At 45.7% G+C, this 57,671-nt stretch carries 45 protein-coding genes (2 of these 45 only partly in view); 20 read left to right on the forward strand and 25 right to left on the reverse strand.

What is annotated here, in order from left to right:
* Positions 1-30 carry the end of a class IV adenylate cyclase gene (gene cyaB, locus HUB64_RS08015; protein WP_173242923.1) on the forward strand. The gene continues 558 nt to the left of window position 1, outside the view, so the window shows 30 of its 588 coding nt (coding positions 559-588); the start codon falls outside the window, past its left edge; its stop codon occupies positions 28-30.
* Positions 31-348: 318 nt separating this feature from the next.
* Here cyaB and HUB64_RS08020 read toward each other — a convergent pair whose 3' ends face one another.
* Both HUB64_RS08020 and HUB64_RS08025 read right to left on the reverse strand, forming a co-directional pair.
* A complete protein-coding gene (locus HUB64_RS08020) occupies positions 349-525 on the reverse strand; it encodes a helix-turn-helix domain-containing protein (RefSeq protein WP_006082937.1) in 177 nt (58 codons plus the stop codon).
* Between the two features lie 93 nt (positions 526-618).
* On the reverse strand, positions 619-1,362 hold the full coding sequence (locus tag HUB64_RS08025) for a DUF599 domain-containing protein (RefSeq protein WP_131524297.1): 744 nt from the start codon (positions 1,360-1,362) through the stop codon (positions 619-621).
* A gap of 348 nt (positions 1,363-1,710) precedes the next feature.
* On the opposite strand from HUB64_RS08025, the gene HUB64_RS08030 reads away from it, so the two are divergent.
* Genes HUB64_RS08030 through HUB64_RS08040 form a run of 3 tightly spaced genes read left to right on the forward strand, consistent with a single transcriptional unit; the run spans position 1,711 to position 5,757 of the window.
* Positions 1,711-3,273, forward strand: coding sequence for an OmpA family protein (locus HUB64_RS08030; protein WP_173496762.1), 1,563 nt, complete (start codon positions 1,711-1,713; stop codon positions 3,271-3,273).
* 22 nt (positions 3,274-3,295) lie between these two features.
* Complete coding sequence (locus tag HUB64_RS08035; protein ID WP_173496763.1) at positions 3,296-4,906, forward strand: hypothetical protein; 1,611 nt, start codon at positions 3,296-3,298, stop codon at positions 4,904-4,906.
* Positions 4,907-4,911: 5 nt separating this feature from the next.
* Positions 4,912-5,757: a hypothetical protein gene (locus tag HUB64_RS08040; protein WP_173496764.1), complete on the forward strand. Its 846-nt coding sequence runs from the start codon at positions 4,912-4,914 to the stop codon at positions 5,755-5,757.
* A gap of 144 nt (positions 5,758-5,901) precedes the next feature.
* Here the strand turns inward: HUB64_RS08040 and putA are convergent, their stop codons facing one another.
* The 4 genes from putA to HUB64_RS08060 form a co-directional block, all read right to left on the reverse strand.
* Positions 5,902-9,096: a bifunctional proline dehydrogenase/L-glutamate gamma-semialdehyde dehydrogenase PutA gene (gene putA, locus HUB64_RS08045; protein ID WP_173496765.1), complete on the reverse strand. Its 3,195-nt coding sequence runs from the start codon at positions 9,094-9,096 to the stop codon at positions 5,902-5,904.
* Between the two features lie 257 nt (positions 9,097-9,353).
* A complete protein-coding gene (locus HUB64_RS08050; RefSeq protein ID WP_173248552.1) occupies positions 9,354-9,905 on the reverse strand; it encodes a TIGR04211 family SH3 domain-containing protein in 552 nt (183 codons plus the stop codon).
* 224 nt (positions 9,906-10,129) lie between these two features.
* Positions 10,130-11,419: an inorganic phosphate transporter gene (locus tag HUB64_RS08055; RefSeq protein WP_113939029.1), complete on the reverse strand. Its 1,290-nt coding sequence runs from the start codon at positions 11,417-11,419 to the stop codon at positions 10,130-10,132.
* Between the two features lie 26 nt (positions 11,420-11,445).
* Entirely contained in the window at positions 11,446-12,126 is a 681-nt protein-coding gene (locus HUB64_RS08060; protein WP_105251552.1) for a TIGR00153 family protein, read from the reverse strand.
* Positions 12,127-12,357: 231 nt separating this feature from the next.
* On the opposite strand from HUB64_RS08060, the gene HUB64_RS08065 reads away from it, so the two are divergent.
* Positions 12,358-13,854: an inorganic triphosphatase gene (locus tag HUB64_RS08065; protein WP_173496766.1), complete on the forward strand. Its 1,497-nt coding sequence runs from the start codon at positions 12,358-12,360 to the stop codon at positions 13,852-13,854.
* 83 nt (positions 13,855-13,937) lie between these two features.
* Here HUB64_RS08065 and HUB64_RS08070 read toward each other — a convergent pair whose 3' ends face one another.
* The 8 genes from HUB64_RS08070 to HUB64_RS08105 form a co-directional block, all read right to left on the reverse strand.
* Positions 13,938-14,762 (reverse strand): ion transporter, encoded by an 825-nt coding sequence (locus HUB64_RS08070; RefSeq protein ID WP_105253058.1) that lies wholly within the window; start codon positions 14,760-14,762, stop codon positions 13,938-13,940.
* A 155-nt stretch (positions 14,763-14,917) separates the two neighbouring features.
* Complete coding sequence (locus tag HUB64_RS08075; RefSeq protein WP_028761837.1) at positions 14,918-15,247, reverse strand: hypothetical protein; 330 nt, start codon at positions 15,245-15,247, stop codon at positions 14,918-14,920.
* A 101-nt stretch (positions 15,248-15,348) separates the two neighbouring features.
* Entirely contained in the window at positions 15,349-16,002 is a 654-nt protein-coding gene (locus HUB64_RS08080) for a hypothetical protein (RefSeq protein WP_173496767.1), read from the reverse strand.
* A 163-nt stretch (positions 16,003-16,165) separates the two neighbouring features.
* Entirely contained in the window at positions 16,166-16,855 is a 690-nt protein-coding gene (locus HUB64_RS08085; RefSeq protein ID WP_028761835.1) for a PspA/IM30 family protein, read from the reverse strand.
* Between the two features lie 11 nt (positions 16,856-16,866).
* Positions 16,867-17,280 (reverse strand): YjfI family protein, encoded by a 414-nt coding sequence (locus HUB64_RS08090; protein ID WP_105251554.1) that lies wholly within the window; start codon positions 17,278-17,280, stop codon positions 16,867-16,869.
* Between the two features lie 78 nt (positions 17,281-17,358).
* Positions 17,359-19,083, reverse strand: a complete 1,725-nt coding sequence (locus tag HUB64_RS08095) for a polyamine aminopropyltransferase (RefSeq protein WP_173496768.1) — start codon at positions 19,081-19,083, stop codon at positions 17,359-17,361.
* A 4-nt stretch (positions 19,084-19,087) separates the two neighbouring features.
* Positions 19,088-19,987 carry a DUF350 domain-containing protein gene (locus HUB64_RS08100; protein WP_113939026.1) on the reverse strand — a complete coding sequence of 300 codons (900 nt, stop codon included), beginning with the start codon at positions 19,985-19,987 and terminating at the stop codon, positions 19,088-19,090.
* Between the two features lie 13 nt (positions 19,988-20,000).
* Positions 20,001-20,972, reverse strand: a complete 972-nt coding sequence (locus HUB64_RS08105; RefSeq protein WP_105251557.1) for a hypothetical protein — start codon at positions 20,970-20,972, stop codon at positions 20,001-20,003.
* A gap of 238 nt (positions 20,973-21,210) precedes the next feature.
* Between HUB64_RS08105 and glnE the strand changes: the two genes are divergently transcribed.
* Positions 21,211-24,066 carry a bifunctional [glutamate--ammonia ligase]-adenylyl-L-tyrosine phosphorylase/[glutamate--ammonia-ligase] adenylyltransferase gene (gene glnE / locus HUB64_RS08110; RefSeq protein ID WP_173496769.1) on the forward strand — a complete coding sequence of 952 codons (2,856 nt, stop codon included), beginning with the start codon at positions 21,211-21,213 and terminating at the stop codon, positions 24,064-24,066.
* 104 nt (positions 24,067-24,170) lie between these two features.
* Complete coding sequence (locus HUB64_RS08115; RefSeq protein ID WP_173496770.1) at positions 24,171-25,142, forward strand: diguanylate cyclase; 972 nt, start codon at positions 24,171-24,173, stop codon at positions 25,140-25,142.
* Between the two features lie 77 nt (positions 25,143-25,219).
* Here HUB64_RS08115 and HUB64_RS08120 read toward each other — a convergent pair whose 3' ends face one another.
* Positions 25,220-26,179 (reverse strand): sodium-dependent bicarbonate transport family permease, encoded by a 960-nt coding sequence (locus tag HUB64_RS08120; RefSeq protein ID WP_173242947.1) that lies wholly within the window; start codon positions 26,177-26,179, stop codon positions 25,220-25,222.
* Between the two features lie 138 nt (positions 26,180-26,317).
* Between HUB64_RS08120 and HUB64_RS08125 the strand changes: the two genes are divergently transcribed.
* On the forward strand, positions 26,318-27,316 hold the full coding sequence (locus tag HUB64_RS08125; protein WP_173242949.1) for a LysR family transcriptional regulator: 999 nt from the start codon (positions 26,318-26,320) through the stop codon (positions 27,314-27,316).
* Between the two features lie 124 nt (positions 27,317-27,440).
* On the opposite strand, the gene HUB64_RS08130 is transcribed toward HUB64_RS08125, so the two are convergent.
* Both HUB64_RS08130 and zapE read right to left on the reverse strand, forming a co-directional pair.
* The gene (locus HUB64_RS08130; protein WP_173496771.1) at positions 27,441-29,066 is read right to left on the reverse strand and encodes a methyl-accepting chemotaxis protein; all 1,626 of its coding nucleotides are present in this window, start codon (positions 29,064-29,066) and stop codon (positions 27,441-27,443) included.
* Positions 29,067-29,649: 583 nt separating this feature from the next.
* A complete protein-coding gene (zapE, locus tag HUB64_RS08135) occupies positions 29,650-30,936 on the reverse strand; it encodes a cell division protein ZapE (RefSeq protein WP_173496772.1) in 1,287 nt (428 codons plus the stop codon).
* A 281-nt stretch (positions 30,937-31,217) separates the two neighbouring features.
* Here zapE and HUB64_RS08140 point away from each other — a divergent pair, with 281 nt between their 5' ends.
* Positions 31,218-32,015 (forward strand): polymer-forming cytoskeletal protein, encoded by a 798-nt coding sequence (locus tag HUB64_RS08140; RefSeq protein ID WP_173497898.1) that lies wholly within the window; start codon positions 31,218-31,220, stop codon positions 32,013-32,015.
* 44 nt (positions 32,016-32,059) lie between these two features.
* Here HUB64_RS08140 and HUB64_RS08145 read toward each other — a convergent pair whose 3' ends face one another.
* Together HUB64_RS08145 and HUB64_RS08150 are read right to left on the reverse strand one after the other, a co-directional pair.
* Positions 32,060-33,625, reverse strand: coding sequence for a pitrilysin family protein (locus tag HUB64_RS08145; RefSeq protein ID WP_254451403.1), 1,566 nt, complete (start codon positions 33,623-33,625; stop codon positions 32,060-32,062).
* Complete coding sequence (locus HUB64_RS08150; RefSeq protein WP_173496773.1) at positions 33,622-35,040, reverse strand: pitrilysin family protein; 1,419 nt, start codon at positions 35,038-35,040, stop codon at positions 33,622-33,624. The genes HUB64_RS08145 and HUB64_RS08150 overlap by 4 nt, the downstream gene beginning before the upstream one ends.
* A gap of 216 nt (positions 35,041-35,256) precedes the next feature.
* Here HUB64_RS08150 and HUB64_RS08155 point away from each other — a divergent pair, with 216 nt between their 5' ends.
* Positions 35,257-36,084 (forward strand): M14 family metallocarboxypeptidase, encoded by an 828-nt coding sequence (locus tag HUB64_RS08155; protein WP_105251567.1) that lies wholly within the window; start codon positions 35,257-35,259, stop codon positions 36,082-36,084.
* 92 nt (positions 36,085-36,176) lie between these two features.
* On the opposite strand, the gene HUB64_RS08160 is transcribed toward HUB64_RS08155, so the two are convergent.
* Positions 36,177-37,091 (reverse strand): L,D-transpeptidase family protein, encoded by a 915-nt coding sequence (locus tag HUB64_RS08160; protein ID WP_105251568.1) that lies wholly within the window; start codon positions 37,089-37,091, stop codon positions 36,177-36,179.
* A gap of 881 nt (positions 37,092-37,972) precedes the next feature.
* Between HUB64_RS08160 and HUB64_RS08165 the strand changes: the two genes are divergently transcribed.
* Positions 37,973-39,703, forward strand: coding sequence for a potassium/proton antiporter (locus HUB64_RS08165; RefSeq protein WP_105251569.1), 1,731 nt, complete (start codon positions 37,973-37,975; stop codon positions 39,701-39,703).
* Between the two features lie 91 nt (positions 39,704-39,794).
* Here HUB64_RS08165 and HUB64_RS08170 read toward each other — a convergent pair whose 3' ends face one another.
* Positions 39,795-40,721, reverse strand: coding sequence for an LpxL/LpxP family Kdo(2)-lipid IV(A) lauroyl/palmitoleoyl acyltransferase (locus HUB64_RS08170; protein ID WP_105251570.1), 927 nt, complete (start codon positions 40,719-40,721; stop codon positions 39,795-39,797).
* A gap of 103 nt (positions 40,722-40,824) precedes the next feature.
* Here HUB64_RS08170 and hldE point away from each other — a divergent pair, with 103 nt between their 5' ends.
* The 4 genes from hldE to HUB64_RS08190 all read left to right on the forward strand — a co-directional run bounded on the left by hldE (position 40,825) and on the right by HUB64_RS08190 (position 44,463).
* Complete coding sequence (hldE, locus tag HUB64_RS08175; RefSeq protein WP_028761811.1) at positions 40,825-42,255, forward strand: bifunctional D-glycero-beta-D-manno-heptose-7-phosphate kinase/D-glycero-beta-D-manno-heptose 1-phosphate adenylyltransferase HldE; 1,431 nt, start codon at positions 40,825-40,827, stop codon at positions 42,253-42,255.
* On the forward strand, positions 42,252-43,079 hold the full coding sequence (locus tag HUB64_RS08180; RefSeq protein ID WP_173496774.1) for a hypothetical protein: 828 nt from the start codon (positions 42,252-42,254) through the stop codon (positions 43,077-43,079). Before hldE ends, HUB64_RS08180 begins: the two co-directional genes overlap by 4 nt.
* Before the next feature lie 151 nt (positions 43,080-43,230).
* Complete coding sequence (locus HUB64_RS08185) at positions 43,231-43,710, forward strand: TetR family transcriptional regulator (RefSeq protein ID WP_006082899.1); 480 nt, start codon at positions 43,231-43,233, stop codon at positions 43,708-43,710.
* A 168-nt stretch (positions 43,711-43,878) separates the two neighbouring features.
* Positions 43,879-44,463 (forward strand): hypothetical protein, encoded by a 585-nt coding sequence (locus HUB64_RS08190; protein WP_131524277.1) that lies wholly within the window; start codon positions 43,879-43,881, stop codon positions 44,461-44,463.
* Between the two features lie 195 nt (positions 44,464-44,658).
* Here the strand turns inward: HUB64_RS08190 and HUB64_RS08195 are convergent, their stop codons facing one another.
* From HUB64_RS08195 to HUB64_RS08205, 3 genes are all read right to left on the reverse strand, one after another.
* The gene (locus HUB64_RS08195) at positions 44,659-45,039 is read right to left on the reverse strand and encodes a hypothetical protein (protein ID WP_173496775.1); all 381 of its coding nucleotides are present in this window, start codon (positions 45,037-45,039) and stop codon (positions 44,659-44,661) included.
* Positions 45,040-45,260: 221 nt separating this feature from the next.
* The gene (pntB, locus tag HUB64_RS08200; RefSeq protein ID WP_173496776.1) at positions 45,261-46,745 is read right to left on the reverse strand and encodes a Re/Si-specific NAD(P)(+) transhydrogenase subunit beta; all 1,485 of its coding nucleotides are present in this window, start codon (positions 46,743-46,745) and stop codon (positions 45,261-45,263) included.
* 11 nt (positions 46,746-46,756) lie between these two features.
* Positions 46,757-48,283 (reverse strand): Re/Si-specific NAD(P)(+) transhydrogenase subunit alpha, encoded by a 1,527-nt coding sequence (locus HUB64_RS08205; protein WP_113939012.1) that lies wholly within the window; start codon positions 48,281-48,283, stop codon positions 46,757-46,759.
* A 419-nt stretch (positions 48,284-48,702) separates the two neighbouring features.
* Between HUB64_RS08205 and HUB64_RS08210 the strand changes: the two genes are divergently transcribed.
* The 5 genes from HUB64_RS08210 (at position 48,703) to HUB64_RS08230 (ending at position 56,764) form a co-directional block, all read left to right on the forward strand.
* Positions 48,703-50,502: an assimilatory sulfite reductase (NADPH) flavoprotein subunit gene (locus tag HUB64_RS08210; RefSeq protein ID WP_173496777.1), complete on the forward strand. Its 1,800-nt coding sequence runs from the start codon at positions 48,703-48,705 to the stop codon at positions 50,500-50,502.
* 100 nt (positions 50,503-50,602) lie between these two features.
* Complete coding sequence (gene cysI, locus HUB64_RS08215; protein ID WP_105251579.1) at positions 50,603-52,300, forward strand: assimilatory sulfite reductase (NADPH) hemoprotein subunit; 1,698 nt, start codon at positions 50,603-50,605, stop codon at positions 52,298-52,300.
* Positions 52,293-53,075 carry a phosphoadenylyl-sulfate reductase gene (locus tag HUB64_RS08220; protein WP_105251580.1) on the forward strand — a complete coding sequence of 261 codons (783 nt, stop codon included), beginning with the start codon at positions 52,293-52,295 and terminating at the stop codon, positions 53,073-53,075. The genes cysI and HUB64_RS08220 overlap by 8 nt, the downstream gene beginning before the upstream one ends.
* 764 nt (positions 53,076-53,839) lie before the next feature.
* Positions 53,840-54,625: a monofunctional biosynthetic peptidoglycan transglycosylase gene (gene mtgA, locus HUB64_RS08225; RefSeq protein ID WP_105251581.1), complete on the forward strand. Its 786-nt coding sequence runs from the start codon at positions 53,840-53,842 to the stop codon at positions 54,623-54,625.
* Positions 54,626-55,027: 402 nt separating this feature from the next.
* Positions 55,028-56,764, forward strand: coding sequence for a hypothetical protein (locus HUB64_RS08230; protein ID WP_173496778.1), 1,737 nt, complete (start codon positions 55,028-55,030; stop codon positions 56,762-56,764).
* 61 nt (positions 56,765-56,825) lie between these two features.
* On the opposite strand, the gene HUB64_RS08235 is transcribed toward HUB64_RS08230, so the two are convergent.
* Positions 56,826-57,671, reverse strand: the 3' portion of a protein-coding gene (locus HUB64_RS08235; protein WP_173496779.1) for a S41 family peptidase. Its footprint extends 711 nt past the window's final position; only the last 846 of its 1,557 coding nucleotides appear in the window; its start codon lies beyond the right edge, outside the window; it ends in the stop codon at positions 56,826-56,828.

A 57,671-nucleotide genomic window follows, 5' to 3' on the forward strand; every position in this document is an offset into this window, starting at 1 on the left:
CAGTTGCAGCAGGCTTTAAATAATAAGTAATGGTTCAATCTTTTGGATTAACAGCTTGAGGCTTAATAGCTTAAAGTTTCATCGCTTAAATTTTATGGTTTACACCGCTAGATTTTGCCTAACCAATCCTTCGCAACAAACCGCTATGGCTAAGTTCAAATCCCTTTGAGCTTCACTGTCCATATCGCATTCACCGTTTGTTTTAACTCGCTATCGACGACTTAAACTTAAGCAGCGTACTTTAATTCGAGTATCACATTTCAATTCAAACCACCTTTACAAATTCAAATTCAAACGGCTTACATACTGATTATTCAGTTTTATTTGCCGTTAGTTACTTGATGCGTTTTAGCCTAAGCGTTGTGAAAAGGCGAGGTAGCGTTTAACTTCCGCTTCAGGGAATTTTAATTCGTCACCATCTTGAACACTTGAGAGTAAATTCTCCCGAGCGAAACGTTTGATGGTCGCTGGTGTTTTATCTAGCATTTTGCACACTTCATCTAAGGTTAATAAGTTATCGCTCATGGCACTCTCCCAGTAATTCAATAGAAACATAACCCAAAGAGTATAGAACAATAATTCCAATCAAGATGACGCCAGCGGCCTAAACCGCCAAGGCTATGATTCTATTTTGTGGTTGCGGGCGGTTTCCCGCACTTGGCTCTCTATTTGGAGATGGCCTTTTGCTGCCGTGATCGCCAGAACGGCACGGGACTTGAACTCGCGGCGATATAAGGTTGCGACCACAAATAAGCTGGCCGAGATAAAAAGTATCGGGTGTACAAACCAGCACAATACCGCCATTGAAAAGTAATAGGCGCGTAAACCATAGTTATAGGAGTGTGCCGCTTGATCTTGCACTGTCGCCATTTGTCTTGCATAGGCTTTGAGATTGTCATTTGAGCCATCGGTGTCCAGAGGACCCGCGCCTATCATCACGTTCACAAAGCCGTATTGGCGCATTGACCAAGTAAACTGGAAGAAGGCCATTACAAAAATGCCAACTAGTAGAGCTAACTTGACTTGCACCAGCGCATGATTCGGTGGCGTAGCGAAGGGAATGGTGGCAATAACACTTTCTAGTCGTTCAACTTGCGCAAATAAGGTTAGTACACCTGCGAGCACAAACAGCGTGGTCGAGGCAAAAAAGGCAATATTGCGCTCAAGGTTGGCCAGTAGCGCCGCATCACCCACGCGCACACCGCGCGTCATCACCTCAAGCATCCAGTAAATTCTATGCTTATGCAGACCACGGGCAATACAGTCGGTATCTCTCGCCTTGCTACGGGCAAAGGCGGTGTAGCCAGCCCAAGAAACGATAAACCACACCAATGCAGAAATATCTAACAACGAAAATGTCATAGCCACCTTAGTAAAATGTAATATGGGGAGAAAGAGAGAGATTAGTCATGTGCAGATTATGAGGTCTATGAAAGATTTGGTGCAACTGAGAAACGATTCCCAGTAATGATTTTTTTGCATAGTGATTGTGACTTCACATTAGGATAAAACTGTTTTATGACAACTCATGTGTCAGTCGCTTAAATATCTTCGATATAAAGTTGCTCACAAATTTCAGTCTTAATTAATATTTTGGTTACATCAGTATCAACTTTAGATTGACTTTTTAGGGCTAATTCCTTCTAATCCTTAACTTAATTTATTGCATCTAAAATTCAATTTTGAATTTTTAAAAAGTTAGGGATGACTATGAAGTCAAATTTGAAATCCATATCGCTCGCAGTTGCTGGCGTATTAGCGCTTAGCAGTTGTGCCATCACTCAATCTGTTGAAGATAATAAAGAAACTGTTATTGGTTGTGCTATTGGTACTGGTTTGGGTGTATTGATTGGGAATTATTTAGGTGGTAATGAAGGTATGCTTTATGGCGGTGCCGCTGGTGCTGCGATTGGTTGTACCGTTGGTTATGATTTTCAGCAAAAACGCGAAGCATTAGAACAGTTAGCGAAAACAGAAAATCTTGATATTCAATTTACTTCAATCAGCGCTTCAAAAGCATCAGATGAACAACAAAGTAGCTTACTGATCAGTTCAACCGAACAAACCATGTCGAAGGAAGATTCAGAAAAGTACGCTAATTATCAAGTTGTGGGTATGGCTGCGACAGTTTCGAGTAATAGTGAAGTGATGTTTGCTTCTGGAGCTTCAGAGGCGACGCCACAAGCTAAGCAAAAGTTTCAAAAACTCGCCGCTATCTATAAAGACTCTAAACAAAACATTTTGATTACAGGTCATACAGATGCCAGTGGTGCTGAATCGTTAAATCAAGAGCTTAGCGAAGCTAGATCGCGTTATGTGGCAACCCTCTTTAATCAAGCTGGCATTCCGACTGAGCGATTATTCTTCCAAGGTGCAGGGGAGTCACAGCCTGTTGCAGCTAATAGTGATGACGCTGGCAAAGCAAAAAATCGTCGAGTAGAAATTATTGAAATTGACGGTAAACCGGATCAATTACTTGCTTATTCATACAAACAGAAGGCAAATTTGAGTTATTTATCCCGCCGATCGCAGGATAAAGTGGCAGCAGCCAAGCCTACTAATCAAGTGGAAAAGCAGCCTACAACTCAGCCAACTAAACCGAGCACTTCTCGCCTTGAACCAGCTCAAATACAAATGACGGAGTCGGAAATCGTCAAGTTACTTGAGCCAGTGAAACTGCAAAAAGCCTTGATAGATTTTGGTGGTAAGAAAATGCTCGACCCATCGACAAACTTTGCCCAGTTAGTTGGCGCTAAAAAAGAGAGCGGTTTTGCATTATTTAGCAAGGCGTATGCATCTGAAGTCTCTAGCCTAAATTGCGCCGTTGAGGGACCGAGAGTCACGGGGGACGTGAAGAGTTTAGCCACAGGTGAGAGCTATAATCGTAAGGATTACAACACAGCAGATTATTTACCGGGTATGAATGGTACTGCTTGGGGTTATAAAGTGAATGGCCATTATATTGGTTTGACCCCTGTTGCTGTGATTAAGGACAGTGGCACTGCTGTTTCTGCGCCTAAAGTGAATATTTGGCAGAATTACAAAGGTTCAAGTAAAGATGATCCAAATTATCAGCTTACGAGCCATGTAGAGACTTATTATGGTGATAAAGGCTTGTTATATCGAGTTTTTACAACGGAAAAAGACTCTCCTGTGCGCTGTATGGATGTGGTGATGCCAATCGATCGTTCAGCGACCGCGATTGCTGGCAAGTTGTACTACGAGAAGAATAAAACGGTTTATGAAGCCGATTTTGAACCCAAATTGTTATAAGCAATGTGCTTAGGAGCGGTAAATGGATTTTGTGTCTATGTTATTTAATGAGTATCGCACGTTAGTGTCGCTGTTACTTTCGTTGATGGTATTAGTGGTCATTATTACGGTTTGGTGGGATAAGGTCAGTTTCTGGTGGCTTAATACATGGTATGCCTTTCCGATAATCGGTAAGGAGAGTCGCTTAGCGAAAGATTATGAAACCCAAGTTAAGATTTACGATAAGGATTGGTTGAATACTGAAGTCGCACTGTGTACTGATTTTGCCGCTCATTATGAGAAAGTGAATAAGGACGAGGAGCTTTTCAGTAAAAGCCAAGACTATTTAGGTAAAGTGACCGAAAATGGTCGTAACAACTTACATATTTTGGGGTGGATATTGATTGCCGCTTTAGTGTTTGTTGAAGCAATGGGATTTAGTTACGTTCTTTCAGGTTTCACGATTCCCGGAGCATCGGAAAAACTACAGCAGCAAGGTGCTGTGGGTATCGCCTTCATCATCTCGGTTTTACTGGTAGGTTTAACTCACTTTACTGGACATGAGCTGCATGCTAACTCGCTCATTAAAAAGGCCAAGGTCTGGTGGAAGAATGCTAAAAACCGCGACAAATCGACGCCAGAACTGGCACCTAATACTCGCATTAATTTAGATAAAACCTTTGAGGATGATAATGAGCCTCAATATAAGCAACTTATTAATCGGATCTCTACTAACGCAGAGGTTAAGCCCCGTTATTTCATTACTACGGTTACAGCTATTGCGATCCTAGTGATTGCAGTATTGGCAACCTATGTGCGTGGTCAAGTGCTTGAAAAAATGCACATTGATGAAGTTAATATTCAGCAAACGAGTGGATTGTATCAAGAACAAGACCCCTATGCTGAAGCACCTCCAGCACTCTTACTCGATGAGTCTAAAAGTGCAGGTGATAAAGCAAAGGATGACGTGTGGGATCGTGAACAGAAAGGCGGTTGGGGAACTTTTATTTTTCTTGCTTTCTTATTCATCCTATTACAGATTTTCGGTATTTTGATTGGTTTTAAAACCGGATTTGCTGGCAAACATTCTAAAGATGCGCGCAAAGAAATTGGCAACTTTAAAAGTGAGCGTGAGTTTAAGACGCATTATTCTCGTTTAAAGCAGCAAGTCGCGCGCGTGGCCCAGAAGCGCCTAACTAACTTGCAGCAAAGAATGAATCAAAAAGCCGAAACTAATTGCCAAGATCCTAAGGTGCTAGAGGTGTTAGAGGCCTGTGGTGAGCGTTCATTCCTGACGTATATGGAAGATTTAGGTAATGCCGAAAATCGATATGATCAATCTGTACGTTTACGTGAGCATCAAACATTAGCCAGCCATCAGGCGATGAAAAATGCCGCTGTGGTGGCAACGTCTCATGTTGTTGAGGTAGAAACTTCCGAAGCACCAGAGGCGATGGAAGCAAGATTGAAAGCCGAGCTTGTTGCTGAAGCTAATGCTAAAAAGGCTGTAGAGGCCGAAACGCCAGAACAAGCTGAACAACGTATTCGACAAGAGCTGCTTGCTGAAATAACTCAGCAAAAAAAGGTTGTTGAAACGGAAGAACAGATGCGCGATCGTTTACGCAAAGAGATACTTGGAGAGTTAAGTTCATGACAGGAATGACAAAGCTTGCTAAGTTGGTGGTTACTGGCTTGTTTGGCACTTTAGCTATTTCTATGTGTTTGCCTGCGATGGCCGCTGAGAGAAATGATATTAAAAGTTGCTACGAGTTTGCCAAAATTGATCCACTAACAGCAAAGACAGTTTCTGGCCGACATTTGTTTGTGGCGATCGATGGTACTTTTTCTCCGGACATAAATATTAAACAGTTAGTTCATGAGAAAGTGCATCTCTTCCTACAAGCTGGGGATAAAATCACCATCATTAGCTTTAGTGCTTATGTAAAAGATTTTTATACCGATGTTTTGTTTAGTGGCAGGCTGGATACTGATATTGCTGACAGGGATGACGTATCGAAGAAAAATCTAATGGCTTTTGATAATTGCATGAACAAGCAGGCTCAGTTCGTTAGAAGTAAAATTGATGCCCATATAAAACATGCTTTTAAACCTAATGATGTGGATTTGCCTAAAACTGAAATCCTCAGTAATTTATCTCAGGTTATTGCGCCGCAAGTGGCTGCCGATACCGAAGGACGCCGAGTATTGTTACTTGTGTCCGATATGGTTGAAAATTCAGATGTGACCAGCTTTTACAGTAAAAATACCTTAAAAGTTATCGAACCTGAGCAAGAAATGCTAAAAATACAAAAAGCGAACATGTTGAGTGATTTTAAGCAGGCAGATATTTACGTATTAGGTGCGGGTTGGGTTCCTGCTACATCAAAAGGATTTAGAGGCGGTCAAGTAATGTTGCCGTTGAAACAGTTTTGGCAACAGTATTTTGAGTCCTCCCATGCTGAACTTAAAGGTTTTGGTCAACCCGTATTAATGACGGATATGTAATGACTGGGATTTTAATTAAGTTGTCACGTCATAGATAAGTACCGTTTTAGACTCTAATAAAAAAGCCAGACTCAGTCTGGCTTTTTTATTGTTATCGCGATGGCTAAAGATGCATAGCGATATTCTAAAGCAAGTTCAGTGTACTTATTCTTCGCTATCACCCAGTGATAACAATGTCGCATTACCACCAATGGCGGTGATGTTGTTGGTGCGAGTCTTTTCAGTCACAAAACGGGTTAAGTAGTGTGGGCCACCGGCTTTAGGGCCTGTGCCTGACAGACCTTGACCGCCAAAAGGTTGTACGCCCACTACAGCGCCGATTTGGTTACGGTTGATGTAGACGTTACCGACATTCACTTTATCTGCAACTTCAAGGGCATGGCCTTCGTTACGGCTGTGGATACCTAAGGTTAAACCAAAGCCTGTGCTGTTGATCTCATCGATCACTTGGCTCAGTTCGGCTGCCTTGTAGCGGATAATGTGCAGGATTGGGCCAAAATGTTCTTTTTCGAGCACTTTGATTGAGTCGATTTCTACTGCAGTTGGCGACACGAAGTGACCGTTCTCAGTGCCAGCAGGCAGCGGCATTTGCTTAATCAGCTTACCGACTTGCTTGATATGATCGATATGCGCATCTAAGTTGGCTTTGGCGGTGGCGTCAATCACTGGGCCTACGTCGGTTTTGATTGAACTCGGGTTGCCAATCACCAATTCATCCATGGCGCCTTGCAGGACTTCGATCACGCGATCTGCGATGTCTTCCTGTAGGAAGAGTACACGCAGCGCCGAGCAGCGTTGGCCTGCACTGGTGAATGACGATGAAACCACATCGTTAACCACTTGCTCAGGTTGAGAGGTAGAGTCCACTACCATGGCATTTTGGCCGCCCGTTTCGGCGATTAATGGAATAATCGCACCATCACGGTTGGCTAGCGTGCGGTTAATCAGTTTTGCCGTGCCAGTTGAACCGGTAAAGCACACGCCACCGATACGTTCATCGGCCGTAATTGCGCTACCCACAGTCGCACCAGTGCCTGGTAGGAATTGCAGCACCTCGACAGGAATACCCGCTTGATGAGCGAGTTGCACCGCACGGTAACCAATAATTGAGGTTTGCTCCGCGGGTTTTGCGATAACTGTGTTACCCGCCGCTAATGCCGCCGACACTTGACCTAAGAAGATCGCCAGTGGGAAGTTCCATGGGCTGATACACACGAACACACCGCGGCCTTGGAGGAACAGTTCGTTCAGTTCACCCGTTGGGCCTGGAAGCAGTTCAGGTTTTGCCATCATCTTCTTGGCTTGTACTGCGTAGTAACGACAGAAATCAACGGCTTCACGTACTTCGTCGATACCGTCTTGAATGCTCTTGCCCGCTTCACGGGTGCACAGGGCGATCAATTCTTCGCGGTTTTCTTCTAATAAATCGGCTAACTTTTGTAGTGCAGAGGCACGGGTTTCCACTGGTGTGCGTGCCCAAGAGGCAAATGCTGCTTCAGCAGACGCGACTGCTGCTTCGATTGCAGCTTTGTCGGCGAAGGCGACTTGACCTACGGTTTGGGTAGTGTCGTATGGGCTAACAACCGTTTTATGTTCGCCAGTTAAGGTTTTACCGTTAACCAGAGGGCCCGCTTGCCATTGGGTATTTTTAAACTGTTCTAGTGCCGCGAAAAATGGCTCAGATTCGGAAATGATGTTCATATTGAGTCCCTTGGAATTTTTGCGTTCGCTACCGAAAATATCGGCAGGTAAAACGATTCTGTTGTTAGCCAGGGTTTTATAGCCCGTCAGTGTTGTTAGCGGATGTACCACTAATGACTCGATGGGGGTTTTAGGATCCACCAGTTTGTGGACGAACGAAGTATTCGCGCCGTTTTCCAGCAGACGACGGACTAAATAGGGCAGTAGATCTTTATGGGCACCGATGGGGGCATAAATACGTACCGCTTTAGCACCGGCTTCAGCCAGAATCGTGTCGTACAGCTCTTGTCCCATGCCGTGTAAGCGTTGGAACTCATGGTTACGATCGCCCGCCATATCGGAAATTGCCGCAACGGTTTGCGCATTGTGGCTAGCAAATTGTGGGTAGATAGCACCGCGAGTCGCATCCGATAACAAGTAACGGGCGCAGGCGAGGTAAGAAACGTCAGTACCGGCTTTGCGAGTGTAGAGTGGATAAGCGGCTTCGCCAGCTTGTTGCGCCCACTTAAGTTCGCTATCCCAATAGGCACCTTTTACCAGACGCACTGGGATTTCATCCCCTTGATCTTTCGCTAGACGCGTTAACCAAACCAGTACGGGCAGGGCACGCTTAGAGTAGGCTTGTACGACTATGCCGAGTAATCCCCAGCCTTTAGTTGCTTCAGCATTAAACAGTTTTTGGAACAGTTTTAGTGATAACTCGAGGCGATCGACTTCTTCAGCATCGATAGATATACCGATATTTAAGCCACGTGCCAGTTTAATCAGACGAATCACTGTGTCGTACAGTTCAGTCAAGACGCGGTCTTCATTGGCCACTTCGTAACGTGGGTGCAATGCCGATAGCTTGATGGAGATTGTTGGGCGCGGTGATTCATTTTCGTTATAGCTTTGAGCACCGAGCTCAGTAATCGCATTGGCATAATCGGTATAGTATTTCTCGGCATCTTTGCGAGTTAACGCCGCTTCGCCCAGCATGTCGTAGGAATGGGTATAACCTAACTTACGTTTGTCTTCACTGTTCTTTAGGGCTTCTTTCATGTTGCGGCCCAGTACGAACTGCTTACCCATGATCTTCATTGCTGCCATCATGGCTTGACGGATCACGGGTTCACCGAGGCGATTCACTAAGCGGCTCAGCAAGTTACTTGGGGTACCATCGAGTTTTTTATCAAGTTTAACGATTTTACCTGTGAGCATTAAGCCCCAGGTCGATGCGTTAACCAGCACTGAGTCACTCTTGCTCATGTGCTCATCCCACTTAGCACCTGAAAGCTTATCTTCAATCAATGCATCGGCAGTGGCCGCATCGGGAATTCGCAGTAAAGCTTCGGCTAAACACATCAGGATAATGCCTTCCTGTGTTTCTAAGCTGTACTGTTGCAGGAAGGCATCTATGCCGACCATCAAACCTTTTTTATCGAATTGACGAACCTTATTGACCAGTTCGTGGGCACGACGAGTGACGCGCTCTATGGCTTCATCACTTGAGGGAACTAGTTTGATCAGCTCTGACAAGTATTGTTCTTCATCGACAATGTAGTTGTCGCTGACTGCTTTGAACAGTTCGTCGAGATTGGCAGAATCGTAGCGGCCTGCCAGCACTTCACTCGCTTTGAACATAGTTATCGCTTCCATCTTGGCCGTTATTGGGGCGCTATTGTTGAAACAAATTGGGAGGCGCCAAACGCATTTGATATTTTGTATACAATATGAAGGTTTGCGCGCGCAGATTATACAACCAAAATGTGACGGACAACACTATAGCGTGAAAGATTGTGAAGCTTGTTTGATTAGCTTGTTAATAAGTCGATGTAACGCTTGATTGACAAAAAAGCCAGTGTTTGAAAACACTGGCTTTTGGAAGGTAAATTAAGACTTGTTGTGTGTCAGACTCACATCCAACGTTTTTTATTGCGACGTTGTGGTCTAGGTAAATACACTAAAATAATGCCTAGGATTAAGCCCATGCCTGCGATTAATCCACCTTGGCGCCAAAGTTCAAAACGTTCGTCTTGAGCGGTGCGATCTACCGCATTTTTCAGTTGATCACGTTCTTGAGTCGTTTTAGCTAGGTTGGTTTCTAACTCGCTTAGTTTAGCCTTTAATTCGAGCAGTTCGCCAGCATGATTATCCGTTGAACTTGATACTTCTGCTAACTTAGCTTTGGCCTGTGCGAGTTCAGTGGTTAACACTGGGACTTGCTCACGGAAACTTTGAGTCGAACTGATCAAGTTGGTTTGTACCCAACCTTCACGGCCTTTATGGTCGATTATTTTGGAGTAATCACCTTGAGTTTCGTTGAGCAGTGTCACAGGTTGACCCGCTTCAATTGATCCAACAATTCGAAACTCAGTACCAGGGCCACCTAAAAGATACAGAAACACGTTATCCGAGATGTAGCGGGATTGGCCTTCGGCCAGCAGGTTGGAAGACAGCAAGATCATTCCTACCAGAGTCAGGAGTCTAAACACTTTTGTATTCTCATCAACGAAATAGTCTGCACATGCTAGGGATTTGAGGCCTGTAATGCAAGAGGGAAGTCATAGACTTCCCTCAACTTTACGGCATCCATGCTATGACCATTCCAATTTAATTCAATCTTTCCTACGACCTTCTAGTCCTAGGCGCTAATACTGCTTAATGTCAGCAACACATTTAGCGAGACTTCTTAATTAAAAATACCTTTAATCATATAGAAGAAGATGATTGATAGGCCAGCACCTGCTGGTAGGGTCACAACCCAGGATACGACGATATTACGTACCACACCAATGTTAATCGCTGCGATACCACGGGCCATACCTACACCTAATACCGCACCCACTAAGGTTTGTGTGGTAGAAATAGGTAAACCAGTGCTAGAAGCAATAACTACAGTCGTTGCCGCAGCTAATTCTGCCGCAAAACCACGACTTGGCGTCAAGTGAGTGATGTTTTTTCCGATAGTTTGCATAACGCGCTGACCAAAAATCGCCAGACCCATCACAATACCTACGGCACCCAAAGGTAAAATCCACCAGACTAGAGGTGATTTCGCTGCAATCTCACCACCGCTATTGACGACAGAAACAACCGCCGCTAATGGACCAATCGCATTTGCTACATCGTTTGAACCATGGGCAAAAGCCATACAACAAGCAGTCAAAACCATCAGGATCGCAAACACTTTTTCAACGTTTTTGAACTGGGTTTGACGATCTGCTTTATCACTCATTTGTAAGCGTGAAATGGCGATTTTACCTAAGATACCAACTACAGCAGCAATAGCACCTGCGAGTAGGTAAGACTCGGTAACTGAGAAATGCAGACCAACATGGGATAAGCCTTTCATAATCGTCATTAATGACATGATGAAACCAGCAAATGCCATATAGAAAGGTACGAAACGCTTAGCATTACTCAATGGATCGTCAGTGTTGAAAATGAGTTTTTGAGTGCTTTGGAAGAGGATGAATGCCATAAAGCCCGAAATAGCGGGGGTTACGATCCAAGAGCCTACAATCCCGCCTACTTTATCCCATGAGACTGAATCTGCACCAACACCCACGGCGGCGAAGCCAATAATGGCACCGACGATGGAGTGAGTCGTTGATACCGGCCAGCCAAGAGCCGATGCGACGACAAGCCAAATACCTGCTGCCAACAATGATCCTATCATGCCGTAAACCAGCAATTCAGGAGTTGCAGTGAAATAGCTAGAATCAATAATACCGCTACGAATTGTATTGGTAACTTCGCCCCCAGCTAAAAATGCACCGGAAAACTCAAAGATCATTGCGATAATAATCGCTTGTTTAATTGTAATTGCGTTTGAACCTACAGAGGTTCCCATCGCATTGGCGACGTCATTCGCCCCAATACCCCATGCCATGAGAAAACCAAATGCAGCCGCAATGGCAATAAGCCACGGGCCATTGGTGACTAAGACGTTAGCCACCTCAATACCTGCATCAACCATATTGATACCTTGATAACCTTAATTTGTTAAACGCGAGCCAGCATAAGCTCAAGACGCGAACCGACGCGTTCGGCAAGATCTGCAAGACCACCGACCCATTCAATCGTTTTGTAGAGGAACATCACATCGACAGGATTCAATTCAGATTCCATAGCGAATAACTGACGGCGTAACTGAATTTGTAGATCGTCAGTATCTTCTTCGATGATATCGAGTTCGTTGATCATTTTTGCCACTAAGTCGACTTCACGGCCACGGAAACCTGTTTCTAACAGATCTTCGAGTTCATTAATGACTTGTTTTGCTAGTGCTACCGCATCGATACAGCGTTGTAGATAAGCAATAAATGGGACTTGCATGACCTGAGGGATTAACAGCTGACGGCCGATAACACGACCGGAAATATCTTTGGCTTTGTTGGCTATCTTGTCTTGTTGAGTTAAAAGTTCCAATAAATCTGTACGTTCTACTGGCATAAATAAACCGCTTGGCAGAGTCAGGCGGATTTCACGTTTTAGTGAATCTGCTTGCTTCTCGGCTAAACTAATTTGCTTACGTAATTGAACTGCACTGTCCCAGTTGCCTGTGATAGTGGCTTCGAAAAAGGGGACGAGTAACGATGCGCAATCGTGTACTTTGTCCATGTGCTCTTGAAGAGGCTTAATTGGCGATTTTGCAAACACGCCCAAAATAGAGTTTACTGGCATTGCCGTTTACCTATTTAGATTGTTCCATTATTGGAAAAAGCGGGCGCATGTTAACCTATGCGTCCGCGTATTGAAACTGTGTTTTTTCAGAAAAAACGACAGGTTTATTCTAACGGGTTATATACCAACTGCAAAACCAAATCCTACGGGATTTTTATGACACATTTGTGACATTATGAACTAAAGATGACGCATCGATGAATATTTGATGACAAAGTGAGCGGTTATGCAATGAATGCTGAGATTGAATTAAAACTGTTTTTCCTGCCGATATATCAAGAATCCCTGATAAATAAGTTAGATAGTCTCGATAATGCCGTACCTCAAGGTCAACGTCGTTTGGCGAATGGTTACTTCGACACCCCTGACTTGCAATTACGTCAGTGGGACATGGGATTGCGGGTGCGCGGTTACGATGCGCACCGAGAGCAGACCATAAAAACCGCAGGACAAGTCGTGGGCGGCATTCATTCGCGGCCCGAATACAATGTGACTATCCAATCCGATAGCCCAGATTTAAGTCTATTTCCTACCAGCATTTGGCCCACTGATGCCGATTTAGCGGCAACTCAAGCTCAGTTAACTTGTATATTTCACACCGATTTTCATCGTCGCGCTTGGCATGTTCAGATTGATAACAGCGTGGTCGAAGTGGCGTTAGACATAGGTGAAATCACCGCAAATGGCCAGCAAGAAGCCCTTTGTGAGCTCGAGTTTGAACTCCTCAGTGGCGATACTGAGGTGCTACTTAAGCTAGCGATGCAAGTGGCGAGCGTGGTGCCCGTGCGTTTAGGTAAGGCCAGTAAAGCGCAGCGGGGCTATCGATTGGCGGGCAAGGCTAAGCCGCTCGATTTAAAAGCATTGGAATTTCTGCCACTGGCCGAGTCACACGATTCTTCTTCACAGGATTTAAGTGCAAACTGCCAAATCCTGCTTGAAACCGCCCTTGAGCGCTGGCAATTATTAGAGAGCATGATCGCAGAGGAAAGTGACCCTGAAGCCTGTGTGGCACTATGGTGGCGGATGCGCGCCTGTATTCGTTTGCTGCGAATGACCTTAAATCAGTTCGAATTATTGAATGTGACACTGTCTAGCCAATTTATGCTGATTGAAAAGCAGCTCGATTTTATTGAGCGGGCACAGGCGTTGACCGCCTTGCTTGGTAGCCAAAGAGGCTTATTTGCTAAGCTTGGCCAACATGCCCAAGTTAAAGCGCGACTTCTGGCGCAACTGACAGAGATTAATCTGACGGGACGCTTACTCTCCCTATGGCAACAGACTGAATATGGTCAACTACAGCTGGCTATTGTTGAATTGTTACTAAAGATCAGTGCTGGTGAAGTGGACATCACCCATCAGCCTAGCTTACGCCAGCATGCCGATCGTGCTCAGCAAGCTTCTTGGATGGCGATAATTGAGGTCATGCCACTCAATAGCGTCATGACAGCGGCAAATTATCTACAAGTGGCCACAGTGTTGGATGCGAGCATTCTTGTGGGTCATGCCTACGGCAGTTTATATGAGGCGAAATCACGGGACGCATTTCGTGCACCTTGGCAAGATCTCGCGCTTGGGATTAAAACTTTGGCTTGTTATCGCGCCTTACAGGATGCGAGTCGGGAGTTAGATATCAATTTAGCTGAGTGGCTGGAAGACAAGCAGCAGAGTTTGTTGTTTGCTATGGAATCGACACGCCGTAACGCGATGCAACAGCAGGTCTACTGGTAATATTACTTTTTATCGCTGATAAACGGAAAAGGCTCAATCTAATATAGATTGAGCCTTTTCATTAGTCCGTTTTCGCAACAAAGTCAGCTATTTTTTGTTTCGATAGCCTGCTTAAGTTCCGCAATTTGAGCCAGCATTTGCGCTTGATTTTGTTCTATTTTTTGTTGGTTCTCTTCCATTCTCGCTAAGGCTAATTCAAGCTCTGATTTGATTTCGGCTTTATGCGCATCTTGGCGTTCTTGACGTTCAGATTCATCTGGCGCGACAAATACCGACGCCATATAGCCTGAAATCACACCAAAAAAACTCACACCGCTGACAATAACCACGCCACCTATGATGTGGCCTGCTGTGCTTACAGGATAATAATCGCCGTAGCCGACGGTAGAGATAGTGACTAATGCCCACCAAATCGCTTGCTCAGCGGTCTGGATATTGGCGCCTTCGGTGCCGCTTTCGACAATGAGCATAATGACGGAAGCTAATGTCAGAATCGTCACCATAGCAACCAGTAGACTGGCTAAGGTGGCTTGTTTACGTTGTTTTACCAGTGGGAGCAGCAGTGAGCGACTCATGCGGATCAGGCGTATTACCCGTAGGATTTGAAAAAGCCGTGCCATACGTAGGGCTTCAATCGCCGGAATACTGGCAATAAAATCAATCCAATGGTGTTTAATGAAAAAGCGTTTATCGCGAGCACGGATCAACCCAACAAAGAAGTTGATCATAAAAATCATACAAATACTGGTATCGACAAAGAAGAGTAAGCGGTAGGTTTCGCTATCTAGGCGGCCGAAGGTCATGACAAGTACTATGATCACCGACAGCAAGGACAATAGCATCATCGCCATTTCGAATGGAGAAGGAGTGCCAAGGGTGCGAAGCGACCATGGGGTTTTATCTGTCATGCCAAACATGATCCCTGTTAAGTGCGGCGAATATCACTACTAAAGTAAAAGACTTTAGGCTGTGAGTAAATTGACTGAGTTAATAAAAGGGCTATATATCGATTAATTGCGTCAGCCAATGGTAAGAAGGGTTGGCGCTTGAGATCTGCGTTGCTTTAGGTTTCATCAACAAAGTGGACTAAATCGTCGAGTACACGGCGTTTAATTTCTAGCTGTGAATCGGCACTTAAACCATATTTCTCTGCCAGTTGCACATAGTCATCTGCATTGAGTGACACGGTAAGACGCGGACGCGTTGGCCGTTTCGATACGCTAAGACCTAAAATAGTGCGAATTTGATCAGAAGGGCTAACGCCTGCATCTAATGCGGCTTTACGAATAGAGTATTGAAATTTTTCATCGAGATCGAAGGCAACCTGTGTCGCCTTAGCGGCTTGTTGGTTCTTTAACCATTGCTCGGGCAGAGGGTGTTTGGTTTTACTCATGGCGTATTACCTATTGCTATCAACCGTTTCTAGCGCTTATCTGTGAGATTGTATTGGGATTATTGATAAAGTGCGAGCACGCACTTTATCTTATTTTCGTGTTATTTCGCCGGCCAGTATTCCCGAATATCCGTTAGCGGGCGATATAGGGTCAAGACGACATCGGTATCACCCCCTTCGTAGACTTCCACTTCGACGGCGCAGCTTTCATTGTCATCAAGTAATAAATAGTACTCAAAGGGCTCACCTGTGGCGCCATTGGCATCCTGTGGCGGCTTTTGGCCACGATAATCCTGACGATGGAAATAGCCAAAAGCGGCAAAAGTCACTTGGTGGTATTGTTTTCCAAGCCATTGTTCAAGTTGTTCAGCTAAGTCGGCCGATAATACTTGCGTAGTTAACTCGGCATGACCCGGTTCCTCGAACAGGGCGCTGAATTGCTCGAGATCGAATAATTGCTCCACTTGGGCGCGGGAAACCTTAATCGAAAAGGCGAGATAGGTTTCGTCGTCTTCTTCAATGCTCAAAAAGAGAGTATCGCTACCATGTCCCTTGAGTAACCACTCGGAGTGTTGTTTACGTTCAGACTCGTAAGTATGTACGGCTTCGACTCTTAATTGTTGACCACGGAGTTGTGGTGGCAGGGCAAAACTATCATCGATTGAGATCATGTCGCCGACATCGAGCTGGGACGGGTGATTGAGCTCGCGCTGTGGCGGGGCTTTCTTACCAAAAATACTATTGAAAAATCCCATAGTGACTCCTGCTGACTATGCTCGCGTGCGGCCTCATATTGATTGGCTGCGGATATTCACGGGCAATAGTGGTCATTTTTATTTAATGAGGATGAAACAAAAAATGCCGAGGTCAGTAGGGGGTGATGATCCCACTGAGACTCGGCATTCGGTCAATCATTGCTTAGCTTTTACGTGCTTTGATTCGATCTAGCACTGCATTTGCGTTTGACTTTTGCTCACCAATACCCGCTTCGGCTAGTTTGGCTTGCAACGACTTATCACTGTTTTCATCGGCTAAGGTTTCAGCCGCTTTTAAACGGTCGTCAAATTGTTGCTGACGTGCCTTGATACGTTCTAGTGAATCTTTAGCGTTCAGCAGCTTAGAGTTGCTAGACGCGAACGAGTCAGTAATGGTTGCCGTCGCTTTTTGTACGCTTTCAGTGGTTTTAACCATGCTCAACTGACGTTGATAATCAGACAGTTGGCGTTCGGTTTTCTTCACTAAGTCTTTCAAGCGTGCAGCATGGGCGCTAAAGCTGTCGTTGGCGCTTTGTTGCTCAGACAACTCTTGGTCTAACTGAGCAATCTTTTCAGCAATTTCAATCGCTAAGGCTTCATTACCTTTGTCCAATGCTTGAGTTGCATAACCTTCGTGTTCTGCAATCGAACGTTTCAGACGGTCGATTTCACGGCTGGCTTGCATTTCTTTTGCCATGACATCGGTCAGTTCACGTTTAGCATTGGTTAAATGCTTTTCTGCATCACGGATTTCCTGTTCGAAAATACGGGTTGAGTTTGCGTCAACGATGCTTTGGCCAACTTCGGTGGCACCACCGCGAAACGCTGTTAAAATTTTATTCAGAATGCCCATTTTGTGGCTCCTTATTTCAGATAGTCGACCAATTCATCAATAACTTCTAAACAGTTATCAGATAAAACTGCTAATTCTTGCTCGATTTCGAGCATGCTAGATTGTAGTGATAGCGCACCGTAAACCACGTATTTGTCATCAATTTTTGCAAAAGCTGACAAGGGCATTGGAATGTTGAGCTCTAGCATGGTTTCAAACATTTCACTGCGACGTTCTTGATTTACTTCGTTCTCGCCCCACAGGTAGCTGATGCAAAGTACTTGGTTGTCCGTTACCGATACAAATACCGGGATTTCTTCACGGCCGACCACATTCACTTGCAACACTTCGACTTCACCATCGATTGGATAACAATCAAATTGAAAGCCAGTTTGGCTGTTGTTGCCAAGACTGTTGAGGTGATTGGCAATGGTATGGATATTCATATTTGTCCTTATTGACATATTATGTCTGTGTTCAAAGATAGCACTGAGACATAATATGTCAAGTACTATCTCATCCTATTAAAAAAGATCCAGTCCTTGATTCTCGGACCAATCTTGCAAATGGTAGTGATACAGCTGCAATGAACCCAATTCATTGGGTTTTATGTTGGCGGCATCTTGATAAAAATTGGCTGGAAACTCAAAGGCGCCATCCACTAAACCTAAAGTGAGCCAGTCATCTTTGATGGGCAACACAGTTAACTTCGCTAATCTGTGTTGTGCATCGAGTCCGCCTAAGGTTGCAATACTCCAGCCCCATTCACCAAAACTGGGCACATTATGATGGTACTGCTTGACGTCAAATCCCGCCAATGCCAAGGTTTTTGCTACCGAAATAAAGGCCTTAGGGGCATGGTAAGGCGATGTCGACTGTACAGTCAGAGCGCCATCACTGCTCATAAGTTCCTTTAATTTACGGTAGAAATAGTCCGAATACAGCTTATTAAGATCGGGATGGCTCGGATCAGGCAAGTCTACGATAATCGCATCGTATTTCACGCCTGTGGCAATCAGTTTATCGACACCATTAAATGCATCGTCGTTGATCACTGTGACACGGGGATCATTCAGTGCATTGCCATTGAGCGCCAACATAGCGCGACTGAGACTATCGGGCATATCTGTATCGGGCGATTTAAATAATTGCACTAGGCCCACATCGAGATCGAGCAGCGTGACTTGTTCAGGTTCCCAGCGCAGTACTTGTTTTAGACCGAGTCCATCACCGCCGCCAATGATCAGCACCTTGTTGTGACGGGCACTGGCCGCGAGCGTAGGATGAACGAGAAACGTATGGTAGATGTGCTCGTCTATGCTAGAAAATTGTAAGCGACCATTGATGTATAAAGCATAAACGGGCGGTAGACCGTTACCGCGCAACCGCTCGGTGAAGGTCAGCTGTTGGAAACGTGTCGCCTTGGCGTAAACCACTTTGTCTTTATAGAGCAAATTATTGAATTCTTGCTCCCAGCGTGGGCCGTGGATTGCTAATACGAGTAAGACGCCAGTCACGATAAAATGCCCACTCAAAAGCAGTTTAGGGCGGCGGATTTTAGGCCAGAATCGCCAGATAAACACAAAACCTGCCAATAGATTGAAACTGGCGGTTAAGGCGGCGGCGAGTTGGATATCGATGGCGAGCATAAAGCCAACCCAAATGGCGGCACCTATGCCTGCGCCTATGTAATCAGCTCCGTAAATGGTGCCCGCGTTATGCAGTAAATGCTCGTCGGAAAGGGATTGGCGAACCCTAGCAATCAGCGGGATTTCCATACCAATCATCAGGCCCAATAACACACCCCACACATAGGGTAAGTATTCGCTGAGTTTTTGCAGCGAGCCTATCATGCCACCTTCGGGCAGTTGATCTGGCGGTAAACCTAAGGTATTAGCAATGATCAATGGCAGTTGTTGACCAAAACCAATCACCGCTGCTGTGATTAAAATGGCGAGTGAGCCACAGAGTGCAACTGTGAGTTCTAAAATCACAAAACCGGTAAAGGCATCACGGATCTTACGGGCGGCGAAGGCACCTAGCCCCATGGAGACAATCATTAAGCCTATCATGGTGTAAATGGCGGCTTCTAATGCGCCTAAAATGCGGCCCGCATAGTGGGATAAAAGATATTCGTAGATCAGGCCGCAACCTGCTAATACGGCCATAATGCCCAGTAAGAGAACATCGTCGAACCAACCTAGGCGGCTAGGTTTAGCCGCCGAGGGAGTTAAGCTAATTTCTTGCATTCGATTAAGCCATCAGTGCCGTAAGAATAAGTGCGATAGCGATACTGATCGCCATTTCTACTGCGGCGATACCGATATTGTGTTGTCTTTCCACTTCATCGGCTAAATCGATACGGGCTAATACCAGTTTCTTCACGACGAACAGCAGTAAGGAGAGTGCGATCAGCATAATGACTGAGAACACTAACCAACCGATCACGTTAGTCACATAAGCCGTTGGATTATAAATAATAAAGTGACTGGCGGCATTAAAGCTCAGTGCCATAGCAATCATATAACCCGCGTGGCGTAGCGCTAACGCTGTATGACCTTGGGCTAAGGCTTGCTGCATAGACGAGTCTTGGTTGCGGCTTGCGAAACGGTTTTCACGCCAGCGCGTGAGTAGCACTAACATCAACTGCGAAATCGCAAAGGCGCTGAAGATGGCAATGAAGGTATCGACAGTTAAATCTTCTGCCCACAGCAAGACAGAGCGAATGATAATGGCGGTAGCAATAGCAACGCTGGCATCGACGATAGCGACGGACACATTACCTTTGATGATTTGCTCGTTCTTATCAAACTCATTTAGCGCTATTTTATCGTGGAGAAAACGGCCGAGTTTAATCAGTACTAAACCGAATAAACCATAGCAGCTCATGCCAATCGCTTCGGTAAGATAAGAGTGTGCCGCAGCGCCTGTGATAGCGCCTGTAAGCACTATGCCTAGGGCGGCAACTGCGCCAGCGGTACTAATGCCAAAGGCAAAGTTATCCCGCTCTGCCAGCTCCTTACTGCTATTGACCTTTACACTCCAACCTTGCAAATAACGCATTAGCGTTAGCAAAATCACGGCTATGGTGAGATCGATAGCCAGAATGATGGCTAGCTCTGGTGTGATACCGAAATCCTGAAATAATGTCATTGGAAATCCTTAGTTACTTGCCCCGGCGCACACTGCGGGTCGTGCGATTACTGGAATTGCGGAAACTGCTGTCTTTAGCATAGTTAGATCGAAACTTACTGTTCGAACTCTTGCTCGCACTTGTCGTGCTGGCCTTAGGTGCGCTGGTACTTTCACGGGATAACGCCGTGCCACCAGTTCGCGGCTTAGCATAAGGGCTGTCAAAGCGCTTGCCTTGTGAGTCGAAACGTTTTTTCGTTTGTTCGAAAGTCTTATTTTGCGCATCCGCTTGTTTGGGTGAGGTATAGCGATAACGACCTACGTCATTGTAATAGCTATAACCACGGTTACCCGACCAACGATCGTAGGAAACTGGGCGATTGAAAACATTCGAAAACATCGAATACATGCCATACCAAGCCCAAAACGAAGTGCCGCTTGAGTCGGTTTGCCAGTTGCCGTAAGAGGGATTACCAACTAATTGACTGCCTGGACCAAAATCTTCACCGCCATTGGCTAATGTTGCAGCCTCACGGCTAATCGCATTCACGCGAGCCAGTTTGCCGTCGGACATATCGGCGACCACGTTGACGGGATCAGACAACATATCGTTAAACAGACTGGGATCTGCGGCTTGATAAAGATTTTCCGCTTCGGCCAGCTGTTGATCGAGATCAGCAAAGTTACTCGCCACTTTCGATTCATCTAAACGACGTTTCAGCGAGGTATACATGGGACCTTGGGTGCCAGAATCCTTTGCTAATTCATCGAGTAAGGGTGCTAAATCGGGTTTCTGTTGCTTTAGCAGTGTCGTGTATTGTTTTAAGAGATTAGCGTTACGCAACTGGCCGTCATCGATCATCGTCGTGAGCGTAGCGAGACGTTGCTGTGTGAGTTGTTGATACTTCGCGATTTTATCCGGTCTGTCATCGCCACAACCCGTCAGCGATAGCGAAACGGCTAAAAAAAGTATCGATGTGAGAACACGGGTTAGCATTCCTGCCATGTTTTCTCCAAAAGGTAATGAAATAAAACTCAAATACTTGCAGGCAATAATAATCCTCTTGCCCAATATGCCTGCCGCGCAGGTTATAGTACCCTTAAATGCCACAGATAAAAGTGTAAACCTTTATTTGTGTGTTACATCAGGTAGCTGCAAGTCTCGTCGAACATAACATGATGTGGCGTCAATCTATATCATTTACGACATAATATGTCGATAGCTAAATTTGTTAGGGATTATTATGACCATGCAAAAAGACAGTAATAAGTCATTGTCTATTCTTATTAATCAAACCGCTGAACGCAATTGGCTGCGATTAGAGGAAGCATGGTCCGAAGGACTTGCGCAATTAACGCCTGCTCAGCAGCAAGAACTCAAAACGGTTTTGGGACTCAGTGATTATGTAGCGGCTCAACTATGCCGACATCCCGAGTGGATCGCTATGCTGTTTGCGGGCGAGTTAAGCCTGATTGATCGTAAAAACTTTGATGTTGATTTACATGAAGAACTGGCTAGCACGACCACCGAGGAGATGGCTAAAACCACCCTGCGACGGTTTCGTAACTATCAAATGGTGCGTTTAGCTTGGCGTGACTTTTTAGACTATGCCAGTTTAGAGGAATCCTTGCTTGATCTGTCGGCGCTCGCCGAAGCGTTAGTAATCTGCGCCCGCGATTGGCTCTATAAAGATATGTGCGCTCAATATGGCACGCCGATGGACAAAGAAGGGAATCCGCAACCGCTACTGATTTTAGGTATGGGTAAGTTAGGCGGCCGCGAGCTTAATTTCTCCTCCGATATCGATTTGATTTTCACGTTTCCTGAGCATGGCGAAACCGTCGGCGGTCGTCGCAGTTTAGACAATCAACAATTCTTTATCCGCATGGGGCAAAGGCTAGTGAACTTGCTCGATCAAGTTACCGTCGATGGTTTCGTGTTCCGCGTGGATATGCGTTTGCGTCCCTACGGTGAAAGTGGCCCCTTGGTGGTGAGTTTTAGTGGTCTTGAGGATTATTACCAAGAACAAGGGCGAGACTGGGAGCGTTATGCCATGGTCAAGGCTCGTGCGCTCGGGCCTTGGAACCATTTCTCCGATGAACTACACAGCCTCCTGAGACCCTTTGTGTATCGCCGTTATATTGACTTTTCGGCAATAGAATCCCTGCGGAAAATGAAGCAACTCATCGCGCAAGAAGTGCGGCGCCGTCATTTGACCGACAATATTAAACTCGGTGCAGGCGGTATTCGTGAGGTCGAGTTCGTGGTGCAAAGTTTTCAATTGATCCGTGGCGGCCGTGAGCCTGCGTTGCGTCAGCAGAGTTTATTCGGTGCTATCGATACGCTTTACAGCTTAGGGCAGTTTGAATATTTGGCGGTGGATGAGCTTAAACACAGTTATTTACTGCTGCGCCGGGTTGAGAATCTGCTGCAAGCCATTGACGATAAACAAACCCAAACCTTACCGAATAATCCACTCGATTGGGCGCGATTGTGCCATGTACTCGATATGGCCAATGAGGTTGATTTACGCACTCATATTGAAGCGGCAATGAGCAAAATCCATCGTCATTTTAAAGCCACTGTGGGTGGCGAAGAAGGCGAAGAAAAAGCCGAACATTGGACGGCGCAGCTGTGGAATATGCAAGACCTTGATGATGGCATTACGTTGTTGGCCGAACAGCAAATTGATGATGACAAGCTGTGCCCTATGCTTAGCAGCTGGCGCGAAACAGTGACTAAGCGTTCCATTGGACCACGCGGGCGAGAAACCTTAGATAAATTAATGCCAAGATTATTGGAAGAATTGATTCATCAACAGAGTCCATCGTTAGCTTTTGAGCCCGTGTCTAAGGTGCTGGAGCAAATTTTAACTCGCACCACTTACCTTGAGCTTTTATGTGAAAACCCAGGCGCACGGCAACAGTTAGTGAGCTTGTGCTGCGCCAGTCCTTGGATTGCCGCGCAGTTGGCTAAATTTCCCATGTTGCTCGATGAGCTTATCGATCCGTCGCAGCTTTATGACACGACCTCCATCGACGATTATCCGAGCGAGCTGCGTCAGTACATGATGCGCGTGCCCGAGGATGATATGGAGCAGCAGATGGAAGCGCTGCGACAATTTAAGCTTTCACAACAACTTAAAATCGCCGCCGCCGATGTCACGGGTGTTTTACCCGTGATGCAAGTGAGCGATCACTTAACTTTTTTAGCCGAAGCTATTATCGAACAAGTGGTGATGCAGGCGTGGCAACAGGTTTCAGTGCGCCATGGGGTGCCCGCTCACCTTGAGGGCAGTGACACAGGCTTTGCCGTTGTCGGTTATGGCAAGCTCGGCGGGATTGAATTGGGTTACGGCTCCGATCTCGATTTAGTTTTCTTGTGTGAAAATAAAACAGAGAACGGCCTGACCAATGGTGATCGCCCGATTGAAGTTGGTCATTTTTACCTCAAACTTGCCCAGCGCATTCTGCATTTATTCTCGACTCGCACCACTTCGGGGGAGTTGTATGAAGTGGATATGCGCCTGCGTCCTTCTGGCGCCTCGGGTTTGATGGTCAGTGAGATTGAGCGTTTTGGCGAATACCAAGCTAATGAGGCGTGGACTTGGGAACATCAAGCTTTAGTTCGCTCGCGTTTTGTTTTTGGTGACAATAGCTTAGCGGTTAAATTCAGCCATATTCGCGCTTCAGTATTGGAAAAGCCCCGTGATAAAGCTGAGCTGCAAAAAGCGGTACGTGAGATGCGTCAGAAGATGCGCGATCACTTGCTTAAAGTCAGTGATGGCATGTTTGATTTAAAGCAGAGTCCAGGCGGGATTGCCGATATTGAGTTTATTGCCCAGTACTTAGTGCTGGCTAATGCCCACAAGTATCCAGAGCTAACGATTTGGTCCGACAATGTGCGGATTTTTGGTGTGTTAGCTGAGCTTGAACTTTTGCCAATGATGAGTGCCCAGCATTTAACTCAGACCTATTGCTTACTACGGGATGAAAATCATCGACTTACTCTGCAACAAAAGGCGGGGCAGTTACCAGTGTCAGAGGTAGAAGACCATGCTGAGCGGGTGTTAAACATTTATCGTGCTGTGCTCGAATAGTGCAGTCTTTAAGGGGATTAAGGCTGATACGAATTTCAGCCTTAACACCGCAAGAATACACCATTTAGGCTAGAGTTTAATGAGAGCAGTTCGCTGAGAGTGCCATGCAATTACCTACAATTCCTGAAAACGAGCTGCAACGCTTGGCCACGTTACGGGCACTTAATGTGCTCGACACCGATGCCGAGGAACGTTTCGATCGTATCACTCGGCTCACGCGCAGAATTTTCTCTTTGCCGATTTGTGTTGTGACCTTAGTGGATGCCGAGCGGCAGTGGTTTAAATCTCGTCAAGGACTAGAGGTGACTGAAACACCAAGGGAAATTTCATTTTGTGGCCATGCGATCAATCAAGACGATATTTTTATCGTAAACGACGCCCTCAAAGATCCGCGCTTTAGTGACAATCCACTGGTGACCGAGCAGCCGCATATTCGCTTCTACGCTGGCTATCCCCTCACCATTCACGAGCAATATCGGGTGGGTACTTTGTGTTTAATCGGTACTGAACCGCGGGATTTTACGGCTGAAGACATTGAAACCTTAACGGATTTAGGACAAATGGTAGAGGCTGAATTACTCTCTATCGCGCAAAATACCTTAGATCCCTTGACGGCTATTTCGAATCGACGTGGTTTTGAATTACTGGCCCATCAGTCACTGGCGAGTTGTCGACGTACCGAATCTGAGGCGGCCTTAGTATTCTTCGATCTCGACTTTTTTAAGGAAGTGAATGACAGCTTTGGTCATCGCAAGGGCGATCAGGTGTTATATGATTTTGCCCATATCTTAATGACTGCTTTTAGGGAGTCGGATGTGATCGCAAGGCTTGGCGGCGATGAGTTTGTGGTGCTGCTAAGTTTTGTGCATAGAGATACAGTCAATCGGGTCATCGAGCGTTTTAAGCAGTTACTTGAGCAGTATAATCAACAGCATCCTAAGCAACATAGATTGGCGACCAGCATAGGTATCGCCCATTGGACACCAAATTCAGATATGAGCTTAGAGGATCTGTTAGATTCCGCTGATAAAGCCATGTATCAGGATAAAGCCACACATCACAGTGATGCATCTTAAATTGTTTACGCTTATGCCAATGAAAAGGGAGACAATAATGTCTCCCTTTTCATTGGACATTATTCGGCGAAGAAGTACTAAGCTGTAATGAGCGTTACCCAATGTTGATATAAGGGTAAGCCAATTAGCACGTTAACCGGAAATGTGATCCCGAGTGAGGCTAGCATAGCCAGACCTATATTGGCTTCGGGGATTGCGGCACGAATGGCCGCAGGCGCTGCGATATAAGATGCGCTGGCACTTAATGCCGCTAACACTAAAATGCTGCCTGAAGGTAAGTCCAACCAAACGCCTACACCAATACCACACCAAGCCAATACAAAGGGCGCTACGGCGGCAAACACTAATAAGCGCCATTGTTTAAGTGGTAGCGGCAAACACACTTTGGCCGTTACTAAGCCCATTTCCAGTAAAAATAATGCCAGTAAGGTTTTGAACCCGCCTAGTAGCACAGGTGTAAGCGGCGTAAGTCCCGTTGGGCCGTAAAGCCAACCTATCACCACACCGCCAAGGAGTAATACAACGCCGCGGCTGGTTAAGGCTTCGTGCAACACGCTTGATTGAGTTTCATTTTTGGGTGATGTTTCAATTGCTTTTTTGGCACTTAAGTATCTGTGTAACCAGAGCATTACGACAATAGCAGGTAGTTCCAGCAGCACGAGATACAGGGTCGTTTCTGGCCTTAAGATCAGTCCAGATTTTTCAACCATAGCCATCACCACCGCAAAGGTTCCCGCACTGACGGAGCCGTAATGGGCGGCAATACTAATGGCATCGGTATGGCCAATGCGAACCAGCCGAGTTAGTACAGGGTATAAGGCCAAGGGGATAATCAAACCTAAGGCAACAACCGCTAACAGCTCAGTGATTACTAAGTTTTGGGTGTGACCGTGGAGCGCCATTCCGCCCTTTAAGCCTAAAGTGAGCATTAACAGTATGGATAGGGTTTCGTAGATCGCGGGGGGGACTTTAAGATCTGACTTCACTAGGCCAGCTAACAGGCCTAAGGCGAAAAATGCAATGACAATATCGGGCATGGGTATCTCATTAAGTTTGACTTTTAAGCGGTGCAAAACGCGCTTGTTTGTCGAGTGATCCTGATGGCTGGTGATTTTGGACCTAATTAGTTATATTGAAAAATAAATTGTTTACCACCTAGGTATAGATAATTGTCTATGGATAAGCGTTCGTCATCGACTCAGCTTAAATTGCGGCATTTGAGTTTTCGGTTACTGCAGGTGTATGTGCAAGTGGTGCGGTTAGGTAATATTTCCGCAGCGGCGAGGGCATTGCATTTAACTCAACCCACAGTGTCATTACAGCTTAAAAAACTGGCCGATGTGTTGGGCGAGCCATTACTCGAGAGTCGTGATGGTCGCATGTTACCGACCTTGATTGGTAATGAGTTGTACCGCGCAGCCTGCGATACCTTGAGTCGTTTTGAGGATTTCGATGCTTTTATGCAGCAGGCTAAAGGTGGCAGTGTCGGTCACATTAATATCGGTATTGTCACTACCGCAAAATACGTGTTACCACGGATTTTAGGGGCATTTTATCGGCAGTTTCCACAGGTTAAAGTGACCTTAAACATTGGTAACCGTGCCCATGTATTAGGCAGATTTGAACGTCAAGAAGATGATTTATACCTGTTCAGTCATCCTCCAAGTGGCGATAACGTGTTATCTGCACGCATCATCAAAAATCCGCTGCAACTGATTGCACCAAAGGAGCATTGGGCAGTGGGTCGTGAACAAGTGAATTTTAACGAGCTTAAAAATGAGCGTTTTATCGTTCGCGAACCGGGATCAGCCACCCGCTTAATGTTCGAGTCTTGGTGCAGCGGCCAAGGCATCACGCTCGGTGACACTATGCAAATCGAGAGTAATGAGGCGATACGCTTGAGTGTCGCGTCGGGCTTAGGTTTGTCGGTGATTTCGGCGCATACCTTGCAAGAAGGGCGCGAAAAACCTGCAATTCTAACTGTTACGGGGTTTCCGCTCGAAAGTAACTGGTATCTAGTTGGCCGTAAAGATCGCCGTTTGCCCTATGCCGCCATGCAACTAGTGGACTTTATGGCGGCGCATTTGGTCGAGTGTATCGAGCCAGAATGGGTTGCCACTGATATCAGTGAACTGGCTATGCACTTTAATCATGCACCGCAAACTCGATCCTAGCACTCTTGAGTCTCGCTTGTATTATGGAATGCTTTATTAAACTAGATCATAGCGTTATGCATTGAGGGTAACGGTTTAACACATCTTGTGCCATTACCCTCTGATTCCATTATAAAGTGATACTCTAGACTTTAAATCGCGTCAGTAGATTGTTCAGTTCAACGGCGAGTCTTGAGAGCTCATGTGCTGAGGCACTGGTTTGCTGTGCCCCCGCAGCACTTTGGCTGGCAAGATCACTAATATTCACAATGTTTTTATCGACCTCGCGTGCGACTTTCGCTTGCTCTTCGGCGGCGCTTGCGATGACCATGTTGCTGTTATTCATAGTACTGATTTGGCGATTAATCGTGTTTAATGCATCCCCTGCCAATCTTGCGACTGAGAGTGCCTGTTCAGCCTTTTGGCCGCTGTGCTGCATCGATTGCACAGCCGTTTCGGTGCCGTGCTGGATTTTGTTAATCATGTCTTCAATTTCACGGGTCGAGGACTGAGTGCGATGGGCTAGGGCGCGAACTTCATCAGCAACAACCGCAAAACCACGGCCTGTATCGCCCGCTCGCGCCGCTTCAATGGCTGCGTTTAAGGCCAGTAAATTCGTTTGCTCAGCAATGGCGCGGATCACATCGAGAACTTTGCCTATATCCCTCGCTTGAATCGCTAAGGTTTGAACAACCTGTGAACTTTGCGTTACATCCTGATTCATGTCGATAATGGCTGCGACTGTCTGATCTACCTGTTTTTTACCTAATTCGGTACTGCGGGCGGTTTCTTCAGAGGCTTCTGAAGCGAGCACCGCCGTATTGGCAACTTCATCTACTGCCGAACTCATTTCGGTAATCGCAGTTGCCGCTTGCTGTATTTCATCATTTTGTTGCTGTATGCCGCGGGAAGCATCTTCAGTGACTGAATTGAGTTCTTCGGCGGCGGAGGCGAGTTGGCTAGAGGAGTTTGCTATATGGGATAAAGTGTCGCGCAGGTTTTGCTGCATTTCAGCTAATGATTGCATCAGTTGACTGGTTTCATCTTTACCCTCTGTGCTGATTTTCTGCGTTAAATCCCCCCTTGCGACTGCCACTGAAATGCCTACAGCTTCCTTCATTGGCTGCACGATACTGCGAGTTAAAAATATTGCCACTACAAATGCAGCGATTAAGGAGCCCACTATCATAATGCTGTTTAGCCATTTACTCTCGTCGTAGGCTTGTGCAGTTATTTGACCTTGTTCCTTTGCATATTCAGTATTCAAGCTGCCAATGCTAATGAGCGTCTTTGTCATTTTTTCGGCTTGCACTATCATGACATCATCCATGATCCGTTTAGCTTCGGCTGCATCATTCGCCTGTAGCTTGCTGATCATCTCATCTTGATGCTTTAAATATAGATCAAGGCTGCCACTAAATTCTTGATAGAGCTCCTGCTCACCTGGCAGGCTAATTAAAGGCTCATAGTTTTTTTGATCCGTTTTAATACTCTGGCGGATTTGCCTTAATGTATCGAGTCCTTTGTTAAGTTCAGCAGTCGAATTTGCTAATAACAGGCGAAATGTAAACACCCTAGCGCGCATCACATTGAGGTTGATGCTCGACAGACTGACTAGCGTAGGTAGGGTATTATCTTCAATTTCTTCTGCAGTGGATCGCATGGATGACATCGTCTGTAATGACATGATTCCTTGAAGTAGCAACACAAGAGCAAGTAATCCAAACGCAGCAATTAATCGTGAGCCAATCTTAAATTGTCGTAACCACATAAGTTAATCGTCCCTGTATTTAAAAGAGTTCCGTTTAAGGCTGTTCTTAATATTTTCTAGCGAATATTTCGAACTAAGTGTCATGGCGCTTAGTCAGAATTATGAGTCTTTAGTTGATTGCATAAACTATAGATTATATTTTTGAGCTTTTATGTTGCAGGTTGTAAATTTGATCGATTTAAACCTATAGGCTGTAAATTAGAACAATTGAAACTAAGTTACACCGTACCTTAAAACTCAAGGTTAGCAACAGCTAGAAGCAAATTGAACGTAATGAGTCATTTGGTTGTGTGGATTGAATCGATTATGGCTGATGGGTTTTCTATTTTATGTATTTGATTTTTTTAATTATTATAATGTTTTTTCTGTACTAGTTTATCTATGGTTGCAGATTTTCAATTTAGGTGCTTATTCATCTTTCTAGGCTTGTATCTGCAAATAGCGTATTTGACTTGTTATATTCTGAATACATGAATTATCTTGTCACTAATTGTTCCTCGAATTTTTATCGTGATGGTTAACTTCTCGCTTATCAATATTAGGCTTTTGGTCTAACTCAACAGAGCGATAAATCGCTAATGTTTTACGGCCATTCACTTCGACTCATTTCTATTAATCGACTGTAGGTGCGGCGGAATTCAAAACTGAGTGCGCCACCTTGATAAAGTTCACTCAGTGGCACGTCGTAGTTGAGATATAAGCTGACATTTTGATCATATAACTCATCAATTAAGCTGATAAAACGCCGTGCTGGGTCGTCGTTGGCCGCATAGGAGAGTTTGCGCTCGCCCGTGGCTGCGGCTTGGTTATCACCTGTACCGTCCTCTGTGCCGCGGGCACGGATCCAGCTTTTCACTTCCCCCCCTAATTTGGGAACGCCGCTTACCATTAAGATCTTAAATCGACTGGCTATTTCGATATAATCGAGTTGGGATCTCGGGCCGTCACATAGGGCATAAAAGTCGAACCAAGCGACTGAGTTGCCTGTTGGTGCTATAGCGGCGCGGATCACAGGGATTTCACGGTTGCAGATGGTGAGGCTAGCATTACTCATTCTACTATCACTAATGCCAGTAGCGCTCATATTGGGTGTATTTGGCGTTAACCTATTCACTAGCTTGTCAAAAATCTGCTCAAAATCGAGTGTTCCGGTAATGCCGATATTGCGGGAAATCGAGGCGTTAACTTCAGCGCTATCAATGCCAATCTCGTTGCTTAATGAAGCATTGATGGCGTGCATCCTATGGTCTTGGTTGCCATTGAGATGCAGCATTTGAGTGTGTGTTTGCAGCAGTTGGATGCAAGGTAAAAATCTGTGTCTAGCTAGGCCGTTCTCATATAAGCGCTCAATCGGAATATTTGAGGTGGCGACCAGCACCACACCTTGTTTGAATAGGCATTCAAAGAGCCCTGCGAGTATCATGGCATCGCCAATGTCCGAGACAAAAAACTCATCGAAACACAGCACCTTGCACTCTTTTGCGAGATTTTTAGCTATGAGAGTTAACGGATCTCGTTTGCCCGAATGTTCGCGTAATGCTTGGTGTATCCGCGCCATAAATCGGTGAAAATGCAGTCTTAACTTGCCTTCACTCGGCAAACAATCGAAAAACAAATCCATCAGAAACGTTTTGCCCCGACCCACATCGCCCCACAGATACAGACCTTTGATTGTTTGTTTGTTGATAAGGGGAAAGTGTGCTGAATGTGGCTGTGGCATCAACTGCTTAAATAGCACATCGAGCGCCAACACCGCCTGTTGCTGCGCTGGATCGTCAATGAGATCTATGCACACCTTGGCGCGATACGCTTCAAGTGGTGTCACGATTTGGGTTATCGATTGCGAGCTAGCGGAGTTTGAATGTGCCATGTCGGGGTCTCGTTGGCGGTTTGTTTTCGGTGTTTGCTGCTAGTGTGTTCTTTAGCTTTGTTTTAGTGCGATATCAACACTCACCTTTTTGAGGCATCCTGTTACTCATATTCAGGTACTCGGGAGCCATATGGCAAGATGCGCAGGGTAACATAGTCGCTGGCGTGACTTAAGTCCCGCTCTGGGGCTTAGGTTAAATACTAAGCGAAACCAGTGCTTTATTCTCGAGGACTTTTACCATAACATCTTTGTCACAAAAATAATGATATGGAATGAATCCTATGGCGAGTAAGGGCAATGGCATTACGGTTATCAGTGCACAAACCTTGATTGAGGGCGACATTCAGTTCGAGAGCGCGGCATTCATTGCGGGTAAATTGCAGGGCAAGATTAGATCAGCAGGACAAATTAAGATCGAACTTGGCGGCGAGATCTCTGGTGAAGTCAATTGTCATGAGCTGCGGGTTTGTGGCGTATTTCGCGGAAGAGTCTGTTGTAATAAGTTGATTATTACCAGTTCTGGTGTGGTTGACGGTGAAGTCGCCAGTCATCAGATGGAGATTTACGAAGGTGGGCAGTTTATTGGTCAGCGCATTAAAGGTCCTGAACTCGATGCCTTGCCGGACATGCTACAAGCACTCGCGCCAATAGCTCAACGCTCGGATGCGCATTTATATGCCAGTGAAAGCACTTTACTAAGAGGTGATCATCTGGCGATTCGCCCTTGGCTGTATGTTGCAGTGGCAACTGTCGTCATAGCGTTAGGTTTTAGTTTTGGACCCGAGCAATTGCGTGAGTGGTTACCGAATCTTAGTGACAGCACGTTGAAAACTGAGGTGTCTCCGGCAATCGAGGGGCTTAAGGCCGTAAATGGTATGGCTCCTGATCAACCTGCTACGCCAAATAGCGCGAATGCCGACAATATGGCGGTGTTACCGGCAGAAGATCCTGATCCGCAGGCCATACAGCAGGATTCGGCGATGGAAGATTTGCAACAAATGGAACAAGGCCATGAACAGATGACGCAGGTTGATAATGGCGCACCGCCTGCCAGCGACAGTGCGACCAATAAGCTCTAATCTGTCGATCGCGCATTTGAATCTTTTAGAAGGATTATTTGGCTTTAGTTGTCAGTTAGGCCAACCTTAACCCTTTCAAACTGCCACTCTGGTAGCTTAGTTTTTAAGTCAGGAAGAATTCGAGCAACATCGCCCCGCAAGATAATCAATGGCTCACCGCTAAACGCCCCGTTGGCTAACTGCTGCAGCCTTTCGGGCGTTAGAGCTTGCAACTCTGCATTCAGCTTTTGCACATCAATTCGAGTTAATCCTGTCGCGACTTGGTGGATATATTGATTTTCACGTTGAATGCTGTTGTCTTGGCTGAGCAAATCTTCACCGATCAAATAGGTTTTAAGTGCATCGATTTCACCTTGGCTAGCATCTTGCGTCTTAACGAGTGCGAGGTGATCGAGTATGCCCACCACAAACGCGTCTGTGTGTTCTATGGCTGTACTGCCGTAAAATTTGATACTGCTGGACAGCGGTGCATTGGCGCACTGGCCATAAATGCCATAGGTGAGGCCGCGTTTTTCCCGTAAATCATAGTAGAGTCTGCCCGAAAAACTGCGGCCCATGAGTGCGGATAAACTGCGACAGCTTAAGGCGACTTCCTGTGGGTTCAGTTGCTGCTGAGTTGATGTATCACTTAGGACATGATCTATGGCATAGCCTAGGCGGACTTGGGTTTGTACGCTGCCCGGCGCATCAATAAGGTAAATTCTCTTGATTTGCTGAGGCTTTACTGTCTCTGCTTTATCCGCTTTCCACACTGAATTAGGCAATAATGGCCACAGTTTAAGGCTAGCTTGAAGGTCAAATTTAGCGTTATTTGCCAAAGAGTTGGGTAGAAAAAGATGCCACTGTGCTTGTGTTACCGCCTGCTGTTGGATTTGTTGCAGTTGCCTTAGGCTGAGCGAATCGAACAATGCATTATTATTGATCACTCTATTGTAGGGATGTTCTGGGCCGAGCAGTTTATCGCGCCACACTTTATCTATCTCGGCGCCACTAAAGGCGTTTAAGTGTTTATTGAGCTTGAGTTGACGGCGAATATTGTCGACATCGACGGGGGTGGTTGTCGAATCAACAAAGGCATCTGGCTGCCAAAATTGCAGTAGTAAGCCGTAGATATGGTTAACATCGTCGGGGCAAGTGAGGCTTAAATTAATGCTGTGCAAGCTGACACGCATATTGAAAGTCTCAAGACAGGGATCTGCGCGGCTAATGGCAAGTGCGCGGGCCTTTTCTTGAAAGGCAATCAGTAAAATATCAGGATTATTGAAGGGAACTTGCGGGCTCACTGCCGCTAAACTGACCCTGTTGCTCACACTGTTATTCATTTGAAGTGAGGCAAGGCGATGTAACTGATAGGGTAAATCCAATTCGGTATGGGCTTCATCGGTAAAAATTTCATCCGTTACGGGGATAATGACGCCGCTTTTGAGTAAATGATTGTTCAAAGAGCTAGGCAAAGAATGGGCTAAAGAGTTTGGCGTTTCAAAATGGGCTAAACTCGGCGGTTCGCTCGGCGTGAAGACGATTTGCGTCTGCTGGCAGGCGTTTAGTGATAAAGCCACAGCGCAGAACATTAAGCCTTGTAGCTGCTTTGACATTGTCTGAGTCGTCATAATACCGCATCCTCTAAACTGTCACTCATATCGTTAGGCAGCCATTCCAGTAGCGTTTTACCCCAGCGAATATACCAAGGTGGCAGTAGGTCAACTCGGACATAATCTTGGTTGAAATACCGTTTTGCGACGCTTTGGATATCGTCGGCCGTGACTGCGTTGATCCGTTGCCACTGTGCGGTAAAGGGATGGTCTTTATCTTGAGCCGACGTTGCGGAAAGCTTGATGGCTAAGGTCTGCGTGTCATCCAGTTGTTGTAATTGATTGTTTAACCACACTTGTTTAAGTGTGCAAAGACTTGCTTCATCCAGAGCATCTTGCTGCGTTTGTGCCACAAGTCCCAATACTTTTTGCACTAAGGCATCGAGTGAGGTCCGTGCCCGTGGAACCAAGACGATATTCGCTATGCCGTGATTTTCTAACTCAAAGGGCAGGGAGTAGCTGAGCATTTGTTCGGGATTATGCAGACTGAGTTTAGCGAGTGCACTGGCGGTGTTTTGAAATAAATAGCCTTCTAGCAGCCGAATTGCCGCAGCATCGGGGTGATCTTTACCTACGGTATGCCAAGCGAGCAGTAATCCGGGCCAAGGTCCGCGCTCATCCACTAACTCAGCATGTACTTGTTTAGGTTGGATTGTTAACTCAGAAAATTCAGGTTCAGCAATCGTTGGCCTAGACCAAGCCGCAAAATTTTGCTCTATCCATTGTCGGGTTTGTGGGCTTAGTTTGCCGACAAGGGAAAGCTGCATTGCATCGGGACGATAATAAGCACGGTGAAAGGCCGTTAGGTTTTCTGGCGTGGCTTGCAAGATATCTTCGCGGCTGCCAATAATACCGTGACCGTAGGGGCTACCTTTTACTTGCTCAAGTAAAAACGTCATCGCGCTGCGGATATAGGGCTGATTATCTATGGTTTGTGCCATTTCCTGCAGTACGGTTTCCTGCTGATTTTTAACCGTAGTGGCGTTAAGGCTAGGGCGGATAAAGCGATCGGCTTCGAGATATAAGCCCAGTTCTAATGCTTGGTTTGGCAGCGTCACATAGTAGTTGGTGTAGTCAAAATGCGTGCTGGCATTAAAACGTGCACCTAAAGCACTGAACTGCTGAGCATAGGTATCGCTGGGGGCATTTTCACTCCCTTTAAACAAGATGTGCTCAAACAGATGGGCGTAACCGCTCTGACCTTGGGCTTCGTTGCGGGCGCCTAAATTAAATTGGCTGGCGACTGTGACTGTTTGTTTATCTGCCATGGGCAGTAATCGCACTGTTAGGCCATTTTGTAGCGTATAGGTCTCTATATTCGCTTCGAGCGCATATAAGGCTTGCGCATCTTGCTCGGTGCGGCTTTGGGCCTGTAGCGTATGACTGAAAACACTGGCCGAAATGGCGATAAAAAAGGTGATTTGAGTGTTCATAAGTGCGTCCTGCCGAGCTTATTTTTTAATTCGTTAAATGTCTTACTCAAGCTGGATACCATTAACGACAGGCAATTGATACATTCGCAGGTATCGATACAGATTGCACCACTGTCGACGACTGCTCGGATTTCATTGAAATCAGTTGAATAGCATTCAGTTTTTGAAAAGAACTGCTATGATGGCACAGTTCTTTTTCTGGCATAAGTACAAGATATGGTAAGCAGATCTCCGTTCGAATCCTTTCAGTGGAAAAGCGATATTTTTAACTGTGAAAGCACTGATATTGATAATTTCTATCTGCTGCTTGAGCAGGAAATGACCCGTTTGGGCATGGTTGAGAAAACATTGGGTGAAGTGGGTAAATACGATGTTAGCTTGTATCAGTCACCGGCCGCTAAGTCAGGCTTACCTTCTTTATTGATCAGCACAGGATTTCATGGCGAAGAATCTGCAGGCCCATGGGGTTTGTTGCATTTTTTGAGTGAAGCTTCAGCAGACCTATTTGAACGGGTGAACTTGAGTTTATTGCCTCTCGTCAATCCTACTGGATTCAGTCGTGGTCATAGATTTAATAAATACGGCGAAAACCCAAATCGTGGTTTTGTATTTGAGAACGGTAAACCTAAAGCGAATGAACATACATCGGTTGAAGGTAAGCTATTGTTAGAGCACGCACAGTTACTGCTTGCTGCGAGCCGAGACGGTATTTTAACTTGCCATGAAGATGTCTTGAGTCGTGAAGCCTATGTGTATTCTTTTGAGCCAAGCCAAGTGCCTGGACGTTTTAGTCTCGATCTGCGCGATACTTTAGGTGGTTATTTCCCGATTGCGGTAGACGGTGAGATTGATGGGTGTCCTGTTAAGGATGGTTTGATCTTCAATCATTTTGATACGTCTTTTGAAGCGTGTTTAGTACGAAGTGGTGCTCGTGTCGGTGCTTGTACTGAAACGCCTGCGTTGCAAAACTTCGATCAACGCGTATTAGCAAACAGTGCTGCTATGACTCACTTCTTGGCCCTGTGTGCACCTTTATGTGATTGATATGTTAGTCTATTACGTTAGTGAATAGCCTGACATGACAAAAAAATACCCGCAGATTGCGGGTATTTTTTTAGGTGGTATTCGCCAGTGAATTATTGATTAATTCGCATTGGCACACCAGTACGTTCATCGAGTAGCTTCTTGATCACAGAAGAATCAGTGTCAGCTTTAGCGATAAACTTAGCGATCTCTTTTGGCAGTGATATCGCAACGGGCTCATTTGATTCAAACTCCGCCACAGTGCGAGATAATGGTTGATGCACGGCTAAGTAGCGTTTACCGTCTGGCTCTTCGGTTGCTTTAATCGGCTGGTTCACAAATTGTACCCGAGTTCCCACTGGTACAGTCTTGAATAGATGTTCGATATCTTCATGGCGTAAACGCACACAACCTTGACTGACACGCAAACCGATACCGAAACTTGCGTTAGTACCGTGAATCGCATACAAGTTGCCGATATACAGCGCATACAGTCCCATAGGGTTATCTGGACCCGCTGGCCATACCGCTGGCAGGATTTCACCTTTAGCAGCATATTCTTTACGAATGCGCGGTGTGGGTGTCCAAGTTGGATTCGCACGCTTACGTTGTACAGTGGTCACCCAGTTTTCTGGTGTGTCTTTACCGATTTGGCCAATACCAATAGGCAATACTTCAACAGTCTTTTTGCCTTTGGGATAGTAATATAAACGCATTTCAGCCACGTTGATCACTATGCCTTCACGGGGAGCGTTTGGCAGGATCAATTGCAATGGAATGATCAGTTGGCTACCTGGTTTTGGCAGAAATGGATCCACACCTGGGTTAGCTTCGAGTAAGTTACTGAGACCAAGCTGGTATTTGGCTGCGATATCTTCGAGAGTGTGTTTACCCTCTGGAACCGTATAATACTGGTTCTCGCCAATTAGCCTGCTTTGGGCGGCTGGTAAAGGATATTCCGTTGCTAAAGCGGACAGACTAGGGAAAACCAAAGTCAATAATAAAGCTGTGGTGCGAAGCATACTCATAAGCGGATACTACGATTCCTGTTAATAAAAAAGCGTGTTTAACGCAGCTTTCTCTCTTAAAACGAGAGCGGCAATTTGACGAGCAAAATGCACTGGCGCGCGAAGCTCGCATCCTTCCTTATTTTGGACATTATTTCAACTGAAATATGATCAGTACGGCGTATTTGTCGCTTAATTTTTTGTTTTAACGGTTTTCCTTAGCGGCGTCAATTGTCAGTATTTAGTCTTGTCGTTAAAACCTGCTGTACTCAATTATCTTGTGTATACCTTCCTGCTTGATGAAAAATATTTGCAGTGTTAACCAATCTAAAACGTGTCTGTTTGAATGGCGAGCATGTATGGCGTTACTGGAATTGATTTGTTTTGGGAAAACAGAGTGTGGTCCTTTTCTGACAAGGCTATTGCTCATCGGATAAAGTGAATTTAAATCATTTCATTGGCAAATAAATGGAGTTAAAACAATTAGCTTAAGGATAATGTTCAAATATTCACCCTTTACACGACATTATTTTATCTGACACTAAATTGGCTATGATACCGTTAGTTTATACAGGTTTGTGAGCTGAGTTTTGCTTGAATGATTTGAGTTTACGTTCAGTTTGTTATTTTTAACTATTTGATATTTATTTATTTTAATGCTTATTAAGTCGTGTGGTGATGTTCTGCTATCCTTTAGGTTTTACGTTAGCCTTTATCTAAAGGTTAATAGAAAGTTGGTTTTATGACATTTTTTATGTAGATGATTGAAATTTAATATTTAACGCTCCAATAATTCGATATTTTTGTGCTAATATAAAATCATAAAATTGTGAGTTGAGTCATTTTTAACCTCGGTGATTTGTCTATCGTTTAACTAAACAACCTGTATTAAGGAGGCGTTTGTGGATGCAGATTCCATCAATAGTTTTTTTCTGATTGGCGCCTTGCTTACAGCAGTGAGTGTTTTACTTAGTCCTATGTCTTCCCGTTTGGGCATCCCTATTTTATTGATTTTCCTCGCTGTGGGTATTTTGGCTGGCGAAGATGGCCTTGGTGGAATCCAGTTTGATGATTATTCAACTTCCTATTTAGTCAGTAACTTAGCCTTAGCGATTATTTTACTCGATGGAGGTATGCGCACCCGCGTTGCCAGTTTTAGGGTGGCGCTATGGCCTGCATTATCGTTGGCGACCTTTGGCGTTGCCATTACGACCAGTATCACCGGCATGATGGCCGCATGGTTGTTCGACTTGCATTGGTTGCAAGGTTTGCTGGTGGGCGCGATTGTGGGCTCGACCGATGCCGCCGCGGTATTTTCCCTGCTTAAAGGGCGTAGCCTTAACGAGCGGGTTGGTGCGACCTTAGAAATTGAGTCCGGCAGTAACGATCCCATGGCGGTATTCTTAACCGTAACCTTGATTGCCATTCTTGCCAATGTCGACAGTGAGTTGTCCTTCAGCTTTATGCTTATTAGCTTTATTAAGCAATTTGGTCTGGGGATCTGTTTAGGTTTAGGCGGCGGCTGGATGCTGTGGAAGCTCGTCAATTTAAGCAAGTTAGCTGATGGTCTGTACTCTATTTTAGTTTTAAGCGGTGGTCTGATTATTTATGCTGCGTCCAACAAACTGGGTGGTAGCGGTATTTTGTCGATTTACTTAGTGGGTCTGTTCCTCGGCAATAAGCCAACCCGTGGCCGTCATGCGATTTTGAACGTACTGGATGGTATGACTTGGGTCAGTCAAATCGGCATGTTCCTCGTATTAGGGTTATTGCTTACCCCTTCAGATTTAGTCGATATCATGATCCCAGGTTTTGCTCTGGCATTCGGAATGATTTTATTTGCTCGCCCTGTCGCCGTATGGATCAGTCTATTGCCGTTTAAGAGCTTTAGCAGTCGCGACCGCTGGTTTATTTCTTGGGTGGGGTTACGCGGCGCTGTGCCTATCATCTTAGCAGTATTCCCTATGATGGCGGGCTTACCGGGTGCTCAGTTGTACTTCAACTTAGCCTTCTTCGTTGTATTAGTGTCGTTGCTGGTTCAAGGTGCATCTTTGACCACAGCAGCGCGTTTAGCTAAGGTGGAACTGCCCCCAAAGCCATTACCCGTTTCGCGCTCGGGAGTTGAAATTTACCCGAGCAGCGAATGGGAAGTGTTTGTCTATCGTTTGAGTGAAAGTAAGTGGTGTATTGGTGAGCCGCTAAAGCGCTTGGCTATGCCAGATGGGACACGGATTGCGGCGGTATTTAGGGATGACACTTTGCTGCATCCATCGGGTAGCACTCGTCTCGAGGCGGGCGATATACTCTGTGTGCTGGGTCAGGAGAAAAGTTTAGAAGCCTTGAGTAACCTCTTTAGCCAAGCGCCAGAAAATAAAGAAGTACAACGATTCTTCGGTGATTTCTTTATTGAAACAGACGTTAAGCTTGCGGATCTCGCGCCTATTTATGGTTTGAGTTTAGATAATCTCGCTGATGATATGACAGTCGCAGACCTTGTGGTATCTCAGCTTGGTGCTAATCCTGTACTTGGGGATCAGTTCCACTGGCAGTCGTTGCATTGGGTGGTGGCGGGGCTGTATGAAGGTAAAGTCACTAACGTAGGTATTCGTTTACCGACTGAGAATGCGCTCTAATCCTATGTGCTAGATGGTCCTTACTATCGAAAGTCACCATAAAAAATGCCAGCTTATTTGCTGGCATTTTTGTATTCAAAGCTAATTGAGCTTATTGATATAAAGATTTGTCCGTTGGGTCGGGACGGGTCTTAAAGCGGCGATGTAACCACATATATTGGGCGCGGTTTTTATCTATGATGGATTCAATAATCTTGTTACCGCGAATCGCGTCGGCTAATTCATCTTCGCCGGGGAAATTATCCAGCGGTGGCATCACTTCAATTCGATAGCCTTTATCATCTGTAGTACGTTCCACAAAAAAAGGCAGGACTTTGGCTTTGCCGAGTTTAGCTAACGTGGTGGCACCAGTGATCGTTGCCGCATCTGGCATGGCATAAAATGGGATAAATACCGCACTGGAACGGCCAAAGTCTTGATCGGCCGTGTACCAAATCACATCGGGATTGCGTAGGCAGCGTATCATTTGGCGCAAGTCGCGTTTAGAAACGAGACCTTTATTGGAGCGTAAACGGCCTTTGACCTGCAGGTATTCCATCACTGGATTATTGTGTGGGCGATAAACCCCCACGCCGGGTTGGAATTGGCCGAAGATACGTGCGCCCATTTCCAGCGGTAAACAATGCACGGCAAAGAGGATAACTCCGTGGCCAGCATTTAACGTGTTTTGTACGTGTTCTTCGCCTTTGATACTCATGTGCTGCTGCACTTTTTCATCGGGCCACCACCATGCATTGATGGTATCGAAAATGGCTTTGCCCGTTTCTTCAAAGTTACGCGTGAGTAAATCTTCTCGCTGTGCTTCCGTCATTTCAGGGAAACAGAGGGTCAAGTTACGGCGCGCTGTGTGGGTGCGGCCAGCTGCGAATTTCATTACTAAGCGACCGAATCCCTTCCCCAGCGTCATCTGCCAAGGAAGCGGTAGAAGCTGAGTTAAACGCATCAAAAATACGCCAAACCACATGGGCCAATGCTTAGGATGATATAAAGAAGATGAAAACTCGGCTTTCTCGACCACAAAAATACTCACTACTTTTGAAAATTACTGCTCATTCTAACTCAATTTTTGCTGAAAATTAGGTACAATCACGGTTTAATTTCTGCATAAAGATAAGAGCACTATGAAGGTTTCTCTGCCAGCATTTGAAAAAGCCAGAGTGTTAGTCGTCGGCGATGTGATGTTAGACCGCTATTGGGTTGGCCCTACGGGACGTATCTCCCCTGAAGCCCCCGTACCTGTGGTGAAGATTAATCAAGTCGAAGACAGACCCGGCGGCGCGGCCAACGTGGCGCTCAATATCGCGACCTTAGGGGGGCAAGTCCAACTTGCCGGGCTCGTCGGTCAAGACGATACTGCCCATGCCCTAACGCTCGGTGTGCAAACTTTAGGGGTTGAACCCCAATGGTTAAGTATTGCTGATAAACCAACCATCACTAAGCTGCGGGTGTTATCACGTAATCAGCAGCTTATCCGCCTCGATTTCGAAGAAGCCTTCGACAAGGCCGATAGCGTGCGTTTATTGAAACAATCCGAGGCCTTACTCGATTCTGTCGATGTCGTGGTGTTATCTGACTATGCTAAGGGCGCTATCGATCAGCCGCGAGATTTTATTGCTTTAGCGCGTTCGAAAGGTGTGATGGTATTAGTCGATCCTAAGGGCAGTGACTTTGGTCGTTATCATGGCGCGTCACTCATTACCCCAAATATGAGTGAGTTTGAAGCCGTTGTTGGCACTGTGACCTCTGAAGCCGATCTGCTAGAAAAAGCCCGTGGCTTACTCAAGCAACATCATTTTGATGCCATTTTAGTGACCCGCTCTGAAAAGGGCATGACCTTAGTGACCGCTAATGCGCCTGAGTTGCACATTCCTACCGTTGCCCGTGAAGTCTATGATGTGACGGGTGCTGGCGATACTGTGATTTCAGCCTTAGCAACCTCATTAGCCGCGGGCGCCGATTTACCGCAGGCTTGCGCAATTGCGAACACCGCCGCTGGCGTTGTGGTAGGTAAACTTGGCACTTCTACCGTGAGCCGCATTGAGCTTATTGAAGCCCTAGCTTTGCACCATGGAGAATCGGGTTTTGGGGTGGTGAGTGAAGATCAACTGGCCTACGCCTTAGAGCAAGCCAAACTACGCGGTGAACGTGTGGTGATGACTAATGGTTGCTTTGATATTTTACATGCGGGCCACGTGAGCTATCTTAAACAGGCGAAAGCTTTGGGCGATCGTTTGATCGTCGCGGTAAACGATGATGCCTCGGTTAAACGCCTCAAGGGTGAAGGCCGTCCAGTTAATCAGGTTGATCGTCGTATGGCTGTGCTCGCTGGCTTAGCTTCTGTCGATTGGGTTGTGCCTTTTAGTGAAGATACGCCGCAGCGCATCATTACTCGATTGCTGCCAAATCTGCTGGTCAAAGGTGGTGATTACAAGCTTGAGGATATTGCTGGTGGCGCTGAAGTGATTGCCGCCGGTGGCCAAGTTCAAGTGCTGGGCTTTGAGGATGGCATTTCAACGACAGCGATTATACAAAATATCATGGCGAATCAGTGAGCTTAGTCGCTCTGGCATTCGCATCTAGCCTGACTTGGACGCCCATTGCCGATAAGCAGGCTTTGATTTGCCCTTTACCAGAGCTTGGCACTTGCTTGGCATTATTGCCAGAGCAAGTGTTGGTGCAGCTTCCTGCAACACTCGAACAATTTAGGCTTGATTTAGGCTGCAGAAGTGCCATGGTCATGCCCGTCGATGACAATAAGATTGCGGGCCTAGTCTTAGTGAATGAGCAGCTGACACCACAAGTACAGTTAGCCAGTGTCGATATGGTGACCTATCAATTACCTTTGCTTGAACAGCCGCAATTAACCCTATGGCATGAGCTCGGTCATTTGGAGAACCTTGCTCTGCAAGGCTCTGTGTTACCGACTCACTTGAGTGCATATCAACATGAATGGCTAGCTGACATTTATTTGGTTTGGCGTATCGCACGGGAGAAAAATGATTTTGCCTTGGCGTGGCAGCAATACCACAGACGCAACCTTGATGCATTAACAAGCCCGCAATATTTGTCGCATTGGAGTTCGCCAATGTTGATACAAGTGTTACATCGATACGATGTTGCTCAAGTGGCTAAATTTGCCGAGTATCGGGACTTTTTAACGAATTTTTACCCTAAAGCCGAGCAATTAGAGCCGAGATTATTAGGTGAGTATTCGAGCTTAATGCAACGCACTTTTGGCGCGAGTGTATTGCAACCCCTTCCTGAATATCTATTTTGGCGAAAAGCGGATCTTGGACACTATCTCCAACCGACGTTCGTTTTACTCATGGGTGAAGAAAAAGCACATAACTGGTTGGTACAAAATTCAATGTTATGAATGTGTTAATTAAATCAGTGGTGAAGCCTGTTTTAAACTGAACCCTAGCTGAACAAAAGTGAAATACGCTGGTTACGGCCCAGTGAACAGCAGTAATCCCTGAGCGGCTTTGGTAAGCTTTCCCCCTAAAAATAAGAGGGGAGACATTACTATGGCTAAGCGCTCGCGAGTACAAACTGAGCAAACCATAAATCAAATTATGGATGAAGCGTTAAGACAAATTTTGACTATCGGCTTTGAGACTATGTCTTATACTACGTTATCTGAAGCAACGGGTATTAGTCGCACAGGTATTAGTCACCATTTTCCACGCAAAAGCGATTTTCTTGTTCGTTTAGATAGTCGTATCGGCAATCTATTTGTTGCTGCGCTGGATTTTTCTAGCCAAGAGGCATTGGAAACATCCTGGATGCAGGCAATGCAGGAAGAACATTACCGCGCAGTATTGAGACTGTTCTTTAGTCTTTGTGGTGGTGCGAATAATGAAATTACCCTCTTTAGAGCGGTGAGTACAGCGCGTCAGCAAGCGATTGCTGAGTTAGGCTTAGCTGGCGATCGCACGATCAACCATTTATTAGGCCGTACAGCTGTGATGTTGTTATCCAATTTTGATGTGGCAAAAGCAGCATAATAGACTGACCAATGAATATAAAAATGGAGCCTAATGGCTCCTTTTTTGTGGGTAAAAATCGTGATTTGTACTGAGGTAAGTCATACCCCAATAGTGTAGGATGACCACTCAATAATGATTTAAGTTAGTGATATTGCCTTGTACTCTTGATTTGACAGGATAAAACATATGGACATGACACCCATCTCTAATGAGGCAGATATGCCTAAACGCACCATTAAGCTTGATAACACTGAGCTTATCAAAACCAGTTTTTGGGTGAGTCAGATTTTTATAATCATTGCGACTGTTGTTGGCGTGTATTTAGCCGCGCAAGAAGGGTTGTCACAGGCAATTAAATTTGATGCCCTGAGCAATATGCAGAATAACTATCATCTGCGTCATGCCCTATATGACGAAGTGAGTGACAATGTTGAAATCTTGAGTCATTACGCTGACACAGTTGAGACTGTGAGTAGTAATAGTTTAGTGAAAATGCATCCGCAGATGGGATTATTTGTCTGGGATAACATGCGCTATTCTGCCAATGCGCTAGAAACACCGAGTGATATTTTGTCTGATATTCGTCGTTTGTATTTAGAGTCTGAGAAGATCATTAGTAATATTGAAACCCGTCACTATAGCGTTTCTTACGGTAAGGATCAGTTGCAAAATGTATTGAGTAAAATCAAAGAAGATACTTTGCCAAAACTCAAAACGAATTATGAAACCCTGTCAAAAGAGCTTAAAGATAACGATATTGCCGTCGACTAACGTATCTTGGCTTAGCTCCCCCCAAACATCAGGGGTCATTCTTATCCCTGATGTTTGAATCCATTGATGAATTCAGTGTTGCTGACAACACTTCTGCATGATCTGCTTTAGTCCCCATTATTTTATGGCACTTAAGCTAATGATGAATCTAGTCAGATTTTCTCCGTCGGTATTTATCATCAAAACCTTGTTGAGTTAGCTTAATTCCTGTCGATAGGCTTGAGTTAATTTTTGCTGTTGTAGATAGATGCGAATCGCCAAGAAGGTTAATGCGGCAGCAATCACGGCGCTGATTGCGTGGTGGAAGACTAAGTGACTTATCAGGAATGTGGGCAAGTCTTCAAAGCTGTCGATAAGGAAAAGCTTAGTGATTAAGCCGATATAGACGAGAAGATGCAGAGCCGCGCCAGTGATAAAGAGTCGTTTAAATTTATCAATCAGTTTGATATCTAACTTGATATTAAACCATCGACAAAATAGGTACCCACTCAGGCCGATGATAATCGATATCCAGCCAAGCCCGAGTAATGAGGTTTTGATTAATACGGCAGACAGGATAAACAGCCCAAGCAACATTTCTTATTTCCTTAAACCAGCTTTAGATTTAACTTACTGTTTTAGCTTACATTAAACGTATCAGCATTTGGGGCAGATAAGCCTCGCATCATATTGGCGCAGAGACTAGCTTAATAGGCTTAAAAAAATGTGAAAAGAAAGGGAGCCAGTGGCTCCCTTCATTTCTTTAGAATAGTGTTTATCGCCTAAGCGATTTCTACTCTGTTGATATTAAATCAAACTCAAAGTGCCTTTAAAATGGCTTCAACACTGGCCTTAGCATCCCCAAACAGCATTTGGGTATTTTCTTTGAAGAACAGCGGGTTTTGCACGCCGGCATAACCTGTGTTCATCGAACGTTTAAAGCCAATCACGTTTTGTGCTTTCCACACTTCCAGCACTGGCATACCTGCGATTGGACTGCCTGGATCTTCCATTGCCGCGGGGTTAACCGTGTCGTTGGCGCCGATAACGAGCACGACATCTGTGTCTTTAAAGTCTTCGTTGATTTCGTCCATTTCGAGCACGATATCGTAGGGGACTTTCGCTTCAGCGAGCAGTACGTTCATATGGCCTGGTAATCGACCAGCAACTGGATGGATACCAAAACGCACTTTCACGCCGCGATCACGTAGTTTTTGGGTGATTTCCGCAACAGGATATTGCGCCTGCGCCACTGCCATACCGTAACCCGGAGTGATGATGACTGAAGTGGCATTTTTCAGCATATCCGCCACATCTTCGGCGTTGGTTTCACGGTATTCACCCATTTCTTCATCGGCAGTCGAGGCCACACCATCTGTGCCAAAGCCGCCAGCGATAACTGAAATAAACGAGCGATTCATGGCCTTACACATGATGTAAGACAGAATAGCACCCGATGAACCTACTAATGCGCCGACCACAATCAAGAGGTCGTTCGACAACATAAAGCCTGCCGCTGCCGCAGCCCAACCTGAGTAGGAGTTCAGCATAGATACAACCACTGGCATATCCGCGCCGCCAATGGATGCCACTAAATGCCAGCCAAAGGCGAAGGCAATCAAGGTCATCAACAGCAGTGCTGGCATAGTGCCACCTGTCTGAACGAAGTACACCAACAGGGCTAAAGACACTAGCACTGCGACTAGGTTTAGCTTGTGGCGATGTGGCAGCATCAGAGGTTTAGATGAAATCAGTCCGCGTAACTTACAAAAGGCAACGATAGAACCCGTAAAGGTCACCGCACCGATGAAGATCCCGAGGAAGACTTCGACCAAGTGAATGTTAAGCATAGCGCCAGTGAGGTGCTCTTTGCTGGCGGTCTTCACCGCTTCACTTAGCGCATCTTGTACTGCGGCGAGGGTCGTATTGATATCACCACCGACTGCCACCACGACTTGTGATACTTCCTGTGGGTGTAAGTCGATAAAGCTGTTGAAACCCACTAATACCGCGGCCATACCCACAAAGCTGTGCAATATAGCAACCAGTTCAGGCATTTCAGTCATTTCGACTTTTAGTGCTAAACGGATACCAATCGCGCCGCCAATCACCATAGCGATTAAGATCCACGCAATTCCGTTAGTATCGGGGTTGAAAATGGTAGCCAGTAGGGCGATTGCCATACCTAAGATACCGAATAAATTGCCGTGTTTTGCCGTCTCTTGCTTCGACAGTCCCGCGAGACTGAAGATGAAGAGAATGGCGGCAATAATGTAAGCTGCTGTTACCAGTCCTTGAGACACGTTAAACCCCCTTAATCCTTACGGAACATCTTCAGCATGCGCTGAGTGACGGTAAAGCCACCGAAGATGTTAATACTGGCGATCAGCACGGCGATAAACGCCAGTACAGTGACCAAAGTTGAACCCTGACCGATTTGCAGTAGGGCGCCGACCACGATAATGCCCGAAATCGCGTTAGTGACTGACATTAAAGGCGTATGCAGTGAGTGAGATACGTTCCATACCACGTAATAGCCAACAACGCAGGACAGCAAGAATACTGTGAAATGCGACAGGAACTCTGGTGGTGCTACCGATGCCACGGCAGCAAATCCTGCAACGCCTAAGGCGGCGAGCACGTATTTGAGCTTAGATGGCGCCTTCGGGGCGGTATTTTTCGGCTCGATTTTCGCCGCTGGTTTTGCTGGCGCCGCAGAAACCGAAATCGGTGGTGGCGGGAAGGTCACTTCACCTTCTTTAATCACTGTCATATTGCGCATGACTACATCATCAAAGTTGATGCTGGCTGTGCCGTCCTTTTCTTTACACATTAACTTCATCAGGTTGACTAAGTTAGTGCCGTAAAGCTGTGAGGATTGCGCCGGTAGACGACCGGGAAGGTCGGTATAACCAATCACTTTTACGCCGTTAGGAGTAACAAACAGCTCACCCGATTGCGTGTATTCGCAGTTACCACCCGTCGCAGCGGCTAAATCGACGATCACTGAGCCGCTCTTCATGCTATCGACCATGGCTTTGGTGATGAGCTTAGGTGCTGGACGACCAGGAATTAGCGCTGTGGTGATGATGATGTCGACTTCTTTGGCTTGCTCGGCAAACAGTGCCATTTCGGCGGCAATAAATTCATCCGACATGGTTTTAGCATAACCGTCCGATGAACCACCTTCCTCGTTACCAAAATCCAGTTTAAGGAATTGGCCGCCCATAGATTCGATTTGCTCGGCCACTTCTAAGCGGGTATCGAAGGCGCGCACTATGGCGCCAAGCGATCCAGCTGTACCAATGGCGGCAAGGCCAGCTACACCAGCACCAATGACTAACACTTTGGCGGGCGGTACTTTACCAGCAGCGGTAATTTGGCCAGTAAAGAAACGGCCAAATTGATGTGCGGCTTCAACAACGGCGCGATATCCACCAATGTTTGCCATAGAGGAGAGGGCGTCAAGTGACTGGGCACGGGAGATGCGTGGCACCATGTCCATTGCCATCACGTTGATCTTACGTTTAGATAACTTCGCAACCAGCTCAGGGTTTTGTGCGGGCCAAATAAAGCTGACGATAGTCGCCCCGTCTTTGATTTGTTCAATTTCGGCGTCGCTTGGCGCATTGACCTTAAAGATCAGATCGGCTTGCCAAACGTTTGTTGTCACCTTCGCGCCCGCAGCTTCAAAGGCTGCATCATCGAAACTTGACAGTTGACCCGCATTGGCCTCAATAACAACTTCAAAGCCGAGTTTTTTAAGCTGCTCAACGGTGGCTGGGGTCGCGGCGACCCTAGTTTCACCGGCGAGACTTTCTCTCGGTATTCCAATCTGCATGACTACTCCCTGATGGTTTATATAATCGTTCCGCCTGCTGTTCTTCCTTCATCGTACTCAACTGCAAAATCTGTCGTCACCAGCGTTTATTCGGCGGGTGATTCGAGTCAGTTAGGGCATTCAATCTAGGATGGACACTTTTTGTTTTTAAAACAAACTATTCTGTGGGCAACAGAAATTATTGTTCGACAGGCTCATGACCATTGTGGCAATACTTTAGCTTGGCACAAGTGCATATTTCTCAAGCAGGCCGTTTCTGCACTGGTCGGATCAAAAACTTTTAACCAGTGCACACTTTTGTAGCTTAAATTTTGCACTTTGTATATTCCAAAATGGAATTAAAAATCCTATTTTATTCTTTTTTGCTTTTCTTAAACCGCGATAAGCTTGTGGACATTACACTGTCATAGGGCCGTCTCATGTTGTTAAAAGAACTTTCATCGCTGGCTTCGCCATTGTCTCAAGGACAAGTCGAGAAGCTAAAACAGCTCACTTCTGAGTTAAGTGCTGTGCAATTGGCCTGGGTGAGTGGCTATCTTGCCGCCACAGCCAATGCGGGCCAATTAGCACCTGCCGCACAGGCGCAAACGGCTCAAACTGTGACGATTCTCTATGGCAGCCAAACGGGTAATGGCCGTGGTGTCGCCAAAGCGCTCGCCGATAAGGCGCAAGCGCAAGGTTATGCGGTCAATCTGGCTTCAATGGGCGAATACAATGTTCGCCAATTAAAGCAAGAAGCTGTGCTTTTATTGGTGGTCAGCACCCATGGTGAAGGTGAAGCGCCAGATGATGCGATTGAATTACACAAGTTTTTAGCATCGAAACGTGCCCCTAAGTTAGACAATCTACATTACTCTGTGCTTGCGCTGGGGGATTCTAGCTATGAATTTTTCTGCCAAACCGGTAAAGACTTCGATGCCCGCCTAGCGGCACTCGGTGCTAAATCACTATTACCTTTAATTGAATGTGATGTGGATTATGAAGCTGCCGCGGGCCAGTGGCACGCCGATGTATTAGAGGCTGTTAAGCCGCTGATCGAAACCTCGTCCGCCAGTGTGGTATCCATCGGCACCGCTAAAGCGATTGGCGAAAGTGAATTTACTAAGCAAAACCCCTATAGCGCCGAAGTGCTTGTGAGCCAGAAAATTACCGGCCGTGGATCAGACCGAGACGTGCGCCATGTTGAAATCGACCTTGGCGACTCAGGCTTAACCTATCAAGCGGGCGATGCCCTTGGTGTGTGGTTTAGTAATAACGAAGTGTTAGTCGATGAAGTCTTAGCGGGCCTGTCATTGGCCGCCGATGAGTTAGTGACCCTTGGTACTGAATCCTTGTCTCTTAAGCAAGCTTTGCTTGATAAGAAAGAACTGACTCAGTTATACCCTGGATTAGTCAAAGCTTGGGCCGAATTGAGCGGCAGCACTGAACTGCTGGCATTGAGCGAAGATAAAGAACAAGTGCGCCACTTTATCCTTAAGCATCAATTTGCCGATTTAGTTACTCAGTATCCATTATCAAATAACTCAGTAACCTTAAATGCAGCAAAACTGCTTGAGCTACTGCGTCCATTAACGCCAAGACTTTACTCTATCGCCTCAAGTCAAAGCGAAGTTGAAACAGAAGTCCACTTAACTGTGGCCTTAGTGGAAGATGAGCGCCATGGCTCAGCACGTTTTGGCGGTGCGTCACACTTCTTAGCATCTGCGCAGGAAGGCACGCAAGTTAAGGTTTATGTTGAGTCGAACAAGCATTTCCGTTTGCCTGAAAATCCAGAAACACCGGTGATCATGGTGGGGCCTGGTACCGGTGTTGCGCCCTTCCGTGCCTTTATGCAGGAGCGCGTAGCACAAGGGATCCAAGGTGATAGCTGGTTATTCTTCGGCAATCCTCACTTTGAGCAGGATTTCTTGTATCAAACTGAGTGGCAACAGTATTTGAAAAATGGCGATCTCAGCCGTATCGACGTGGCGTTCTCACGCGATCAAGCCCATAAGATTTATGTGCAGCACCGCATTAAAGAGCAAGGCCAAGCCCTGTGGCAATGGTTGCAAAATGGCGCGCATCTTTATATTTGTGGTGATGCTGAACGTATGGCGAAAGATGTTCACCAAGCCTTGATTGAGGTGGCAGTCGAAGTCGGTGGTTTGAATACCGAAGCTGCCGAAGCCTATTTTGAAACTCTGCGCAGCGATAAACGTTACCAAAAAGACGTGTATTAATCTCAACCGTTGCGCGCATAAAGAAACGCATAAGAATAGCCAAAGCTGCACACGTGATGACCTGTGCAGCCAGCGAACCCAATTTTAAGAGGCAGTTGCCATGAGTGAGCAAAAATTAGCGTTAAACGAATACCTAAAGACCGACAGTGATTACCTGCGAGGGACCATCAAAGAAGGTTTAGATTCTTCTGTGACTGGCAGTTTCAGTGACGGCGATCAGCAGCTGATCAAATTTCATGGCTTCTACCAGCAGGATGACCGCGATTTACGTAACGAACGTAAAGAGCAAAAACTCGAACCTTTATATAGTTTTATGTTGCGCGCCCGTGTACCCGGCGGTATTTGTTCTCCGCAGCAATGGTTAGGCGTAGACAAAATTGCTTCGACGCTCACCAGCTCGAACAGTATTCGTTTGACGACCCGTCAAACCTTCCAATACCACGGTATTCCTAAGCGTAACTTGAAGACCATTATTCAAGACTTAGATCGCGAAGCGCTGGATTCGATTGCTGCCTGTGGTGACGTTAACCGTAACGTCATGTGTAACCCCAATCCGGTGGAATCTAAACTGCACGAGCAGGCCTATGCGGTGGCGAAACAACTGTCTGATCATCTATTACCACACACTCGCGCCTACGCCGAAATTTGGTTAGATGAAGAAAAGTTACTCTCAACCGAAGATGAAACCGTTGAACCTGTGTATGGCAAAACCTATCTGCCACGTAAGTTCAAAATGGCGGTTGCGGTTCCTCCAGATAACGATGTTGACGTTTACACCAACGATTTAGGCTTTATTGCTGTTGCCGAAAATGGCGAGCTAGTTGGCTTTAACTTAACGGCTGGCGGCGGCATGGGCTCGACCCACGGCGAAGTGGAAACCTTTCCACGCCTAGCAGACGACTTTGGTTTTATCAAAACTGAAGACGTGATGAAGTTTGCCGAAGCTGTGATGACAGTGCAACGTGACTGGGGCAATCGCTCTAATCGTAAGCGCTCGCGCCTTAAATACACAATCGTTGACCACGGCTATGAGAAATTTAAAGCCGAAGTTGAAGTACGTGCTGGGGTGAAATTTGAACCTAAACGTGATGTAGTGATTGGCGATCGCGGCGATCGTTATGGTTGGGTCGAAGGCGTTGACGGTAAGTGGCATTTAACCTTATTTATCGAAAGCGGTCGTATTAAAGATTTACCAGGCCAAACCCTGCAAACGGGGCTGCGTGAAATCGCTAAGATCCACAAGGGCGATTTCCGCATGACCTCGAATCAAAACATGATCATCGCAGGCGTCGCAGCTGAAGATAAAGCTACCATTGAAGGTTTAGCCCGTAAACATGGTCTGCTGGGCCAAGTGTTGACGCAAACCCGCGGTCACTCGATTGCCTGTGTGGCGTTGCCGACATGCCCATTAGCGATGGCGGAAGCCGAGCGTTATTTCCCTGAGTTTATCGATCATATCGATGCGCTGCAGGCAAAACACGGCATTAGCGAGCAAGCGATTGTCGTGCGTATGACGGGTTGTCCTAACGGTTGTGCTCGCCCATTTGCCGCTGAAATTGGCCTTGTGGGTAAAGCGCCGGGCCGTTATAACTTGTACTTAGGTGCAAGTTTTGAAGGGACTCGTTTGAACAAAATGCACAGAGAAAATATCCAAGAGGCGGACATTCTCGCCGAATTGGATACCCTGTTTGGCCGCTACGCCGTAGAGCGTGATGCAGGCGAAACCTTTGGTAACTTCACCGTCCGCGTGGGTGTAGTGAAGGCGGTGATCGATGCCGCTAAGGATTTTCATGGCTGATATTGAGCAAAAAACCAGTGATAAAGTGCCGACTGTGGTCAGCGCTGCCGAACTCAAGGCATTATTGAGTGCGCCTAAGGCAGAGCAAGCGATAGAGCTTGAACGTATTAATCAGTTCTTAGGTGGATTAAGCGCACAAGAGCGAGTTCTATGGGGCTTAACTTATTTGCCCGGTAATCATGCGCTGTCCTCAAGCTTTGGGATCCAAGCCGCTGTAATGCTACATATGATGAGTCAGGCACAGGCGAATATTCCGGTTATTCTCACGGATACGGGTTATTTATTCTCTGAGACTTATCAGTTTATCGACGAGCTGACAGAGCGTTTATCACTGAATTTAAAAGTGTACCAAGCAGTGATGACATCGGCATGGCAAGAGGCGCGCTTTGGCCAGTTATGGGAGCAAGGGGTAAACGGACTAGAGCAATACAACCGGTTAAACAAAGTTGAGCCTATGCAACGCGCTTTAGCCGAGCTTGAGGTCGGCACTTGGTTTGCAGGGCTTAGACGCAGCCAAGCCAGTACCCGTGAGGCGTTGCCGATACTGGCGATTCATGGTACTCGCTTTAAGTTACTGCCGATTATCGAGTGGTCGAATAAAGATGTTCACCTTTATCTGACGCAATTTGATTTGCCGTACCATCCACTTTGGGACCAAGGCTATGTTTCTGTGGGGGATACCCATTCGAGTAAACCACTCGAATTAGGCATGACAGAGGAAGAAACTCGCTTTAATGGCCTACAACGTGAGTGTGGTTTGCACTACGATATCTAGTCATTTTATTGATTTTAAATATTAAACGCCTCAACTTAGTTTGGGGCGTTTTTTTTATCATTTTAAGGTAGGTGGGGTTTGGGGTGAATTTAATACTCTGGATTGCCGAGGAAGTTAAGTGATGTGATTTAAGCGTCATTTAACTAAGATAGATTGATATTCATAGAGTTAGTTTGCATTCATTTTTAAATGCTAAAAATGTTGTACATTTTTACTCACAGAGTTATGCACATTGGTTAAGCCTGCGCTATATTTTGAAGTTCCCGTAGATGGTTTTGAAGCGTTTTACTGCGTTAATTGACATGATTCATGTCTTTTATGAGGTTAAGTTGTTGTATATCGGTATTTATGGGCTGGGTTTGCTGTGTATCGATATGGCTTAATTGGATGCAGTGAAAGCGTTGAAAACCTGACTCGCACCTGCGAGTATCAAGCAGTTTGATTGACTTGCTAGCTCTCGTTAATCAGCCATCATTACCTCGGTCAGCTGTCGTCAAAGCTGCCGAGGTCAAGTTAAGTCGACCCCAGTCAATCTCCAATAGTGATTTGTTCTTGTTATGGTTATTTCTCAACCTATCTTTGATTATCGAGTAAGATATCCTTGGTGTTTCCTTTACTCTCGTAGCATGATCAGCTTGCAACTCGCGTAAAGCTTTAGAATATTTTCTGTAAGCCTAGGTTGCCCCAAAGAATCCTTGCAATGGGATGGCTTGACTGGATAGATGAGAAACAAGAAATGAGAGTGTGTGGATGAGATGGTATAAATGACGGCCCCTTTATATGCGATGCGAGATCATGTCAGGCGTCCAAGTGTCAATAAGTCGAGTGACCCAGCACCTCAGAGACGAAAGCGTGGTTTTCGTCGTTTATTGTCTTGGTTATTTAAGGGATTAGTTTGGGCATTTATTTGCTCAATTTTATTAGTGATCCTACTACGATTTGTCGATCCTCCTATGTGGACTTGGCGTATCGAGCGTGCCTTATTTCCACCTGCTCCTATCGGTGAGATCAGGCATCAATGGCGCGATTTAGCGCAAATTTCTCCCGAATTACAATTGGCTGTGATTGCTGCGGAAGATCAACGTTTTGTTGAGCATACTGGATTCGATTTAGCCGCGATAAGTTCGGCACTGAAATACAACCAAAAAGGCACCAAAGTCCGCGGGGCAAGTACCTTAAGTCAGCAGGCGGCGAAAAACCTTTTTATGTGGTCGAGTCGCAGTTTCTTTCGTAAGGGATTGGAAGCTTGGTTTACGTTATTGATGGAGTTGACTTGGGATAAGTCGCGTATTCTTGAAGTGTATTTAAATATTGTAGAATTTGGCCCAGGCATTTATGGCGCCGAAGCGGCTTCAAAGCATTATTTTGGAAAGTCAGCGGCAAAACTTACCCAATACGAGGCCTCATTACTCGCAGCCATTTTACCCAATCCTTGGCGCTATAAGGTGTCTCCACCGTCATCCTATGTGCAGCAGCGCTCAGCTTGGATCCGTAAGCAAATGCGTCAGCTAGGTGACGTCACGCTTAAAAAAGTCCACGAAGCACGATGACGCTCTGGTGAGGTAGTTTGAGTGAGATGAGCTTAATTTGTCATTGAGTTCTTTGCTTAATCGTCGATGACTTTGAGATGTTTTATTACCGAATTGAAATAAGATTGGAGTTATGTTTAGTAAACGTTAATTCTAATGCGTTTTTAATGCTGCGAACTCCTATCCTGTTCGCTTCTGTGTCGGTTTAATGTTAAATTATCGGGAAAATTTTATACCTTAGTTTCGCTTAGCCTAAGCATTTTAAACTGGGTTTGTATTGCGTAGGGCTGAGTCATTGCGTTTTCTGATTTTGCATTATCTGCATAAGGGATATGTAAGAGCGGATAAATATTTAAATACCTAAGGTGAGTTCTTTAGGTATTGTTTTCATAAAATTGAATGTCATTAAATGGAGTTTCTTAAATGAAAAAGATTGTGATTGCCGCGGCAATTATTGCAGCAGGTGCTGGTGGTTATTGGTATATGCAGAATGGCGCGGGTTCTAGTGCCTCTGCTAATCCTTTGCTCGACTATGTGCCTGCCGATACGCCGATATTTTCGGGCCAGTTAAAACCCTTCCCGTTAAAAGCGTATTTACAGTCTATTTCTGGAAATTATCAGCAATATCCAAGTAATACGCTTGATGAACTCGGTGTGCAGGATAGCCCTATGGGCAAGTTCTTCGTTAGCATTTATCAGCAGTATATGGATGGGATGAAAGATCCTGCCTTATTGTTAAAAACCTTCGGTTTCCCCGATGAAGTTAAACCTTATATTTATACTTTAGGTGCTTTGCCAGTATTAAAGATTGATGTTAATCAGGCCGAAGCATTTTGGGCTGTATTAGATAAAGCCGAAAAAGACAGTGGTGTAACCCACGAAATGCGTAAAGTGGGCGATGTTGATTATCGCGCTTATGCACTATCGGATGAAAGCTCAGCAGAGAAAGCTGAACTGCTATTTGCCCAGAAAGATGGCATATTAACGATGACTTTCAGCACCTCTATTACCGAGCCTGAGTTATTAGAAATGGCATTTGGTATTAAGAAGGCGCCGCAGTCATTAGCCGCTTCTGGCATATTAGAAGATATTATTAAGACCCATGGTTTTAAAGATGACAGTATTAGCTTTATTAACCATGTGGAAATTGTAAAGGCATTGACCTCTGCAGATAGCAATATGCTAGCTAAGCAACTGACTCAATTTTTTGCTGATGAAAGTGAGGGTGAAGATCCATTAGCTCAAATCAGAACACCAGAATGTCGTACCGAACTGACTGCGATTGCCGCTAACTGGCCGCGTACCGTTGCTGGTTTAACGGCGTTTTCTGTGACGGAAAAAGAAAGCCATATGGCGGCTTCATTTGTTGTCGAAACGAAGAATCAACCTATTCTTGCGGCAATGCAAAAGATGCGTGGTTTTATTCCATCGCATCTGGCGGATATCGACAGCACTATCTTCTCCATGGGAATAGGCTTAGATATCAATGAAATTACCCCTTCATTAACGGCTATTTGGGATGATCTGCAAAAGCCACAACTGACCTGTGCACCATTGGCAGAGTTGCAGGCTGAGTTGAGCCAACAGAGCCCAGCTATGCTAGGCATGTTTACTGGCATGGCTAACGGTGTGAAAGGCATGAGCGTTTCATTGCTCGACTTTAAAATGAGCACACAAGATCAAGAGCCTAAGTTAGAAAGCTTAGATGCTTTAGTCAGCCTCAGCGCCGAAAACCCATCCATGTTGTTTAATATGGTGAAACCTTTCGCCCCTATGCTGGCTGAAGTGCAATTAGCCGATAACGGCGATGCTACTGATTTATCTCCAATATTGATGTTGCCTCCAGAGTTAGGTGTTAAGCCAATGCTGGCGATTAAAGGCCAACATTTAGTGGTGTATAGCGGTGATAAAGGCTTGGCTTTAGCCAACAAATTAGCAGGCGAGAAACTGTCAGCTAATGGCATGTACAGCTTGTCTGCTGATTACGGCAAGATGTTTACGCCAGTGCTAACACTGTTAGAAATGAGCGGTGAGCCGATCCCTGAAGAAATGCAAATGCTTAAAGATTACAACATGCGAGTTCAAATGAGCTTCGATGTGAATAAGCAAGGCTTGGTCATAGGTTCAGTCGCCAATTCTAAAGCGACTGAAAAGAAGTAATGCGTTAGTAAACTCATATTTGTTTGAAATGAGCCAGCAGATTGCTGGCTCTTTTTTTGGCTTAATTTAGCTTAGCTTGAGCCAACTTAGTGTGCTGTGCTGGCAGAACAAGTTGCGCTTTGGGCTTGGCGGAGCGCATTAAACTAACGAGCCCTTGCCATTGAATATCACTGTTCTGAGGGAGCAAAATATCCGGCTCAGTCCCGATACCGGACAGGAGTCTCCCCTGTGCATCATAGGTTAACGAACTGCTGAATCTTATGTTTAATCCACTGTTTGGCAGTTTGAAATGATACTGACGTGCAAAGTCGCCTGAGGTTTTTTCACCAATCAAATTTGCCCTAGACCAAGATTTAGTACGATAGGCAATCCACTCGCATTCTTGGCGACAATGGGGACTCACGAGTAGCGCTAAGCGATTTCGCCCTTCAGGAGCCACCGCAGGCTTAGTGCGGACATACCAAGGGCTGAATTTCTCTTTATCGACAGAGGGTAAGTTACGGGTGAGAGATTTGAGCCTAGGAGGACTGTACTCTAACGCATCCAGAGGCATAAAATTGAGTGGCTGTAGATAGTCATTTCTCAGCTCTGGTGAGCGGCGATAGTGCGCAAATCCCATCACGTTAGGTGTTAAAGTGTTATTTAAATCCGCATCTTGATATCGCGACAGCATAGTCAATAATTTCGGACTAAAGCCACTGGCATCACGTAAATCAATGATTAGTAAGGGATGTGTCATGCCTTTGAGCAGTTCTTGCTGTTGTTCTTTATCTAATTCAAAGGCGTAGAGATCGCTGATCTTAAGTTTGACCGTCGTATTGTTGACCGTCTCTAATTGATTTGGCATGTCTTGAAATTCGGTGCGCTCAAATTGAGGTAATTGGTTAATAAATTCGAGCACATTAAT

The organism is Shewanella sp. ISTPL2 (genome assembly GCF_013283205.1).
In the GTDB taxonomy this organism is placed as follows: domain Bacteria; phylum Pseudomonadota; class Gammaproteobacteria; order Enterobacterales; family Shewanellaceae; genus Shewanella; species Shewanella oncorhynchi.

Bases quoted from the DNA above. Each gene is read 5' to 3' on its own strand.
- HUB64_RS08060 (WP_105251552.1), bottom strand. From the start codon at position 12,126: ATGCCAGTAAACTCTATTTTGGGCGTGTTTGCAAAATCGCCAATTAAG.
- HUB64_RS08080 (WP_173496767.1), bottom strand. From the start codon at position 16,002: ATGGGATTTTTCAATAGTATTTTTGGTAAGAAAGCCCCGCCACAGCGC.
- HUB64_RS08185 (WP_006082899.1), top strand. From the start codon at position 43,231: ATGGCTAAGCGCTCGCGAGTACAAACTGAGCAAACCATAAATCAAATT.
- HUB64_RS08190 (WP_131524277.1), top strand. From the start codon at position 43,879: ATGGACATGACACCCATCTCTAATGAGGCAGATATGCCTAAACGCACC.
- HUB64_RS08120 (WP_173242947.1), bottom strand. From the start codon at position 26,179: ATGCCCGATATTGTCATTGCATTTTTCGCCTTAGGCCTGTTAGCTGGC.
- HUB64_RS08150 (WP_173496773.1), bottom strand. From the start codon at position 35,040: ATGAACACTCAAATCACCTTTTTTATCGCCATTTCGGCCAGTGTTTTC.
- HUB64_RS08130 (WP_173496771.1), bottom strand. From the start codon at position 29,066: ATGTGGTTACGACAATTTAAGATTGGCTCACGATTAATTGCTGCGTTT.
- hldE (WP_028761811.1), top strand. From the start codon at position 40,825: ATGAAGGTTTCTCTGCCAGCATTTGAAAAAGCCAGAGTGTTAGTCGTC.
- HUB64_RS08100 (WP_113939026.1), bottom strand. From the start codon at position 19,987: ATGACATTATTTCAGGATTTCGGTATCACACCAGAGCTAGCCATCATT.
- HUB64_RS08085 (WP_028761835.1), bottom strand. From the start codon at position 16,855: ATGGGCATTCTGAATAAAATTTTAACAGCGTTTCGCGGTGGTGCCACC.
- zapE (WP_173496772.1), bottom strand. From the start codon at position 30,936: ATGGCACATTCAAACTCCGCTAGCTCGCAATCGATAACCCAAATCGTG.
- HUB64_RS08115 (WP_173496770.1), top strand. From the start codon at position 24,171: ATGCAATTACCTACAATTCCTGAAAACGAGCTGCAACGCTTGGCCACG.
- HUB64_RS08075 (WP_028761837.1), bottom strand. From the start codon at position 15,247: ATGAGTAAAACCAAACACCCTCTGCCCGAGCAATGGTTAAAGAACCAA.
- HUB64_RS08210 (WP_173496777.1), top strand. From the start codon at position 48,703: ATGTTGTTAAAAGAACTTTCATCGCTGGCTTCGCCATTGTCTCAAGGA.
- putA (WP_173496765.1), bottom strand. From the start codon at position 9,096: ATGGAAGCGATAACTATGTTCAAAGCGAGTGAAGTGCTGGCAGGCCGC.
- HUB64_RS08205 (WP_113939012.1), bottom strand. From the start codon at position 48,283: ATGCAGATTGGAATACCGAGAGAAAGTCTCGCCGGTGAAACTAGGGTC.
- HUB64_RS08055 (WP_113939029.1), bottom strand. From the start codon at position 11,419: ATGGTTGATGCAGGTATTGAGGTGGCTAACGTCTTAGTCACCAATGGC.
- HUB64_RS08140 (WP_173497898.1), top strand. From the start codon at position 31,218: ATGGCGAGTAAGGGCAATGGCATTACGGTTATCAGTGCACAAACCTTG.
- HUB64_RS08160 (WP_105251568.1), bottom strand. From the start codon at position 37,091: ATGAGTATGCTTCGCACCACAGCTTTATTATTGACTTTGGTTTTCCCT.
- HUB64_RS08090 (WP_105251554.1), bottom strand. From the start codon at position 17,280: ATGAATATCCATACCATTGCCAATCACCTCAACAGTCTTGGCAACAAC.
- HUB64_RS08020 (WP_006082937.1), bottom strand. From the start codon at position 525: ATGAGCGATAACTTATTAACCTTAGATGAAGTGTGCAAAATGCTAGAT.
- HUB64_RS08050 (WP_173248552.1), bottom strand. From the start codon at position 9,905: ATGATCTTGCTGTCTTCCAACCTGCTGGCCGAAGGCCAATCCCGCTAC.
- HUB64_RS08230 (WP_173496778.1), top strand. From the start codon at position 55,028: ATGAAAAAGATTGTGATTGCCGCGGCAATTATTGCAGCAGGTGCTGGT.
- HUB64_RS08040 (WP_173496764.1), top strand. From the start codon at position 4,912: ATGACAAAGCTTGCTAAGTTGGTGGTTACTGGCTTGTTTGGCACTTTA.
- HUB64_RS08025 (WP_131524297.1), bottom strand. From the start codon at position 1,362: ATGACATTTTCGTTGTTAGATATTTCTGCATTGGTGTGGTTTATCGTT.
- mtgA (WP_105251581.1), top strand. From the start codon at position 53,840: ATGACGGCCCCTTTATATGCGATGCGAGATCATGTCAGGCGTCCAAGT.
- HUB64_RS08070 (WP_105253058.1), bottom strand. From the start codon at position 14,762: ATGACAGATAAAACCCCATGGTCGCTTCGCACCCTTGGCACTCCTTCT.
- glnE (WP_173496769.1), top strand. From the start codon at position 21,211: ATGACCATGCAAAAAGACAGTAATAAGTCATTGTCTATTCTTATTAAT.
- cysI (WP_105251579.1), top strand. From the start codon at position 50,603: ATGAGTGAGCAAAAATTAGCGTTAAACGAATACCTAAAGACCGACAGT.
- HUB64_RS08145 (WP_254451403.1), bottom strand. From the start codon at position 33,625: ATGACGACTCAGACAATGTCAAAGCAGCTACAAGGCTTAATGTTCTGC.
- HUB64_RS08035 (WP_173496763.1), top strand. From the start codon at position 3,296: ATGGATTTTGTGTCTATGTTATTTAATGAGTATCGCACGTTAGTGTCG.
- HUB64_RS08195 (WP_173496775.1), bottom strand. From the start codon at position 45,039: ATGTTGCTTGGGCTGTTTATCCTGTCTGCCGTATTAATCAAAACCTCA.
- HUB64_RS08155 (WP_105251567.1), top strand. From the start codon at position 35,257: ATGGTAAGCAGATCTCCGTTCGAATCCTTTCAGTGGAAAAGCGATATT.
- HUB64_RS08220 (WP_105251580.1), top strand. From the start codon at position 52,293: ATGGCTGATATTGAGCAAAAAACCAGTGATAAAGTGCCGACTGTGGTC.
- HUB64_RS08065 (WP_173496766.1), top strand. From the start codon at position 12,358: ATGAATGCTGAGATTGAATTAAAACTGTTTTTCCTGCCGATATATCAA.
- HUB64_RS08095 (WP_173496768.1), bottom strand. From the start codon at position 19,083: ATGCAAGAAATTAGCTTAACTCCCTCGGCGGCTAAACCTAGCCGCCTA.
- HUB64_RS08125 (WP_173242949.1), top strand. From the start codon at position 26,318: ATGGATAAGCGTTCGTCATCGACTCAGCTTAAATTGCGGCATTTGAGT.
- HUB64_RS08105 (WP_105251557.1), bottom strand. From the start codon at position 20,972: ATGGCAGGAATGCTAACCCGTGTTCTCACATCGATACTTTTTTTAGCC.
- HUB64_RS08030 (WP_173496762.1), top strand. From the start codon at position 1,711: ATGAAGTCAAATTTGAAATCCATATCGCTCGCAGTTGCTGGCGTATTA.